41 protein-coding genes are annotated in these 43,916 nt (G+C 44.1%); 28 read left to right on the top strand and 13 right to left on the bottom strand.

Features of this window, described 5'->3' with window-relative positions:
• Nucleotides 1-347 precede the first annotated feature (347 nt).
• Nucleotides 348-911: a zinc-binding dehydrogenase gene (locus tag G519_RS44785; protein WP_244280238.1), complete on the top strand. Its 564-nt coding sequence runs from the start codon at nt 348-350 to the stop codon at nt 909-911.
• Nucleotides 912-1,022: 111 nt separating this feature from the next.
• Entirely contained in the window at nt 1,023-1,901 is an 879-nt protein-coding gene (locus G519_RS0127455; RefSeq protein WP_029197424.1) for an AraC family transcriptional regulator, read from the top strand.
• Between the two features lie 54 nt (nt 1,902-1,955).
• Here the strand turns inward: G519_RS0127455 and G519_RS0127450 are convergent, their stop codons facing one another.
• Nucleotides 1,956-3,062 carry a glycoside hydrolase family 172 protein gene (locus G519_RS0127450; protein ID WP_029197423.1) on the bottom strand — a complete coding sequence of 369 codons (1,107 nt, stop codon included), beginning with the start codon at nt 3,060-3,062 and terminating at the stop codon, nt 1,956-1,958.
• Nucleotides 3,063-3,190: 128 nt separating this feature from the next.
• Here G519_RS0127450 and G519_RS0127445 point away from each other — a divergent pair, with 128 nt between their 5' ends.
• Entirely contained in the window at nt 3,191-4,078 is an 888-nt protein-coding gene (locus tag G519_RS0127445; protein WP_029197422.1) for an AraC family transcriptional regulator, read from the top strand.
• A gap of 16 nt (nt 4,079-4,094) precedes the next feature.
• Here the strand turns inward: G519_RS0127445 and corA are convergent, their stop codons facing one another.
• Together corA and G519_RS0127435 are read right to left on the bottom strand one after the other, a co-directional pair.
• Entirely contained in the window at nt 4,095-5,042 is a 948-nt protein-coding gene (corA, locus tag G519_RS0127440; RefSeq protein WP_029197421.1) for a magnesium/cobalt transporter CorA, read from the bottom strand.
• Between the two features lie 122 nt (nt 5,043-5,164).
• Nucleotides 5,165-6,436 carry an erythromycin esterase family protein gene (locus G519_RS0127435; RefSeq protein ID WP_036633903.1) on the bottom strand — a complete coding sequence of 424 codons (1,272 nt, stop codon included), beginning with the start codon at nt 6,434-6,436 and terminating at the stop codon, nt 5,165-5,167.
• A 264-nt stretch (nt 6,437-6,700) separates the two neighbouring features.
• Between G519_RS0127435 and G519_RS0127430 the strand changes: the two genes are divergently transcribed.
• The 12 genes from G519_RS0127430 (at nt 6,701) to G519_RS0127375 (ending at nt 18,989) form a co-directional block, all read left to right on the top strand.
• Entirely contained in the window at nt 6,701-7,246 is a 546-nt protein-coding gene (locus tag G519_RS0127430; RefSeq protein ID WP_029197419.1) for a GNAT family N-acetyltransferase, read from the top strand.
• Between the two features lie 120 nt (nt 7,247-7,366).
• The gene (locus G519_RS0127425; protein ID WP_029197418.1) at nt 7,367-7,861 is read left to right on the top strand and encodes a CYTH domain-containing protein; all 495 of its coding nucleotides are present in this window, start codon (nt 7,367-7,369) and stop codon (nt 7,859-7,861) included.
• 406 nt (nt 7,862-8,267) lie between these two features.
• Complete coding sequence (locus tag G519_RS0127415) at nt 8,268-8,672, top strand: hypothetical protein (RefSeq protein WP_029197417.1); 405 nt, start codon at nt 8,268-8,270, stop codon at nt 8,670-8,672.
• 110 nt (nt 8,673-8,782) lie between these two features.
• Nucleotides 8,783-10,504 (top strand): diguanylate cyclase domain-containing protein, encoded by a 1,722-nt coding sequence (locus G519_RS0127410; RefSeq protein WP_084160361.1) that lies wholly within the window; start codon nt 8,783-8,785, stop codon nt 10,502-10,504.
• Entirely contained in the window at nt 10,485-10,724 is a 240-nt protein-coding gene (locus G519_RS0127405; RefSeq protein WP_244280237.1) for an EAL domain-containing protein, read from the top strand. The genes G519_RS0127410 and G519_RS0127405 overlap by 20 nt, the downstream gene beginning before the upstream one ends.
• Before the next feature lie 146 nt (nt 10,725-10,870).
• Entirely contained in the window at nt 10,871-11,581 is a 711-nt protein-coding gene (locus tag G519_RS0127400; protein WP_029197414.1) for a response regulator transcription factor, read from the top strand.
• A 31-nt stretch (nt 11,582-11,612) separates the two neighbouring features.
• Nucleotides 11,613-14,864 carry a response regulator gene (locus tag G519_RS47875; RefSeq protein ID WP_051253732.1) on the top strand — a complete coding sequence of 1,084 codons (3,252 nt, stop codon included), beginning with the start codon at nt 11,613-11,615 and terminating at the stop codon, nt 14,862-14,864.
• Between the two features lie 135 nt (nt 14,865-14,999).
• Nucleotides 15,000-15,743 carry a phytanoyl-CoA dioxygenase family protein gene (locus G519_RS0127390; protein WP_029197413.1) on the top strand — a complete coding sequence of 248 codons (744 nt, stop codon included), beginning with the start codon at nt 15,000-15,002 and terminating at the stop codon, nt 15,741-15,743.
• 205 nt (nt 15,744-15,948) lie between these two features.
• On the top strand, nt 15,949-17,454 hold the full coding sequence (locus G519_RS0127385; protein WP_029197412.1) for an amidase family protein: 1,506 nt from the start codon (nt 15,949-15,951) through the stop codon (nt 17,452-17,454).
• A gap of 1 nt (nt 17,455) precedes the next feature.
• A complete protein-coding gene (locus G519_RS49310; protein ID WP_051253731.1) occupies nt 17,456-17,809 on the top strand; it encodes an aminoglycoside phosphotransferase/kinase family protein in 354 nt (117 codons plus the stop codon).
• An 11-nt stretch (nt 17,810-17,820) separates the two neighbouring features.
• Nucleotides 17,821-18,441: a phosphotransferase enzyme family protein gene (locus tag G519_RS48500; RefSeq protein ID WP_051253730.1), complete on the top strand. Its 621-nt coding sequence runs from the start codon at nt 17,821-17,823 to the stop codon at nt 18,439-18,441.
• Nucleotides 18,442-18,476: 35 nt separating this feature from the next.
• Nucleotides 18,477-18,989, top strand: coding sequence for a GNAT family N-acetyltransferase (locus tag G519_RS0127375; RefSeq protein ID WP_029197411.1), 513 nt, complete (start codon nt 18,477-18,479; stop codon nt 18,987-18,989).
• Nucleotides 18,990-18,993: 4 nt separating this feature from the next.
• On the opposite strand, the gene G519_RS0127370 is transcribed toward G519_RS0127375, so the two are convergent.
• On the bottom strand, nt 18,994-20,046 hold the full coding sequence (locus G519_RS0127370) for a ParB/RepB/Spo0J family partition protein (RefSeq protein WP_029197410.1): 1,053 nt from the start codon (nt 20,044-20,046) through the stop codon (nt 18,994-18,996).
• Between the two features lie 100 nt (nt 20,047-20,146).
• On the opposite strand from G519_RS0127370, the gene G519_RS0127365 reads away from it, so the two are divergent.
• The 3 genes from G519_RS0127365 to G519_RS47860 all read left to right on the top strand — a co-directional run bounded on the left by G519_RS0127365 (nt 20,147) and on the right by G519_RS47860 (nt 24,462).
• Nucleotides 20,147-20,686: a GNAT family N-acetyltransferase gene (locus G519_RS0127365; protein WP_029197409.1), complete on the top strand. Its 540-nt coding sequence runs from the start codon at nt 20,147-20,149 to the stop codon at nt 20,684-20,686.
• Nucleotides 20,687-20,691: 5 nt separating this feature from the next.
• Complete coding sequence (locus G519_RS0127360; RefSeq protein ID WP_029197408.1) at nt 20,692-21,960, top strand: MFS transporter; 1,269 nt, start codon at nt 20,692-20,694, stop codon at nt 21,958-21,960.
• 189 nt (nt 21,961-22,149) lie between these two features.
• Nucleotides 22,150-24,462, top strand: coding sequence for a bifunctional diguanylate cyclase/phosphodiesterase (locus G519_RS47860; RefSeq protein WP_051253728.1), 2,313 nt, complete (start codon nt 22,150-22,152; stop codon nt 24,460-24,462).
• A gap of 53 nt (nt 24,463-24,515) precedes the next feature.
• On the opposite strand, the gene G519_RS0127350 is transcribed toward G519_RS47860, so the two are convergent.
• Together G519_RS0127350 and G519_RS0127345 are read right to left on the bottom strand one after the other, a co-directional pair.
• Nucleotides 24,516-25,322, bottom strand: a complete 807-nt coding sequence (locus G519_RS0127350; RefSeq protein ID WP_029197407.1) for a histidinol-phosphatase — start codon at nt 25,320-25,322, stop codon at nt 24,516-24,518.
• 55 nt (nt 25,323-25,377) lie between these two features.
• Entirely contained in the window at nt 25,378-26,280 is a 903-nt protein-coding gene (locus tag G519_RS0127345; protein ID WP_029197406.1) for a LysR family transcriptional regulator, read from the bottom strand.
• A gap of 252 nt (nt 26,281-26,532) precedes the next feature.
• On the opposite strand from G519_RS0127345, the gene G519_RS0127340 reads away from it, so the two are divergent.
• Entirely contained in the window at nt 26,533-28,059 is a 1,527-nt protein-coding gene (locus G519_RS0127340; protein ID WP_029197405.1) for an MDR family MFS transporter, read from the top strand.
• Between the two features lie 13 nt (nt 28,060-28,072).
• Nucleotides 28,073-28,651, top strand: a complete 579-nt coding sequence (locus G519_RS0127335; RefSeq protein WP_029197404.1) for a PadR family transcriptional regulator — start codon at nt 28,073-28,075, stop codon at nt 28,649-28,651.
• 237 nt (nt 28,652-28,888) lie between these two features.
• Here G519_RS0127335 and G519_RS0127330 read toward each other — a convergent pair whose 3' ends face one another.
• Nucleotides 28,889-29,680, bottom strand: a complete 792-nt coding sequence (locus G519_RS0127330; RefSeq protein WP_036633899.1) for a TIGR01457 family HAD-type hydrolase — start codon at nt 29,678-29,680, stop codon at nt 28,889-28,891.
• A 25-nt stretch (nt 29,681-29,705) separates the two neighbouring features.
• A complete protein-coding gene (locus G519_RS44765; RefSeq protein WP_051253727.1) occupies nt 29,706-31,370 on the bottom strand; it encodes a PAS domain-containing sensor histidine kinase in 1,665 nt (554 codons plus the stop codon).
• 284 nt (nt 31,371-31,654) lie between these two features.
• Between G519_RS44765 and G519_RS0127320 the strand changes: the two genes are divergently transcribed.
• Nucleotides 31,655-32,113, top strand: a complete 459-nt coding sequence (locus tag G519_RS0127320; protein WP_029197402.1) for a chemotaxis protein CheX — start codon at nt 31,655-31,657, stop codon at nt 32,111-32,113.
• Nucleotides 32,114-32,215: 102 nt separating this feature from the next.
• Nucleotides 32,216-32,992 (top strand): SDR family NAD(P)-dependent oxidoreductase, encoded by a 777-nt coding sequence (locus tag G519_RS0127315; RefSeq protein WP_029197401.1) that lies wholly within the window; start codon nt 32,216-32,218, stop codon nt 32,990-32,992.
• A 56-nt stretch (nt 32,993-33,048) separates the two neighbouring features.
• Here the strand turns inward: G519_RS0127315 and G519_RS0127310 are convergent, their stop codons facing one another.
• Nucleotides 33,049-33,309: a DUF2573 family protein gene (locus tag G519_RS0127310; RefSeq protein WP_029197400.1), complete on the bottom strand. Its 261-nt coding sequence runs from the start codon at nt 33,307-33,309 to the stop codon at nt 33,049-33,051.
• Between the two features lie 82 nt (nt 33,310-33,391).
• On the opposite strand from G519_RS0127310, the gene G519_RS0127305 reads away from it, so the two are divergent.
• The 4 genes from G519_RS0127305 to G519_RS0127290 all read left to right on the top strand — a co-directional run bounded on the left by G519_RS0127305 (nt 33,392) and on the right by G519_RS0127290 (nt 37,038).
• Nucleotides 33,392-34,225 (top strand): alpha/beta hydrolase family protein, encoded by an 834-nt coding sequence (locus tag G519_RS0127305; RefSeq protein ID WP_127528074.1) that lies wholly within the window; start codon nt 33,392-33,394, stop codon nt 34,223-34,225.
• A gap of 150 nt (nt 34,226-34,375) precedes the next feature.
• Nucleotides 34,376-34,897, top strand: a complete 522-nt coding sequence (locus G519_RS0127300) for an RNA polymerase sigma factor (RefSeq protein WP_268616485.1) — start codon at nt 34,376-34,378, stop codon at nt 34,895-34,897.
• A gap of 111 nt (nt 34,898-35,008) precedes the next feature.
• Nucleotides 35,009-36,445, top strand: coding sequence for a DEAD/DEAH box helicase (locus tag G519_RS0127295; protein ID WP_029197397.1), 1,437 nt, complete (start codon nt 35,009-35,011; stop codon nt 36,443-36,445).
• Nucleotides 36,446-36,492: 47 nt separating this feature from the next.
• The gene (locus G519_RS0127290) at nt 36,493-37,038 is read left to right on the top strand and encodes a hypothetical protein (RefSeq protein ID WP_029197396.1); all 546 of its coding nucleotides are present in this window, start codon (nt 36,493-36,495) and stop codon (nt 37,036-37,038) included.
• A 45-nt stretch (nt 37,039-37,083) separates the two neighbouring features.
• Here the strand turns inward: G519_RS0127290 and G519_RS44760 are convergent, their stop codons facing one another.
• The 4 genes from G519_RS44760 to G519_RS0127270 form a co-directional block, all read right to left on the bottom strand.
• A complete protein-coding gene (locus G519_RS44760) occupies nt 37,084-38,262 on the bottom strand; it encodes an MFS transporter (protein ID WP_051253726.1) in 1,179 nt (392 codons plus the stop codon).
• Entirely contained in the window at nt 38,259-39,083 is an 825-nt protein-coding gene (locus G519_RS0127280; RefSeq protein ID WP_029197395.1) for a Cof-type HAD-IIB family hydrolase, read from the bottom strand. The genes G519_RS44760 and G519_RS0127280 overlap by 4 nt, the downstream gene beginning before the upstream one ends.
• Nucleotides 39,076-39,852 (bottom strand): DeoR/GlpR family DNA-binding transcription regulator, encoded by a 777-nt coding sequence (locus G519_RS0127275; RefSeq protein ID WP_029197394.1) that lies wholly within the window; start codon nt 39,850-39,852, stop codon nt 39,076-39,078. The genes G519_RS0127280 and G519_RS0127275 overlap by 8 nt, the downstream gene beginning before the upstream one ends.
• 292 nt (nt 39,853-40,144) lie before the next feature.
• Complete coding sequence (locus G519_RS0127270) at nt 40,145-41,800, bottom strand: FAD-dependent oxidoreductase (RefSeq protein WP_029197393.1); 1,656 nt, start codon at nt 41,798-41,800, stop codon at nt 40,145-40,147.
• Between the two features lie 219 nt (nt 41,801-42,019).
• Here G519_RS0127270 and G519_RS0127265 point away from each other — a divergent pair, with 219 nt between their 5' ends.
• Both G519_RS0127265 and G519_RS0127260 read left to right on the top strand, forming a co-directional pair.
• Nucleotides 42,020-43,213 carry an S-layer homology domain-containing protein gene (locus G519_RS0127265; RefSeq protein WP_029197392.1) on the top strand — a complete coding sequence of 398 codons (1,194 nt, stop codon included), beginning with the start codon at nt 42,020-42,022 and terminating at the stop codon, nt 43,211-43,213.
• 194 nt (nt 43,214-43,407) lie between these two features.
• Complete coding sequence (locus G519_RS0127260; RefSeq protein ID WP_029197391.1) at nt 43,408-43,683, top strand: hypothetical protein; 276 nt, start codon at nt 43,408-43,410, stop codon at nt 43,681-43,683.
• Nucleotides 43,684-43,916 lie beyond the last annotated feature (233 nt).

Raw genomic sequence — 43,916 nt, 5'->3', positions numbered from 1 at the left:
TTCTACCACATCCTCCGGTAGTGGCCATGATAGCTCCTTTTCGTTTGCACGTTGTAACACCTCGGAGACGGTGTTGCGTGAGCATTGAATACTCGAAGCGATACTGCGCTGACTCAGCCCCATGCTATTGAGCCTTAAAATTTCTCGATACTTGGTCATTTTGATGACCTCCCGTTGGTATTTGTGCACTTGCTAGGCAGACGCACATCTGTACATTCTACCAACGGGGCGGCTCTCTCTACTAACATAGTGGCTCTAATAGATTAACGTGGTGGCTCTCACTCATTAACTCGATGGCTCTATGGCACCGAAATATTCACGTAACGGGGCTTGGACTCATAGGAAATATGGCAGCTCAGCTGGCGCAATTACAGGGTGCTGCTGTGATTGGTATTGATTTATCGGGGGAACGGATTCGAATTGCCGAGCAATGCGGTGTCATTCATGCCATTAGGGGTGGAGAAATCAGCGTGCATGAACAGATTGCCGAATTCACTCTTGGAAAGGGAGTTTCAACCCATATCGAGGCAACAGGGGTGCCTCAAGTGGCCGTCCAAAGTCTCGAGTGGATCGCCAAATTGGGTGAGATCATTTTCCTGGGCAGCCCTCGAGGTGAATATAACACGGATGTAACTGAAATTCTGAACTACTGTCATTTATATGGACGAGGCTGTATTACATTCAAGGGAGCGCACGAATGGCGGTATCCAACGGAGCCTAATGAGTTTGTCAAACATTCTTTGGTTAGAAACTCAAACATCGTATTCGAGCTGATGAAGCAGAAACGGCTGCAGGTCGAACCTTTAATCAGCCATGTGCTGAAGCCGGAGGAAGCGAAGAAAGCTTATGAGGGTCTCCGATTGCATAAGGATCAGTATAGCGGTGTTTTATTTGATTGGAGCGAGACATAAGTCGTAAGAGAGAAGTCAGCGTCACGTTGAGAGATGGAATAAATGAATACGCTTCAGTTATACTTAGGAAATAATGCAGTCGATCATCATCATTCCGCAGGAGGGAAGTACATGGAGACTTGGATGAACAGCATCTCGCCTTTCGTCAGAATGGTCAAAATTCATAAATCCTTCTCTCTGGCGGGTGAATGGATGGATTATGACCATGTATATACTTATATCGAGCAAGGGGAAGCTGAGTTTTTTTTGGACGGGGTCAAATATCAGGTGAAGGAAGGAGACATTCTCCTTATGCCTCCCTTCATGGCGCATATTATTCGCTCAACGTCTGAAGTGCCATTGATCCAATATATCTTTCATTTTGATTTGTATTATGACGAAGAACGAAGTTCTTGGAAGGACCAAACGATTACTGAAGAGCGTAAAGCAATTGCAAACAAGGAGATGCAGCTAGCATATACCTTCCCTATTTCTCACCTGCAGCTGCCGGACCGGATCGAGTTAAAGAAGAGATTCCTGATCATGCAGAGGGAGTTTCTGGATAAGAAATCGGGTTATTCGTTGATTCTTAAGGGGATTTGTTTGGAATTATTAGTTCTTTTTATGAAAGGGCAAATGGGCCATAACGATATAGAAGGTAAAATGACAAAGGGTTGGGTGTTGATTGAAAACACGATCAAATTCATTAATGAAAGATATGGGGACCCTGAACTTGATAATCATACGATAAGTAAACATGTCGGAATTTCGACCAATCATTTATCGTTTTTATTTAAAGATCAACTTGGCATTACGATTCATAAATATTTGACCCATATTCGAATCGAGCAATCGAAAATAAGAATGATCGAAGGGAAGCAAACGTTAACCGCTATTGCTGAGCAGGTGGGCTTTTCAAGTATTTATTTATTCAGCCGCTCTTTCAAGGCTACGGTTGGCGTGAAACCCAGTATGTTTATGGCGATGAATTCTCAGCCAACCATTTCTTAGAATAAGATCATACGCATATGATGAGCTGGGCGCGCAAAGAGGTTGGCGTGTTTGCTATCGCGGCCATCTCCGATGAACGGGAAGCAGTAGGGGGAAATCCGCATGAGGCTCCATCTGATACCAATAGGCAACGGAAGCAACATCGTCGGTTCGTTCGAAAAGCTCTCTGCTGTTATGTCCAATCTGTTGAATCGTGACACGCAGATCGCTCTCGAAATGGATGGGGTCTGGAAGATGCCAACGATACAGTCCATGCATGGGCACGGAATCTTCGCCGAACTTCTCTTTGAGGGTCGTATCCGATTTGGAATAGAACGGGTATCCCAGATAGAGAGTGCTGTAGGGCACCTCGACAGGGATCCCGTTTTCTTTTTCATAAAAGCACCAGGCTCCGCCGAAATAATCCTCCGTCCCCGTTCCGCAAAGGGTTGGCCATTCTTCATCTCCGTCCAAATAAAATTTAATTTCCCCTTCACCCCACCAATAGCGCTCTAATGCTGCCCATGCCAAATAGGTGCCAACATATTTTCCTTTCCCCTTGACTCCGTCTAGAATCGTGTAATCTTTGCCTTCCGTTGTTATATTCTCTCTTCGCCATTGGGCGTGAAAGTAAGCTGTATTCTCTGGGAGCGAATCGACAAGCTCATAATGAAATTGATAGAAGAAGCCGTGAATATCCTCGGCGTGTTGATTCTCGATCGTAATTTTGGCTGATTGCCGGAAAGGCATGGGGAAGTAGCAGTTCATACCGCCTGTGGGATTCACGACGATCGGCTGCGAATTCACCTTGCAGCGTTCACCGAACCCATTGCAGAAGAAATCGCCAAGCGGCACCTCAACAGAAGGCAAGGTTTCATCGTCCCAGTAGATGCGGAGCACTAAATCTCTAAGCACAAAATTCCCCTTGGAGGTAGCATTCGTACAAGTAATCCAGAAGTGCTGCACAATGCCAGTTCCTTGAATATCGGCCAGAACGACCGTTTCTCCTTGTGGTAAAGTGATGCACGGCTTGCCTTTGCGGGCAATACCTAAATTGCTTGCTGCTTTCCCTCCTTGTCCCTTCTCTCCGGTCGGATTCTCTGCTGTGATCCAGCGGGTTCGGCCATGTGTCAGGAATGGAGCTGCAGAGAGTTCATGGATAAAGCCTTGATTTTGCGACATAGGAACATCCACCTTTATCATTATAGTTATGCGAACTTGAAAACATTATATAATGAAGGTAAGCGCGTTCATTTAGCCAAAGTTAATTAAAAGTTAACTATTATTGCTGAAAAGGAAGGATTCTTTCTGTGAGCTTTCAAACTGTCTCCCCTTATGTTCGGATTGCGATGGATAGTATCATACAATCTCCTTGGATGTTAAAAGAAAGAATGATTTGGGACTACGAGCTATTATATCTAATGGAGGGGCGGGCTGACATAACGATCGAGGACAAGATCTATGAAGGCAGACCGGGCGACTTGTTTCTGTTAAAGCCTGGACAGAGGCACTCCATCCAGATCATAGGTGATAAGCCGATTCGGCAGCCGCACGTGCATTTTGATTTGTTCCAGCAGGCGGACAGCGGGGATGTGAAGGTATCGTTCAAAATGCTGCAAGATATGGATGATACGGAGCGAAGCTGGTTTCGCAAGGATGAACTGTCGGGCGCGCTCGTTGATCTCCCGAATTATATTCGATTAAGGGAGCCAAGTCGCGTGGAGCAGCAGCTTTTTGGGATCATCTATGAATTTGAAGCGAAGCTCCCATTGTACGAATGGCGTCTAAAGGGCAGTCTGCTGGAGTTAATTACATCTGTAGTAAGGGAGCATGCATGGAACGGACGATTATTTGAAAATAGTCTCCACCAAGAACTGTTATTGGATATTGAGCGATACATCGCGGCTCACGTTCACCGTGAGTTGAAATTGGATGAACTATCGGAGCGATTCCATATCAGTAAATATTATTTGATCCATTTATTTAATAAAGTATTTGATGTAAGTCCAATTCAATATCATCAGAGAATCCGGCTGGAACGTGCCAAGAATATGATCAGGCATACCTTAATGCCGCTTCAAGAAGTCGCTGATCAGCTAGGATTTTCTAGTATTCATGCATTCAGTCGAGCTTTTAAGAAGAAGGTGGGGGTTTCGCCAGCTGGCTTTAGGAAGGAATTCCGAAATGAGCCTCGTTAAGAATTAGGAAGGTCTTCTATTTAAACCAGCCCTTTTTCCAAAACCAAGCGAACATACCGAATCCAATCCCGAACATGATCACGAGAATGGCAAAATAACCCCCGTGCCATTTCAGTTCAGGCATATAAGCGAAATTCATCCCATATAGACCAGCAATGAACGTTAACGGCATGAAGATCGTCGTGATTACGGTCAACGTTTTCATGATGGCATTCATTCGGTTTGAATTCAGAGAGATGTAGCTATCCCTCATATCCGCCGTCATGTCGCGGTTTGAATCAATCATTTCAGACAGCTTGAGCAGATGATCATGAATATCCGTGAAAAAGACGAGCTGTTCGCGAAGCTCGATTCGATCTGTATTGATGACCCTGTACAGCAAGTCACGCATGGGCACGATAGTACGACGCAATTTCAACAATTTGGCCCGAATACCGAAAATATGTTTCATTAAGACTTCAATGGATTCGGCATCAAAATTGTTCTCGATATCATCCAATTGATCTTCGATTTGGTAGACACTTGGGAAATATTGATCCACCAAATTATCAAGAATTAAATACGCCGCATAAATATGACCTTCATTCCGCAAATGTTCTTGTTCTAAAATTCGGCTCCAAGCATCCTCAATTTCTCTGGATTCATGCAAATGAAAGGTCACAATGAAATTGCTTCCCAGAAACATGTCCACTTCTTCAGCATCCAGTGTTAAAGCATTAATCCCATGCATCACAAAAAAGTGAACGTCCTCATAATGATCCATCTTCGGTCGTTGCAGTAAGAAAAAGCAGTCCTCTATGGCCAGCGGGTGAAAGTGAAAATGACCCTTCAGATGCAGTGCTTCCTCCTCGCTGGGATTATGAAAGTCGACCCAATACCACTTAATGTTCGGGCCTAGAAGCTCCTCGAAGGGGACATTATGGAGCACCTTGAAGTCCATAGTCATAGCAAGGGAACGAATCATTATTAAAACTCCTTGGCTTTTATTTTAACTGTTTAATTTTGTACAACATTATTAAATGTATAGGACCTGAGCTTGATATTGACTCTGATATAACGTGTGATGCAGGGAGTGCTTGTGCGAAATCACACAAGCACTTTATTTATGGTTAGCGGATGAAGCGCATGGCTTTCATCCACATGCACGAAGGCGTCGTACCGCCGAGCCATAAGAGAGGGAACGTAATTCCCTCTCTCATGGCCAGGGCGGTACACGACCCCGATGGCACGGTGCCCCAGCACCTCGTGCCCGAGAACGGGATCCTCCTTGCGCAGCAGGAGGATCTGATCGTGCGCGCCGGCGTGATGCATGAGCTCCTCCCAGCTGCCCGGCTGGGCAGGTGGCATTTGCATCGTCGCCATCGGCGCGCCCCAAGATGTCGCGGCGATGACCGTGCCGCGGTAAGTGCCGAAGCCGATGGCGAACACATCGGCTTCGCCGTGCGCTTCGCGCACGAGCTGGCCGACGTTCACCATACCGTCGGCCATCATATCTGTGGCACGCGCGTCGCCGACGTGCGTGTTGTGCTCCCAGACGATGACTTTGGCGTCTGGGCCGTGGTGGTCGGCGAGGCGGCGCAGCGCCTCGACCATGTGTCGGTCGCGGACGTTCCACGATTCCGCGTCGTGACGGACCATGGTGCGGTAGTAATCCTCAGCGTTCACAGCAACAAGCGCGTTCAATTCCGCGCTAAGAGCTGCTTCGCTGTCTTCTTCGTACCGCACGCGTTTCGCGTGAAGCGCTTGAAGCAGCTTCACAACCTCATCTTGACAGCTTTCGCCGTAAAAAGCCGCCGAAACCCCGTAATTTTGCCCCTCCTTCTCATAAGAGTCGAAGCACTCAAATGCCTTCCGCGCTAGAGCTAACTGCTCGGGTGTGCCTTTTTCCTGTAAATAACGTTCGATTTCTTCTAGTGACTCCCATAAACTATAGACGTCCAGACCATAGAACCCGACGCGCTCTTCCATCGGCTTATCTGCATTGTGTTGGTTGAGCCACTCCATCAACGCCCCAACCTCCTCATTCGCCCACATCCAAGTTGGCCAGCGATTAAATGTTTCCATGACCTCTCGGGAGCTCGGCTTTGCATCCTTGTAATGCTTCACATAACGGTTAACCTCATAACATGACGGCCAGTCGCCCTCGACAGCAATAAAAGAAAAACCTTTCTCTTCAATCAATTTACGGCTTAGCTCCATGCGCAGCTTATAAAATTCCGATGTACCATGCGTTGCCTCACCGAGTAAAACGTACTTCTTGTCCCCGATTGCCTCTACTAATACATCCAAATCTTCGGAGGAGCGCAGCCGCACAGCTTGCTGTTTAATCTGTTCTACAATGGCTTCTTCAACTTTCACATGTTTAACTCCTATTCCTAAAGATTTACATTCTGTAGTATGTACAAAAGTGGGTACAAAAAAAGCGATTCGAATGGATTCGCATTTTTGTAACACAATTGGAACATTCCTGTTACAGTTCTCTAACATAGTGGGTGTATTATAATAAACAAGACCCCCCTTTTTTAATATAAACTTTGGACCTGGCCCCGTTGGCTAGGTCCCCTTTTTTTGTCAGGATGCTCGAACCCAATCTTATTCTAGTCATGGGAGGATGATGACAAAATGATTCGCACAGGAGAACGGTTGTACATTCGCTCCTTTGAAATGGGCGACTCGGAAGCTTTGCTGGCGTTGATGCTGCGCAACCGACAGTTGTTTGAACAAGTGGTGCCAACTCGGTTGGAATCGTTCTACACGCTGGATCACCAAACCAGCAGCATTGAGCTCTGGCAGCAGGCGGATAAAGAGGGAAGACGTCATTCATTCGGTATCTTCCTTAAAGGCACCGATGAGCTCATAGGGGATGCCTCCCTTTTCGAAATCATTCGCGGACCGCTGCAGAAAGCGACGCTAGGTTATTGCTTGGATGCAGCATACAATGGCAAAGGTTATATGACAGAGGCCATCCACCTTGTGTTGGATTACGCTTTCGGAGAGGCGGGACTTCATCGGATCGAAGCTGGGGCTATGCCGCATAACACTGGATCTATTCGGGTGTTGGAGAAGGTTGGTTTCCGTCAAGAGGGCTTAGCTAGGGAAAATGTGAAGATTCAAGGCGTTTGGCGGGACCATGTCATGTTTGCTATATTGGAAAGCGACACTCGCTAATCAAATAGAGACCCAGCCCCTTCGGCGATGAGAGGGGGGAGCTCATTTTTGGAAGTTTTTTTCATCATAGCGTGGTAAAATGGTGATGAGCCATGATTAGTTTAGAGAGGGGCCACACCAATGAGTGCCGAAATCGAAAGAAAGTTCCTATTACCCGCGTTCCCTGCGGCCGAACTGGACAATAATGAGATAACGCTAGTTTCAAAGCAGTACATCTATCAAACATATTTGGCCTTCTCGGCGGATCAAGAAATCAGAGTGCGCCAGCTGGTGGATAGTTCTGGATTGTCGCATTTTACACATACGTTCAAATCGGGGCATGGCTTGGTTCGGGAAGAGATTGAATATAACATATCGGAGCCTATCTATAAGCAGTTGCTTGAACGTACGGGGTTAATTCCATTGGAGAAGATTCGCACCACGGTTGATGTACGGGGGCTCCATTTTGAAATTGATGAATATAAACAAGTAGACCTCCTGGTTGTTGAAGTTGAGTTCCCAGATGTTGAAGCTGCGCGGCTCTTTGTAGTACCTTCTTGGTTTGGGAGAGAGTTAGGATCGGAGGAAGAATTCCGAAATAAGTCAATGTGGGTCAAACTGCAGACGACACGATAAACGAAGTTTTGTTTCGATTTCCTTACAATTGGTTAATAATTTTCATCAAGATATTTCCAATTGTAAGGAGGGATATGACGTGAAAAAAGGACTTGTAAGGCGCAGGAAATCGCCTCTAGCCTTTTATCTAGCGGCGCTCGCTGTAACGATTGCCATGAACAGCAAACATGTCTGACAGAATATGTAACAACTATAAGATAAAGGCTGAGTTTATGACCCAAGTGCGGTCAGCGCTTGGTCTTTTCGCTTTTTTCAGAAGAGTTAAAGTGTTAGATTCGTTAGCGAACTATTAGGAAAAATAATGTTTAGCTAAGATTTAAAATAGATGTTTAACAACAATTACAAAGTATGATGGATGTACAGAAATGATAGCTAACATTTTCAGGAATTGCGAGGGAGGCCACCAATGAACCTGATACATTATTACCGCCAGCAGTTTCTCGAATTAATTTCTCAGTTTGAGCCTAATTGGGAAGAGGATCGTCATTATAGATTTGGATTTCGTTGGAATACGAATGCGAAGTCTTATTTTAAAGAATTTTTTCAAATGACTCAGTTTCCGAGTGAACCCTTGTACTTAGTGTATGCGATTGAGCTTCCTGAAAGATACAAAAAGACGAATATTAGTGAAGTAGTCAAAAACGCTTCGTCTTCGTATGAACTGTCCTTATATTTGTTCTCGGATAAGATTCTGTTATCCTCATGTGTTTCTATAGAAAGCCTGCAGCAGACAACATTAGGTTATGTCAATCAAGCACGAGGGGAAATGATTGATCTTGTTTTCTCTGCGATTCAGATGCGTGTCACTTAACTGGTATTATGCAGAAATCATCTATCGCGTATCTCCGTACAACCATCATCAAGCTATTCTCGTGTTTTACTGGTGACAAAGACGAATTCATAAGAATTTAGGTGATAAGTATGAGGAAATACCGGGTGTTAATCGTTGATGACTCCATCGTAATGAGAAATAGGATTGCGACTCTTTTTGAACAAGATGAACAATTTACAGTGGTAGGATTTGCGGTTAATGGTGCCAATGCGCTGGATAAAATTGTAGAGCTTCAGCCAGACCTTGTAACATTGGATGTAGAAATGCCCGAGCTCGATGGACTAGCTGCTTTGCGTCAAATTATGACCTTCCATCCCGTTCCGGTTATTATGCTGAGCAGCTGCACGGAAGAATGTTCAAATGTTGCTTTGCAAGCTCTGGAGCTAGGGGCTATGGATTTTTTTCAAAAAGAGACACTATTCCAAAGAACTCAGAATGCTCTGATAGAAGAAGAATTTCTGTTACGGTGTAAAACCGCGATGAGGAAGAAGCTGTTCCTACGGAATGAGACGAGTATGCTGGGGAAGGAGCAGTCGATCAAAATCCACTTGGAAATGCTTACATTCCTACTTAAAATGGAAGAGGATATGCTCCATTTTCACGATGAGCTGCAGGATCAAATAAAACAACAGAATGGACTTCTCGTTAAATTTCATCAAGAAAATCATAAATTTATCTATACAACGTGGCAGGGCTCCCTATTTGATCGGCTTGGTATTAAGGAGAGAAATGCAGTAGGCAAGGATTTGTTTACGATCTTTCCGAAAGATAAGGCCAATTTCATGGCACCCTATTATCAAGCGGCATGGGACAATGAAGAAGTGATTGACTTCGAAACAGAATGGCATGGTTATTATTACTTAACCGTTCTTCGTCCGATTAGGCGAGATGGTGTCATTACGGAAGTCATTTCGTTGACTGTAGATATTACGGAGTCACGAAGCATGGAGGAACGTATCCGCTATTTAATCCATCATGACCCTCTGACAGGCCTTCCGAATCGACATGGATTAAGTAAATGGATCGAAGACGCCATTGCGCAGCAGGAACGTTTTGCTGTTGTATTCGTGAATTTGGATCACTTCAAACTGGCCAACGAAATCTTAGTTCATGATACAGGGGACAGAATTCTTCAAGTTATGGCACGCAGATTGAAAAATAGCACCATGATCAAAGATGTTTCTGTTTTCAGAGTAGGAAGCGATGAATTTATTGGTTTGGTTAAGCACCATTCGTTAGCTGAACTTGAAGCGTTCGCTCATACCATTGTTCAAAGTATTAATCAGCCCATTCGTATCCAAGATCATGAAATTTATATGTCTCCCTCGATCGGGATTAGCCAGTATCCGCAAGATGATATGGACCCTGATAATCTGATTCGCTTTGCAGATATTGCTATGGAATACGCCAAGGAGCTAGGCGGGAATCGAGTTCAATATTTCAATTCACAAATTTATGCGAAAATAGAACGTAGAATTAAGATAGAAAAGCATTTGCGAAAGGCATTGGAGAAAAATGAGTTTATTCTTGTGTACCAACCGCAGGTCAATCTATTAGAGAATCAGATCATCGGGTTTGAAAGTTTAATTCGGTGGGAAAGCCCTGAACTGGGGCGCGTATCGCCACTAGAGTTTATTCCTATCGCAGAGGAAACGGGATTAATTTATCCGATTGGAAAATGGGTTCTTAGAGAAGCCTGCGGCCAGAATAAGAGCTGGCAGGAGTTGGGTTTTCCCGCTCAGCTATTTGAAAGAATTCCCGATCCATCATTTGAAAATCGATCAATCCTTTGTGAAGGATATCTCAGTTAATCCTACCAATGCAGCCATTGTAAATACGATCATTGCGCTAGCACGTAACCTAAAGTTAGTTGTGATTGCAGAAGGGGTAGAGAACGAAGACGATTTAAAGATTCTGCAGGAATTCAATTGTGACACCGTACAGGGGTATTTATTTAGCCGCCCGGTAGAAGCCATTGAAGTACCCGAGATTTTCGATAGATTTGCGTGCAATCGAATTGCGAATACATAAGAATCATCCTAACGCCATGATAGCGATTATCGGATCAGTGGCGTTTTTGTATTTCATATTTTTGGTAAAAAATAGTGTGGACCTGCCATAATTCGACATATTATAATAGATGATAGAAACAAATTAGGTATAAAGGAGGGATTTTAGTGATTAAGGTGCTTATTATCGAAGACGACGTCATTATAGGACAAATGATAAGCATGTATCTTTCGGAAGATCAATTTGAAGTGAAACAAGCGGTAAATGGACATGATGGATTGCGGGAAATCGTTCAGTTTCAGCCTGATGTGATTCTATTGGATCTCGTGTTGCCAGATTATGAGGGGTTAGAGCTATGCGGGGCCATTAGAGAACTAAGCTCGGTTCCTATTATTGTGATATCCACGAAAACAAACATTAAGGAGAAGGTGGAGGCCTTTAATATTGGGGCTGATGACTATCTGTGTAAGCCGTTTAGCATGCAGGAGTTAAAAGCACGGATCAAAGCCTCGCTTCGCATGGCGGACATACAGGTTTCTGCTGCCGGTGGTTCGGAAGGCACAGAGTCAGAGTCACAATATCCTGACTTTACACTGGATGTAGAGCGCAGGTTGATTGTGATCAAAGATCAAAAAATTGATATCACAAACTCGGAATTTGAAATTATGAAACGTTTTATTCACTATCCAGGCAGAGTGTTTAGACGCGATGAGCTCATAGATACTTTATATCGGATGGGTGAAATCGTGAATGACCGCGCCATTGATGTACATATAACGAATCTCCGTCGAAAAATAGAGCAGAATCCAAAGGAGCCTCAGTATATTAAAACCGTCTGGGGTGTCGGTTATAAATTTGTATATCTTTCAGCTATTTAAGGTGTGTAATTAAGCGATGAGGTGAATAGAAGTGCTCAAAGATCTACTGAACAATTTCTCGATATTGGCTGTTTTTATCTTCTTGTCTATCGAGATTTTCTATTCACCTCGATTTAAAGCCACACCGAGATGGAAATATCGCCTAATCGCTGGTTTGATGCATGGGATCTATGGTGTCATTCTAACTTTTCTTGGCGTACATGTTACTGAAAGACATATATTGGATTTAAAAGCGATTGCCATTCTGATGGCTACATTCATTGGTGGCGGAATTTCTGGTTTTATTGCCACAATGATTATGATTATTGGCAGGACGCTGATAGATCCTTCTGTTTTCTTTCGAATCTCAACACTAGGACTGCTCATATTTGCGGTAACCGCGCTAACCAATCATTACATCCACAGTTATTGGAGGAAATGGACTTTATTCATTATGTGTCCTATCAGCGTCTTGTTCGTTGATATGGTGCTTATTTATCATATTCCTTTTGCCAGGCTAGTCATTCCAGCTTTACTTCTGCATTTGGGAGGCGGCTTATTCGCAGCAGCGTTAATCCGCTATTTCTTACGGGCAGAGGAGCTAAGGAGTCAGGTAAGTCATATCCAACAAGAGTTATTGGATATTCTTCGGCTGCAGCCCGGCATCACATTTAAACTAAAAAAAATTCATAATCAATTTATATATTCCATGATTGATGGCCAGTTGTTACGAAATCTTGGACTGCATCCGCAAGATTTAATAGATAAAAATATCCAATCCATCAAAGGTTTTACTACCGAATTCACAACGTTTATCATTGCGAAATTCGAAGAAGCATGGAAAGGGAACAAAGTTGCTTATGAGGATCAAATAAAGGGGAAGATCGCCTTTACAAACTTGCAGCCTGTATTTGAAGGCGAGCAGGTGGTCGAGATCATCGGCTCTAAGACAGATATTACAGAGAGAATAGCAGCAGAGCGGCGTATTCAGGAGAGTGAAGCGCGTTATCGTATCCTTGTCGAGAATTCACAGGAAGGAATTCTTGGGTTCACGAAGGAAGGCGAGATTACCTCTGTTAATCAAATTGTTTCCCTGATGACTCATGCGTCAACTTCGGACATGTTGGGCCAAAAAATAACCAAGTTTCTCCCGGAGGCCGAGCAAATTCATTGGGATTCCCATTTCCAGGAAGTCATCCTGAATGGCGGTAACGTACGGTTTGAAATGAGTCTTCCGTCCTCGGAGGGTGCTCGAAGAGATTATTGTATCACGCTTTCGGTCTACCATGATGCGAGTGGCGAAATCGATGGTATTGTCGGTACCATACATGATTTCACAGAGGTCACCATGCGGCATGCGGCCGATCAAGCGAACCAAGCCAAAAGTCAATTTATAGCCAAAATGAGTCATGAAATTAGAACTCCCTTGAACGGTATCATTGGCCTTTCTCAACTTCTCGGGAAAACCTCGCTCTCCGACCATCAAAAGGATTATCTACATAAAATAAAATCTTCATCCCATACACTGCTTGGCATTATTAATGATGTTCTTGACCTTTCCAAAGTAGAAGCGGGAAAACTCGAAGTAGAACGTACCGGCTTTCAGTTAGATGAGCTTCTCAAGGATCTCGCCAGTATACTAAGTGTCTTATCTAATAGTCGCCAGATCGAGCTTATTTTTAATACAGCAGCTGAATTGCCCAACCATATTCTCGGAGATCCGCTGAGACTGAAGCAAGTACTGCTTAATCTTTGCAGCAATGCGATCAAATTTACTTCAGAGGGCTATGTGATGCTCCAAATTGAGTTGGAACCACATACGTCCAAAGAAGAAATAATGCTTAGCTTTACCGTAGAGGATAGTGGTATAGGCATATCTCCAGATCGGTTAGCCTTTATTTTTGATCCCTTTTCTCAGGCAGATGGATCTACAAGTCGTGAATATGGGGGAACTGGATTGGGGCTTACGATCAGCCAACATTTGATTGGACTTATGGGTGGGTCTTTAGCAGCTGAAAGCGAAGTGGGTAAAGGTAGCAGATTTACATTTACACTCCCTTTTCAAATCATAGAACTCGCTGATCCAGATGAATGGGATTTAACCAAAGAGCATACGACGTATCAAGTTTTGCTGGTCGAAGATCATCCCCTGATGCGCAGCAGCTTACGGGACACTTTGGAGTCATTCGCCTTAATTGTTTCGGAGGTGCCTTCCTGGAAAGCTATGTTTGAACATTTGAAGACGTTGGGATCCGATGACGACAAGTACGATTGTATCCTGCTTGATATGGAAATTGAAGATATGTATGGCATAGATACATGGCAGACATTTATCGAGTCGATCCAAAGAGATCAAACGCTTGCTGTATGCTTAACTTCCCCGCTTGGCAAAGAAGAAATGTTGAAACTTTCGATAAATGAGAGACCAGATGCTGTCATGGTTAAACCGATTTGCCGTTTGGAGCTCTATCAAACATTGGAATCCTTGTTTAACCCGCACAATCAAACTCCAAGAAGAGGCAAGTCTTTGCAAGCTATTTCCGCAAGTGTTAGCAAGAAAGGGCGGATCCTTCTCGTGGAGGATAATGAAATTAATCAGCAGGTGGCCATGGAGTTTCTAAAGGAGCATGAATTTGAGATCACGATCGCGGAAAATGGCCAGGAAGCTATTGAAAAACTGACAATCGACGACGAATACGATTTGATTTTGATGGATATTCACATGCCGATCATGGACGGCGTTGAAGCGACAGCGCACATTCGGCAGATCCCCAACTATATGAATATCCCCATCATCGGACTGACGGCCAACGTGGTTAAGCAGGATCATGAAGATTATATTCGTTACGGCATGAATGACGTCATTAGTAAGCCTTTTGATATCAAACGTCTCTTTAGTGTGATTAATAAATGGATAGAACTACCTACTTCAATAGAAGCTAGTCAGACGAAAGTAAACGATTTTTATAAGCAAATTGAAGCGATAGATTGGCAAGCTGCACTTGCCCGTCTAGAAGGAAAAGAAAGTATTCTAATCGTCATGCTTCAGTTGTTCAAGAGAAATTATACAACTTTTGTCGAGCAGCTAATGCTGAGTATTCTTGAAGAGGATTGGAAGGCTGTCAAAAGGGCTATCCATACACTTATCGGTGTTGCCGGAAGTATTTCCGCTAATCGGTTACATGAAGCAGCAAGTTATTTGGAACTTGCCATCATGCAAAAAGATGAATTCCATGATCAACTTATCGAAGTGGCGGAGGAAATAAAGCGAATTACCGCATTTATCCCCGATGAAGCTTCTTAGTGAATGGAATTGACTAGATCAATTTCAGATACAAACTTGATAATTTCAGCCATTGTTTGAAAGAGGACCTTGACCGTATGATGAAGGTAAGGAAAGACGTATTACTTTCTCAAACAGGAGAGGGGATTAGCTGCCATGTTTGTTAAGAAACCAGATCTTATGTCACCTATCACGGAAGAGCAGTATGGCCAATTTGAAAGAGACGGGTATTTGCTTATTAAGAAAGGCTGCAGCAGCGATCTCATTGATGCCTTTAATGGACACATCTATGATATTCGAAACCAAGCGGAAATACCCAAGTGGGCTGCCTGTGAAGAAAGCAAGAAGTTCTCCCTGCGATTGTTTAATCCGCACAAGCATGACAGCTTTTCTCGCCAAATGATGAAGCTTCCCATCATCCGAGGTGTGCTGGCTCAATTAATGGGCAGAGAGGCAAACTGTGTGCAAAGCATGTACTTCTACAAGGAACCAGGTTCACCGGGACAGGCCTCGCATCAGGATTATTACTATATCAAAAATGACCCCATGACGATGATAGCTGCTTGGATCGCTTTGGAAGAAGTCGTCGATATCGAAAACGGCTGTCTCTGGGTCATCCCTGGCACACATAAGCTTGGACTGCTGCCTCATGGCGCAGTGAAAAATATTGAAGAGCACGAATCATGGACGGACGAGACAGAAGGCGCAGACCTTAGCAAGCAAATCCCAGTCGAGATGGAGAAAGGAGATATCCTCTTCTTTAGTGAGCTGCTTATCCATTCGTCCAATAAGAATCGAAGCAAGGACCGTTGGCGACGTTCCTATGTATGCCACTACATTCGAGAGGATTCGTTTGTTACTCAGAGGGAAGATTTGAGAGAAAAATTTCCGTTGTACTAATGACCTTGTGGCTGATAGGAACGTTGATAACAAGAAAGCTAACTCTTTTTTCAGCCAAGGCTGGAAAGGGTTAGCTTATTTTATTTACGCATACACATATCAATCAAAAATAACTATAATTAAACTCCCCAACTTACAAATAAAGGAACTTCATACGCTACAGAGAAAAGTGTTAATAGGACTGAAAACAGAAGGAGATCGACGAATGGAAACTGGGTTAGAGAAATGGATCATAGAAGCAGATATTGCAAGTATGCAGCAAGCAATGACTACGGGGAAGGTTACTTCGGAACAATTGGTTCTTATATATTTAACCCGAATAGAAAAGTACGACTCCGTATTAAATACCATTTTAGAAATAAATCCAGATGCTATAGACATAGCTAAAGATTTAGATGAAGAACGAAAGGTGAAGGGCAGTCGTGGTCTCCTGCATGGTATTCCTATTCTGTTGAAGGATAATATCGATACACACGATCGGATGCATACAAGTGCGGGTTCCATCGCATTAGCGGAATCCTTCGCAGCAGCCGACTCCTTCGTGGCGGCACAGCTTCGAGCGGCAGGGGCTGTGCTGCTGGGTAAAACAAATATGACCGAATGGGCGGGCTACATGTCAGGTGATATTTGGGCCGGTTATAGCTCAAGAGGTGGTCTCACCTTAAATCCTTACGGCCTTGGCGAATTATTCGTTGGCGGTTCAAGCTCTGGCTCAGCAGCAGCTACGGCAGCGAATTTAGCAGCAGCGGCAATTGGAACGGAAACATCGGGCTCTATCATCAGCCCTTCCAGCCAGAATAGTCTAGTCGGCATTAAACCAACGATTGGACTAGTTAGCCGAACGGGCATTATCCCAATCGCTCATAGTCAGGACACAGCGGGGCCTATAGCAAGAACAGTTAGTGATGCAGCGATTTTGCTCGGCGCTTTAACCAAGATAGATGAGCGTGATGTTGAGACATTAGCGAGTAAAGGGCGTTCTTTCCAAGACTACACGCCATTCTTAGATGCCAATTATTTGCAGCAAGCTAGAATAGGGATCCCGAGATTTTATTATCAACAATTAGACAAGGCTCGGCTTGATATTGTAGAGGCGGCTATCGCCGTTTTGAAACAAAAGGGTGCTACAATCGTTGATCCGGTAGAGCTCCCGTGCGAACAGACGCAATGGGATGGCAATGTCATGAGGTATGAATTTAAGAAAGACTTGAATGATTATTTATCCAAATTGTCAGGTGAGGTACCCGTCCATTCATTGGCAGACGTTATTGCCTACAATGAAGCACATGCAGATCAAGCATTGAAATATGGGCAAGGAACCTTAATCTGGTCAGAGGAAACAAGCGGGACACTAACGGAACAAGCCTATTTAGACAGCAAAAAGAGGGATAAAGAGATGTCGCGTGAGCTGGGGATCGATCATGCATTAGAGGAGCATCAACTGGATGCACTCCTATTCCTAGGAGCCGAGGATGGGGCAGATCTTGCGGCAAAAGCCGGTTACCCATCCATTACTGTCCCTGAAGGGTATGCGGCGTCGGGGATTATCGCACCAGGCGGGTACATAACGAAGGGACCACAAGGGATCACCTTTGTAGGAACGGCATTTAGCGAACCCGCTTTGATAAAAATTGCTTATGGGTTTGAGCAGGCTACGAAACATCGCATTCAACCCGAGTTAGCAACTGCTGCGAAAATAGAGGTAGAATAAAATGATGAATCTAAGAACGATGGTTGTTGGATTAACCGACGATCATGTGGCTAAGGCATTCATGCGGTTATGGGAACATGAGGATGGAACATTAAAAGTTTGGCGAGCAAGCTCCAACTTCGTATATCGATTTGAAAATAAAGGTAAGAAATTCTTTTTGAGGTTCTCTTTTGAAGGAGAACAGTCCCAGGAGCAAGTAGAAGCTGAGCTTGATTTCATAAACTACTTAGCCTTATCCCATTATCCTACAATTGTACCTATACGTTCTAGCGAGGGTAAGCTAGTTGAAAGAGTAACACAAGTGAAGGGTTATATATTGGTGTTGTGTTCAGTGACGCGGAAGGGGAAAGTTTAGATTGTGATCAAATGAACGATTCGCAGATGGAGTCGTGGGGGAAATCACTCGGCAGCTTACATACATGCTCACAGGTATATGAACCTGCTAAAGAAATAAAGCGTAAGGATTGGCGAGATGGACTGGATCATATTGCAGTGGTAATAGAACGTCATTCACATGAAAAAGAAGCCTTGCTGGAGCTAGATAACCTGAGGATTTGGCTTTATTCTTTAAAGCAATCCAAGCATGAGTATGGTCTCATTCATTATGATTTTCAACAGGATAACATTTTCTGGCATACAAGTACGTCGCAATTTCATATTATTGATTTTGATGATGCTATGTATCATTGGTATGCAATGGATATTGTTGCAGCTCTTGCTGACGTATTGGATAATAAGGAGAGGGATTCCAGCCGTCAGGTAGAATGCTTTTTGAGAGGCTACACGACGATATTTCCATTAGACAAGCAAATGATAGAACACTTTCCAAAGTTCCTACGGTTCTCTAAACTCTATAGCTTTTCAAGAATCCTAACAGCTTTGGAGGATAGTGATCTATCAAATACGCCACCATGGTATGCAGGATTGAGATTAAAGCTCATGACAATGAGGGACGAAATGAGGCTTGGTTTCAGCAACCCATGGTGACCTACTGATCAGCACCGCTTAAGGAGGATTACACCTTGGAAATAAGGCGATTATGGCAACAAGATATACCACAAGTGCAAGCACTAATGATGGACGTGGTGTCACGTCTTCCTTCTGATGCGCTTTATTCGATGGACCGCTTGGAGGCACTATACGAATATGTCCAAGACAAGGGAGAGATGTATGGCACTTTTCAAGGTGAAAAGCTTGTTGCTTATACGGTTATCGCATTTCCCGGTCTAAGTGCCAATAATCTCGGACGTGAGCTTGGAGTGCCGGAAGATGATCTACCAAGAGTTGCTTCTCTGGAAGGATCCATTGTCCATGAATCAGTCAGAGGACAAGGGCTGCAGCGGCATTTTCATGCCTTGAGGGAACAGCGCGCGCGGGAGCAAGGTATGTTACACCTCTACGCAACCGTACATCCTGACAATGCGATCAGTCGGCAAAACTTAGAAGCAGCAGGCTTCTCACTTCAATTCACCCGCCCGATGTATGGCGGTCTTCTAAGACATTGCTATGCGAAGAAGCTTGAAGTACTAGACTAGTAAGTTATTGGGAAACAGCAAGTTCTCTAACCTTTTTCCATGCATCCAAATGCTTTTCCAAATGACCAACTAAGGAATTGAGATCATTCAGAAATTGTTCCTTATCATGCACATCGACGTCAAAAGCATCAACTTGAAAATCACTAGGTGCAGGAATTACGTTAAGCATTTGCAGTAGTTTGGTTTGAATTGGGCTAGATGTTGGGCTACTTGTTGTACTAGTTGAAGCTGCAGATAGCCCGCTTTGTATGGGTGTTTCTGTTTTATTTTCCGAGACTATTTCCTTAGATTTCTCCGCTTTCTCCACTTTTGTCGGAGCTTTTGCAGCCGCAGGCTTAGCCCGTTCTGCTCGGTTGTTTTGGAAGACGGACCAAGTTTCGACCAGCTCATGACCTGTTTTATAGAGAAGCTTCCCTTTGGTGCTTTCCGAAATATCTTTATCTTTGAACATGCGAGCAATCTTTTTGACATCACTGACAGGCATTTCATCTCTGGCAATAATCAAAGCTAGCGAATCGCGGTGCTCAATCGGTAAATCTTTGATAGGCAGCAGCTGATCCTCGGTCAACTTGTCTTTTCGAATTTCTGTGCCGCTTACGATCAGTTTTTTGATTGAATTACCAAACTTTAACAAATCACATTTGTTTTTGATGTAAGTTTCCGGCTTGCCAAGTTTACTAGAAAGGTATTTAATAGAAGAACTGAATTTGGAATCATTCATAAGTTTATGGAAGGCCTCGGCTTCCTCAATGGGGGAAAAGCCTTCCCTCGTCAGATTCTCTGCAATCTGTTCTAAATAAATCTCCAACTCATCCGTTACGGTCGATACGATACAGGACATAGTAGGGCGTCCCAGCATTTTGCTAGCTTTGTATCTCCGGTTCCCGTAAATAATTTTGTATCGATTGTCAGCCGTTGTTCTCACTTTAATCGGAGAGAGTAAGCCAATCTCCTCGATGCTTTTCATTAATTCTTGGAGCGCCTCTTCATCGAATTGATATCGGGGCTGATCCGTATCCTCGTCAATTAAATGCATGGGAATTTCATGTATATCCATATTCATTTCTCCATTCGTTCAGGTTGTCCTTGGATTATTATATAACAAGAAACAAAATCGTGGTAATGCCATTCATGGTACTAGAGATCGGAGGTCAATCATGTTTACCTGTCAAATAAGTGATGAACTCGAATTAAAGCTTTTAGAAGTCAGGCATGCAGATGCCCTATTCCAATTGGTCAATCAGAATTGTGCCTATTTAGCGAAATGGTTTCCATGGGTTGAACAAACAACAAAAGTAGAAGACACAAGGGTTTTCATAGAATCGGAACTTAGCCGATTTGCAAAGAACAAGGGCATTTATTGCGGCATCTTTTATCAAAATGAGATCGTAGGTTGTATTAGTCTACACGAAATAGATTGGGTAAATATGAAAACGTCAATTGGATACTGGCTTGCAGAGGGGTATCAAGGGAAAGGCATCATGACGGATTCTTGTAAATGTATAGTGAATTACTCCTTGAAAGAGTTGAAATTAAACAGGATCGAAATCAGAGCTCGAACAGATAACTTCAAGAGCCGCGCAATCCCGGTGAGGTTGAAATTCAAGCATGAAGGAACAATTAGACAGGCTGAGTGCAGTTATAACACCTTTCACGATCATGAGGTTTATGGGATTTTGGCAAATGAATGGGAGTAAATAGCGTGGAAACTTTAACAAAACGACGTACCAAACTGCACTACGGCTGGATTGTTGTCCTGGTAACTTTCTTCACCTTGATTGTATCTGCGGGTATACGCTCGGTGCCTAGCATCTTCATGCTTCCATTTGAAAAAGAGTTCGGTTGGGGCCGCGCGGATGTATCCTCTGTTGTCTCCATTAATATTTTCTTGTATGGTCTGATGGGGCCTTTCTCGGCTGCATTGATGGAGCGTTTTGGTACCCGTCGGGTGGTGCTGATCTCCCTGATTTGCATCGCGGCCAGCCTTTCGCTGACGCCTATGATCACGGCTTTGTGGCAGTTTGATTTGCTTTGGGGGGTCGTGGTGGGGCTTGGAACGGGTTCGCTTGCCAACGTGCTCGGTGTAACGATCGCGAATCGATGGTTTATTCAGAACAAAGGCGTAGTGGTTGGCATTCTGACAGCCAGCGCGGCTACAGGACAACTGCTGTTTCTGCCGCTTCTCGCTAAAATAACGGTGGACGTCGGTTGGCGCTATGCCATTTATACAGCGATCGCTGTGATTGCGGTGTTAATCCCTGTGGTAGCGATCTGGATGCGCAATCATCCTTATGACATCGGTGCTGCTCCCTATGGATCTGATCAAGTCATCAAGCCTGCCGAATTCAAAGGCAACCTATTTATGACCCCTCTGCTTACGCTGCGAGATGCCAGTAAGAACAAGGCATTCTGGCTGCTTGCTGGGACGTTCTTTTTCTGCGGATTCTCCACGAATGGGTTAATTGGTACGCATCTGATTCCGGCCTGCGGGGATTTTGGCATTCCTGAAGTAACCGCAGCGGGATTGTTGGCGCTCATGGGGATCTTTGATCTGGTCGGGACGACGATGTCCGGTTGGTTGACCGATCGATTTGACGGGCGTTGGCTGCTGTTTTGGTACTATGGGCTTCGCGGAATATCACTGATTTTTCTGCCGGAAGCGCTTGGTTTAGGCTATACGGAGCTTCTTATTTTTGCCGTTTTCTACGGCTTGGATTGGATTGCAACCGTTCCGCCAACCGTGAAGATCGCATCGGATATTTTCGGCAAAGAGAAGGCAGGCATGGTCTTTGGTTGGGTTGTAGTAGCGCACCAGCTGGGAGCATCCTTTGCTGCCTATGAAGCAGGTCTGCTAAGAGATTTGTTAGGCAGTTATTCGCTGCCATTTCTTATGGCGGGCTTCGTATGTATGATTGCTGCCATCATGGCCGTACGAATTCGACGTACAGGAATTGCGGCTAAAGCGTTGTAAAATCAGACAACATGAAGGACTCAGCCAATCTAGGCTAGGTCCTTCTTATTTATTTCAACATCTATTTTGGTAAATTAAAACTAAATTCAATAAAAAGATTGCATCGGAAGGTTTAGAGATGAAATAATAGAGGGTGATGATGTCGAATTGTGACATAAAACTATCATATGACATTAGGAGTAGAGTAGCATGAGAAAGATTCAATACACGATAATAGCTCTAATTTTCGTCATATTAGTTTCATCGTCAGAGTTTGTTCTTACTAAGTATAAGGACTCCTTACTCCATGAGCTTGAAATTACGGAGCACACCCAATTATCCTCAAGAGCTTTGGCTTTACAATCCGTTATTGATCGTAATTTTAATATGATGGTAAGCCTGGAAGCTTATGTGAATGCGAATTACTTGCAAAACAAAGATGATAAAGAAGTCATGGAATACATTGCTTCTCTTTATCTTGGTGCTCAGGGATCAACGTTTAATTTAATTATTGCACCTAATGGAGTTATGAAGTTCGTTTATCCGCTGCAGGGCAACGAAAGTATATATAATTGGGATTTGATGAAGGATCCCCGTGCGAATGTTCAAAAGCAAATTTCAAGAGCGTTGCAAACTAAAAAAATGACAATGGACGGCCCATTTCAATTACTGCAAGGCATTAATGGTATAGTCGCTCGAAAGCCAATCTATCAAGATGGCGTTTTTTGGGGCTTCGTATCTGTGGGTGTAAATCTGGATCAACTGCTTGTCGAAGCAGGAATTAAGAATAGAGATACAGAGGATTTACAGATTTCCATCCGAAATCCTGGAGAACCTGCGTTCTATGGTGACGACTCTATTTTTCAAGAAAATCCAATGATAGCTACCATTGAACAAACGGATACCAAATGGGAGCTTGCTGCGCAACCGCAGGCGAGTGCTGTACAGAGTATTAACAGGCAAATCATATTAATACGCATCTCTTTTATGCTTGTACTGCTAATCGGTCTCATTTTTATCCTGTATATTCTTAGACAGCGGGATAAGTTACGCCGAGCCGTAAATGAGCGAACACAAGAGCTGCAGTTTGCAAATGAGGATTTGACTGCTGCGAATGAAGAGCTTTTGGCAGGACAACAGGAACTGCACGATTCAACCAAACGCTTGCTGGAATCCGAACAAATGCTATCCTACATGGCTTATCATGATGTTTTGACGGGAATACATAATCGAGCCCATTTTCAAATGATTTTAAAAGAACAAATTGTTCACAATGAAATTAATCGTACATCTCTTGCTATGCTTTTCTTTGATCTAGATAACTTCAAGATGGTCAATGACTCGCATGGTCATCATATGGGTGATCTGATGCTGCAGGAGGTTGCTAATCGTATTGGGCAATCGAACCTTTCCTACCATACATTTGCTAGATTTGGCGGAGACGAGTTTGCCATTCTGCTAGAAGATTGTCCAAATGAGAAGGAGATTCAGGTCTTCTGTGAACAATTAATAGATATCCTAAAACCGCCTTGTTTGTTATTGAATCGCTCTTTTTTCATTAGTGCCAGTATTGGTATCGTGCAGTATCCTTATGGGGGCGTGACTTGGGAGGCATTGCTTAAGAATGCCGATATTGCCATGTACATAGCCAAAAAAGAGAGCGGCAGCTCATACAGCTTCTTTAATCAGCAGATGGCAATGAATTCATTATCAAAGCTGGAGATGGGAAATCATCTGCGTCAGTCGCTTGACCGGAATGAACTCGAAATTGTGTATCAACCGCAGGTAGATTGTTTATTAGGTAAAATTATTGGCGTTGAAGCACTTTTGCGTTGGAATCATACGACCAAAGGTTATATTTCTCCAGCTGACTTCATTCCACTTGCAGAAGAGATAGGTACCATTGCTAGCATTGGCGAATGGGTGTTGAGAGGTGCTTGCAAGCAGATGAAGGCTTGGCACAGCACGACGGTTGAACCTTTAGCTATTTCTGTCAATCTATCGGTCAAACAGCTGAATGATGAACGTTTTGTTGATAAAGTGAAACGAATTTTAGAGGAAACAGGCTTGGAAGCTAAGTATTTGGAAATGGAAATAACCGAAAATTTCGCCATGCAGGATGAACAGCTGGACGCACTTAGCAAGCTTCGCGGGCTGGGCATTGCGATATCCGTCGACGATTTCGGTACGCATTACTCCTCTCTAAGTTATTTAAAAAGGTTTCCCGTCACTAAGATCAAATTGGATCAATCCTTTGTCCGCGGCGTACAAACGGATGACAAGGACCGTGCGATGATCAAAGCGATTATTTCCGTAGCCAATTCGTTTCAACTGCAAATTATTGCGGAAGGTGTTGAAACGGAAGAACAGGCGGGTTTCTTAGTCGCTAATGGCTGCAGCCAAATTCAAGGCTATTACTTCTACCGGCCTATGACTGCCGAGCAAGTGCTGCCAATGTTGCAGGAATGTTTACAGAATAAGCTTGCCTTTCTTGAATCAAATCCAGCTGGCCATATTCAATAAAGAACAAACAAAAATCTCCTCCGCTGAAGGCAGCGAAGGAGATTTTTTCTGTTTTAGAGTTGAACGATTTGTTTTTGTTTATTTTTGAAATAGACCCAATGTTTGAAGCCGATCTCTTTTAACGTTTTGCGGACTTCTTCCCAATCATCAGCAACACGGCTAGGCAGATGAGCATCAGAGCCGAAGGTCACTTCAACGCCATAATGCAGCGCTTGCTCCAGTATTTCATGAGAAGGGTACCAGCCGCCTACGTCCTTCGTCTTTCCAGAAGTATTGATTTCAATCGCTACACCAGCTTCTCCGATGATCTTCAACGTTTCGTTAACCTTAGGTGTGGAGATATCAGAAAAGGCTGGATAGAAGCCTTTCATGGCATCGATATGGCCAAGAATATGGAACATGCCGGAACGTGCGGATTCCGCAATAAGGTCATAATACTCTTCTTTATGCTGAATTTTCTGCTCTTCATTTAAATGTTTCCACCTGTTGCGATTGAAAATGCTGACCCCGCCAGATAAATGAACAGAACCAATGATGTAATCGAATGGATATTTCGCGTATTCTTGACGGTATACCTCAACGTGCTCAGGGAAATAATCGGACTCAACACCTAGCAGCACATCAATTTTTCCTTCATATTCTTTTTTTAGATGCAGAACTTCCTCGATGTAACGGGGGAATTCGCTCTTAGCCATAGCAATTAAAGGTTGTGCCTGATCTTCTGGACTCGCAAAATAAGGGGAATGGTCCGAAATCCCGATGACTTGCAATCCGCCGGCAATAGCAGCTTCGATATAATCGCGAATTTTATCCTTGGCGTGTCCACATCGGTCATGATGGGTATGTAGGTCGAATTTCATAGAAAATAACCTCCTCAGAGAGCTTTAGCAAAACTGGCATCGTAAGCGGCAAATCTTATTCTGAGCCGAGAAACTGGGTTTCTGGCATTCCTTTTAGATCGCGCAGGAACTGCTGCATCGCGGAATTTAAGTAGCGTCCTGACTTATATACTACACCTACAGGATGCGTAATATCCAATTCGTTCACTTTGACCATTTTCAAGGTGCCATGTCGCAGTTCATCTGCAACTGAAAGCTTGGAGATAATAGCAACTCCGAGATTTAACTCCACCATGCGCTTCACTTCCTCGCTGCTGGAAAGCTCCATCACAATATGTGGGGAGACATCATAGGCCTTGAAGATTTGATCGACGAATCGTCGTCCCGCTGTTTCTGGAGAAAGCATAATGAACGGAATGTTGCGCAGTTTTTCAATGGATAAATGGGCAAATCGGCTAAGTGGATGCTGCGTGGAAACAATCAGCTCGAACGTATCATAATAAAGCACAGAAGTTTCTAAGGCTTGATTTTTTTCAAACAAATACGTAATCCCAATGTCAATTTGACTATTTTCCACGGAAGCCATGATTTGGGAAGAGGTCATCGAGTGAATGGTCGTCTTGATCAGTGGGAATTGGTCTTGGAAATAGGACAGGACCCTAGGCAAAATCTGCATGGCAATCGACGTGGTCGTGCCAATGTGGATGTGACCTTGCGGTGTATGATGTAAGTCGGACAATCGCTGTTTGAGATCACTGGCGATCCGCAGCATTTTTTCTGCATGCTCCAGGAACAGCTTACCACTATCGGTTAAAGTAACAGGTTGATTGCGATCAATGAGAATTGTGCCGAATTCGTCTTCAAGGCTCTTTATTTGTGCGGAAACGGCAGGTTGGGTCAAGTTAAGAATTTCGCCAGCTTTGCGAAAGCTCATTGTTTTGGATATGGTGAGCAATGTTTCTAACTGGTTCATATTCATGAGCATACCTCCTGCTTATCATAGTAAAGATACAAATAAAATTTATCGAAATTGTAAAGGACATAAAAACCTTTTGTAACCCCATTATATGATAGGAATACCTGAATCGGCAACCAGTCAGGATAAAGTTGGACAACCAAGCACATTCTAGCAAGGAAACTCAGACAAATTCAACTGATTTTCGTTGCTAATTACTCAAATTTGATTATAATAATTTATGTATATAATCAAACTATGAAGGAGACTCACCTTATGTCGTTAACCCGTAAGTCAAATACAACGTGGACCGTTGTGGCGTTGATGTTGGGACTCTTACTTGCATCACTGGATCAGACCATTGTATCAACAGCAATGCCGACAATCGTGTCCAAACTAGGCGGTTTCAGTCAATTCGTTTGGGTTTTTTCTGCGTATTTAATTGCGAATGTGGCTGCTATGCCTATTTTCGGTAAACTATCCGATATGTATGGCCGAAAACTATTTTTTATTATCGGTATCATCGTATTTATGATTGGCTCAGCCTTGTGTGGAACGGCAGGATCGATGACCGAGCTCATCATCTACCGCGCCATTCAAGGTATTGGGGGCGGTGCCCTTATGCCGATTACGTTCGCGATCATTTTTGATATTTTCCCGCCAGAGAAACGGGGTAAAATGCAAGGGCTGTTCGGGGCTGTATTCGGACTATCCAGTGTACTGGGGCCGATCATTGGTGCCTATTTTACCGATCATGTGACTTGGGAATGGATTTTCTTTATCAATCTGCCCCTTGGCATTGTATCCTTAATACTAATCATTTTCTCTTATCACGAGTCCGTGGAACACAGTAAAGCGAAAATTGATTGGGGCGGTACTATTTTCCTGACAGCATCGATTATTTCCCTCATGTTCGCATTGGAGCTTGGCGGCAAAGAATATGCTTGGGATTCCTTACAAATCATCGGGTTGTTTGCAGGTTTTGCTGTTCTCTTAGGTACATTTATTATGATTGAGAAATATGCTGCAGAACCGATTATCCCGCTGGATTTGTTCAAAAATCGCCTATTTACCGCCAGCATGGGAGTCAGCTTCGCTTATGGTGCGGTTTTGATCTCAGCCGGTACATACATCCCTTTATTCATTCAAGGTGTATTTGAAGGCTCAGCTACAAGTGCAGGCTCCACTTTAACCCCAATGATGCTTGGTGTTGTTGTCAGCAGTGCGCTCGGCGGGCGCTTCATCGGTAAATTCTCTTATCGCAATGTCATGCTTGTTTCCATAGCCTTGCTGCTGCTGGCAACTTCGCTCTTAGGCGGACTCTCCATCGACTCCAAACGTTGGCTAATAACAACCTATATGATTCTTCTTGGACTGGGGATTGGCGCTTGCTTCCCGATAACATCAATGTCTGCGCTACATAAAATAGATTTTCGCCGCAGAGGCACCGTGACTTCACTTGTTGGTTTCTTCCGTTCCGTAGGTTCGGCAATCGGAGTAGCGGTATTTGGCAGCATTCAAGTTAACTCGCTTAGAGATAACATTACAAAATCCCTTCAGGATCCAGCGATGGCTGAAAAGTTTCATGATGCGCGAATTCTGCTTCAGCCACAGGTCCGTGCAAACATTCCCGCTGAAGTTTTACACAAGCTTTTAACAGCATTGGCGGATTCCATTGCGGTTGTTTTCCAGACGACCATTGTTCTGGCTGTAATCGGTCTTGTGTTCATCTTCTTCATGGGTAACGCTAAGCTTGAAGTAGGAAGTGCTCCAGTCAAAGAAAGCGTACCGGTAGGACACTAGGAGGTTAACATCCATGTCAATGAAGCTCGTCATTCTCGGACTGCTCATGGAAGCCAATCGGCATACCTATGAAATTCGGCAGACGATGAAAGAAAGAGGCATGAACAACTACATGAAGCTGCAAGACGGCTCGCTGTATTATGCGATGGATCAACTCCACAAGGATGGACTCGTAGAAGCACATGAGGTTGTACGGGATACGAACCGTCCGGAGAAAACGATCTATCAGATTACCGCAGCCGGGAAATTAAAATTTCAAGAACTGTTAGTAGAACAATTGCATGAAGAAATCAGGCACTATCATCCGCTTTATGTCGCTCTGCCATTTTCCGTACATGGGGATCAGGCGAAGATTGCCCACATTCTTGAGAATAAGATTTTGGCCCAAAAAATGGTTATGAATAAGATGAAAAGCTTGTATGAAGAACACATCTCCATTGTTCCAAGAGTTGTCCTACAAATGATGGTGGGCACCTACAAGCGTGCATTTAGTGAACTGAAATGGCTGGAGCAGCTGCAGAAGGATGCAAGAGAGGGCCGCTTGCAAGAGAAGAACTCCCCGCCGGAAGTTGACTGGGACCGTATCGAATAGAAGAAAGCCGCAACTGCTCTTGTTGAGTGCAGTTGCGGCTTTTTATTTGAATGAGAGAACAACAACAGTTGCTCTACGAGAATTGGTTAGATGTCGTGCATACAGCGCAATCCCACCACGGTAGCGATATAAAACATCCGTTTAAAGTAGCTGCTTCTCCCGCTCATCGTAATTTAGCTATGAAAAACAGCTTTAACTCGGGTCAAACTCATCCTAGTAGGATGTGAAAGCACGCTATTAGCTGTCCATTCCATTGAACAGCTCGATGAAATGCTGCAAATCATCACAGACCAAGTCCGGCGTCAAGCCCGCCGACGCCAGCTGCTCTTGCACGTTGTCCGCTGTGGCGACACCGGTCAACACGAGCGCCGTGCGGCATCCCGCCAACCTGCCTCCGCGGATGTCGGTATGCACGTTATCGCCGATGACCCAGACATCGGCGGCAGGCAGCCCGAGCCGCTCGATAGCGTAAGCCATGATAATCGGCGAAGGCTTGCCGATCACCACAGGCTCCACGCCCGAGGCGGCGGTGATCGAAGCTGCCAGGGAGCCAGCTCCTGGCATAAGCCCACCATCCGACGGCAGCATGCGGTCGGGGTTGGTTAACACATAGGTCGCGCCATGTTTCAGATGGCGGACCGCTTCGGTCAGCTTCTCGTAGGAGAAGCTGCGGTCAATGCCTTGGACGACGTAATCCGGCGTCGTCCCATCACTTAGGGCGAAGCCGGACGCCTCCAAGGCGATCCGGAGTCCGGCTTCGCCGACCATATGCACGCGGTTGCCTCCGCGCTGCTCGGTCAAGTACTGAGCGGCTGCCTGCGATGACGTATAGACGGCTGCCGCTGGAACCTCGATGCCGAGCTCTTGCAGATGCTCGGCTACCTGCTCCGGCGTGCGAGACGAATTGTTCGTCACGAGTAAATACTTTAACTTGTGCTGGTGCAGCCATTGAATGAATGCCGCCGCATGGGGAATCGGTTCATGTCCCCGATATAGGGTACCGTCTAAATCAATGAGAAAACCTTTCATCTTGCTAACGCTCCCATTCATGTGTTTATTTCGCGGAAGGAAGTGTGATCTCTACCGTCGTTCCTTCTTCTAATTTACTGCGAATTTCCATAAAGCCGCCATGTGCTTCGATAATTCGGTAACAGACCATAAGACCTAGTCCTGTTCCTTTTTCCTTCGTACTATAAAACGGTTCGCCAAGCTTGGGCAGCCGCTCGGGTGCAATACCGCACCCTTGATCGATGAAGCGTATAGTTATGTAGTTTGGGTTATTATCCAGATGAGCTTGGATACGCATTGTACCACCTTGCTGCATAGCTTCCAACGCATTTTTCATAATATTGATGAAAACCTGCTTAAGCTGATGCTCATCACAGGAGACAGGCGGCAGATCTGGCACAAGTTCAGCTTCAATCTGAATATTACCAAGCAGCGCTTGAGGTTGCAGGAGTTCAATTGTGCTTGTGACAATGGAATCCAAGGTTTGAGTTGCGAAATGCGTCGCCTGCGGCTTGGATACAAACAAGAACTCATTTACAATAAATTCAATTCGCTTTAGCTCATTTTGCATAATTTCTATGTAATATTTCTCTTTAGCATTATTTGTCTTAAGCAGCTGCAAAAATCCCTTCAAGGCCGTTAGCGGGTTACGGATTTCATGCGCAACGCCTGCAGCCAACTGTCCGACAGCAGAAAGCTTGTCTGATTTGATTAGCAGTTCTTGCGTCTTTTTCAACTCGGTAATATCTCTGAAAGTAATAACCGTACCTAATAGTTGGCCTTTTCCCTCCAGCATGGGACTAGACATGTACATGACCGGGAACGTGGTTCCATCTTTTCGCCAGAAGATATCCTCTTGCATATCAGAAACTTCATGATTCAGAATCGTACTCAAAATAGGACTTTCCTCAGGTGGATAAAGAGAACCATCACTCTTAACGGGTCGAATGAGATTATGAATTTGGCGGCCAAGCATTTCATCCACTTTCCATCCAGTTATAGCCTCAGCGGCCTTATTCCAGAAAATCGTCCGACCACTCCGATCAATCCCGTAAATCCCTTCCGATACGGAATTGAGGATGAGTTGATTTTGCTTATACAGCTTATCAATGACTTTCTTCTGTTCCTTGACCTCGGTCAAATCTTTAAGAATGGCGAAGACACCAACAATACTACCGTCTACCATGGTCGGGACGAACGTTACATTGGATTGGATAGGGTATCCTTTCTGATGAACAAAAGCAGCCTCGAAATTTTGCGGCATCCCGGCTGAAGCCACTTGGAAATGATGCAACGCTTTGAGCAGATCGGGCGGATTGATCATAGGAATGAAGGAAGTTAACATCGAGGACTCACGAGCAAGTCCAAGAAGACTTTCCAAACCATGATTAGCGGATAATACTTCGCCGTCCAAGCTAAACGAGATAATAGAATCAGGATGATTATCATAAAGAGATTTATACCTCTTTGCGGTTTCGTTATTGGAGGATTCTCGGTTTTTAACTATTTTAATGCCAAATAAAGCTAATCCGAGTATGGACCCAAATAGGATGACATCGATAAATAGACCTATTAGTGGGTTATTTTGCACATAAGAAAGAGGATGAATAAAGTAGAAATTTGTCCAGATCAAAAATATGGCAATAATATGATAAACAAGCGCTAGTTGATATAAACTCCAATTTCGAGTAGTAATTTGCTGTTTAATCATACAGACTTTCAACGCCCCTTTAAGGAATTTTCTCCCATAAGCTTATCAGGATTCGACACGAATATATATAAACTTCCATATACATGGTGCAGTTTCCTTTGTTAATGAACAATTATATCGTTGTTCGACAATATAAGTATGAAGGTAGGATGAGTTTGTGTATCTGAGCAGTAGGAACTATTTTATGGAAAAAGACAGTATACTTGTCCTAGTTTTTTAGGTATAATGTTGAAAAAGGTCGTTTTTCTGTGGAACTTATTCACAAATGAGATCGGAGCGGAGCTATGAAGGCTGAGTACATTAATCCCTTTTTGGAGTCGGCTAGAATTGTCATCGAGCAAGTTGCTAACATTCGCCCAACAACGGGGCAGCTCGGCGTCAAAGACGTCAAATTTGTGGAAAAGTATATCTGGATCCAAATCGGGATGACCGGGCAGATGGAAGGCGATATTGTTTTCGGCTTAGCTGAGGATGTTGCTTTGAAAATGGTTTCTGCCATGATGGGTGGATTTGTTATTACAGAAATGGATGAAATGGGTAAGAGCGCCATCTCTGAGCTGGGGAATATGATTAGTGGGAATGCAAGCACAATGCTCTTCAATCAAGGGGTTAGGGTAGATATTACACCGCCCAAAATTGTTCAATCTGCGACAGCTGCAGGATTTGTGCCGAAGAAAGCATTGACCATACCTTTGATCATGGATAACATTGGCGAACTGGACATTCAAGTATTAATCACGTAAGAGACCTATTACAGATACATATGTTAAAATGAACTGGAGTGCTGCTGAAGCGGTACCTCCATTTTTTTATATATAAATCTACGCAATGAGGAGAAGGTAAGCTTGAACATTTCGAACAAAATCGTCTTGATAACAGGTGCTTCGAGCGGCATTGGGGCCGTTATGGCACAGCAATTCTCAGCCAAAGGAGCCATTCCTATATTAACAGCACGCAGTTCAGCTAAACTTGAAGAAATTGCTTCAGGCTTGCAAGGGCAGCATGCCGTTTACGAGATGGATGTCACGAATACGGAGCAGGTTAATGAAGTTGTGGGACAAATCATAGCCCAATTTGGTCGCATTGATATTTTGATTAATAACGCGGGGTACGGGATTTTTGAGTCGTTTGCGGAGGCGCCGCTTGCTCATTTTGAAGAAATGATGAATGTAAATTATATGGGCCTAGTCCGCTGTACCCAAGCTGTATTGCCCCATATGTTGAAGGCGGGGAGCGGTCATATCGTGAACGTGGCTTCTATGGCGGGTAAGATCGGTTCGGCTAAATCTACAGGTTATTCCGCGACTAAGCATGCAGTGTTGGGCTTTACGAACAGCTTGCGACAGGAGCTAAATAGAACTGGGATCTCAATAACTGCGATAAACCCGGGACCTATCTCCACACCTTTCTTTGACAAAGCAGACCCTAGCGGTAACTATGTTAAAAATGTGGCTTGGTTTATGCTTAAACCGGAGAAAGTCGTCAAAGAACTCCTACATGCGATTGAAAAAAATATTCCTGAGAAAGACCTTCCTTTTGTAGCTGGTATGGGAATCAAATTATTTCATCTATTCCCGCGGATGTTCGACCGCTTGGCATCAGGCATTTTAAATAAAAAATAAGCGGCTCCCAGCTATTGATAGGGATTCCGCTTTTTTTCTTTCATGGATGGACGATTCTAAGTCTGTTCCGGCTTTTTGGCCGCTTGCAAGGCCTGGTTCAATTCTCGAATTTCTTCGAAAATGCGGCGTACTTCGGCTTTGCCTTCTGGATGTGTTTGATTCCAGTGAGAGGTTAGTGCCGGCAGCGACTTATGGACATGATTAAAAAACGCCCAGATCTTAATTTTCTCAAGCATTTCAGGCGAAGTATCGCCTGTGATGAGTTCAGCTGTTTTGAACACTAAGGAATTAAATTCGTTCTCAAAATCTGTATTCATAGTTTCATCCCTTCGGATGGAAAATAGGTGTAGTACGTTTAGTTTATATGATGATATGACAGCTGTCAAAAAGGGGGAAACCATGTCCATAGCACTAGATGATATCCGAGATGGTCAATTACTAGGAAAAGAGCAAATTCGCTGCTTCGTGAAGCATATATCGCTGTATATCCTTACTTATGTTAGTCAAGGCCTAAAAGTGAAAGGCCTATTAGCCGTTCCAGATGGAACAAGTCCACGACCTGCTGTCATATACTGCCGCGGCGGTATTAAACGCGTAGGGATGGTTCGTAAACGAAGAATTATTTCGATGGCTAAACGAGGCTACGTCGTCTTTGCTCCTTATTATCGGGGGAATGAAGGTGGTGAAGGACGTGAGGATTTTGGCGGGGAAGACAGGTTCGATTTGTTTCATGCGATTCCAATGGTGCAATCTTTAGAGGAAGTACTGCTAGGTCCCGTACCACTGATCGGATTTTCCAGAGGTGCTGTTATGGCCATGCGTGCAGCCCGAGAGTGCAGCGGGGTTGGTCCTGTTGTCGTTTGGGGAGGGGTAAGTGACATGTTGGATACCTATGAGCAGCGTGTGGATTTGCGGCGGATGCTCAAACGGGTTGTCGGACATCCGAAGAAACAAGTCGAGGCTTACATCGATCGGTCCCCAGCCTATTGGGCAAATGAAATTGACTCGCCAATCTATATTATTCATGGAACGAAGGATTCACAAGTGGACATCGGACATGCAAGAAAACTGGCTAATTCTTTGGAGCAAGCAGGCAAAGATTATACGATGGCGTTATATGCAGGGCTTGAGCATCGTTTTCCTCGAAAAGAGGATGAAAAGGCTCTGGATGACGTATTTGCATGGCTTGATGAGAAGCTTAAACGAAGTAGGCAGGAAGTCTTTTCCACTTAATTTAATTATTATTATTGTTTACTCCCGTTTTATGACCTAAAATAAGGTAGGAACACACTACGTTGGTTCTACCTGGTAGGCTAGGGGGCGTTTAATTCGAAGTCTCTGAGACTGATATTCAGCAGTGATTTTTATACATTAGATAAAAGCGTGCAGGAGCAGATATACCAGGAGTTCTATCTTCTCGTATATCCCATGATCTACTTCATATTGAGGGATCATGCGGCGGTGGAAGACATTATCCAGGAGTCATTTCTTAGGGCGGTGCGTAAAGCGCCTTTATTGACTGAGATTGATAAATATGAAAGCTGGGTTAAGAAGTTAACTCGGAATGTTACACTCAATCATCTTCGCAAGCACAAGCGCAACCGAGATGAGCTGGAAGCTGAACTCAACCTCTGCATCAAGGAAGCGGCATCCACATCTGAATATCTGGTCCCACTGGACCAAGAAGTAGAGCTGAAGCTAATGCGTGAGGCTATTATCACCTACATCAATCAGCTTAGCCCCTCCTACAGACAAATTATTGCGATGAAATGGATCCATAATTTATCTTACAAAGATATGGCTAATGAGCTTGGTGTAACGGAGGGAGTTGTTCGACAACGCTTGTTCCGGGCACGTGATGTGATTAAGCAGAGACTGCTTGAAGAGTGGGGAACTGGCGGATAAGAGTCCTTAAGGACTCTTATTTCTGCTTTTAATGGTTGTCGATTTGTATCGTTTTACGGCGTGACATATAATAGGGACATTAGATTGGATGAGAAAAGGGGTTTTCGTAAATTGAGTACAAGCTTTGAACAACTGCAGATCGCGCAGTCCTATTTAGATAAATTGCAAGAATTAGGGATGGGTGAGCCAACACCGATTCAAGCGGAAGGTATTCCTGTTTTAAAGCAAGGGAAAGATGCCATCATTCAATCACAAACGGGTACAGGTAAAACATTAGCCTATTTACTCCCAGCATTGGAACGGATCGATCCTGCACAAAAACAACTGCAGGTGCTTGTTGTCGTTCCCACCAGGGAGCTTGGTATGCAAATCATGCAGGAAATTGAGAAGTTCACAGACGGAGGACCGATTCGTTCTCAATCTCTTATCGGTGGAGCGGCCATTGTTCGACAAGTAGAAAAGCTTCGACTACACCCTCATATTGTTGTGGGGACGCCGGGTCGCTTGCTTGAACTTATGAAAATTAAGAAGCTAACGTTGCATCATGTGAAAATGGGTATTGTTGATGAAGTAGATCAAGTGTTTGAGTTAGGTTCCATGCAGGATGTTGAAGCCGTCCTTAAAGGTATGCTTAAGTCCAGTCAGATGGTGTTTGTTTCCGCGACGATCCCGCAAAGCACCGAGCAAGCTGCAGGGAGATGGCTCAAAGATCCTGTGATTATCAAAATCAATCCGAGTCAACGTACAGCTGAAACATTGGAACACATGTATGTGGTGTGTCAGGAGCGGGAAAAGATTGATACTTTAAGAAGACTTGTGCGTCTGATTAAGCCTAAATCAGCTATTGTGTTTATCAACGTTACGGACGATATTGCCCAAGTGGTGGGCAAACTCCAATACGTTGGTTTATCTGTTGAAGCCTTGTACGGAGAAGCTAGCAAACAGGATCGGGCCAGAGTGATGGGGAATTTCCGGGATGGGAAATTTCAATTGCTGCTTGCAACGGACGTTGCTGCAAGAGGACTGGATATTGAAGGCGTGACCCACGTCTTCCACTTGGATCCTGCGACCAACGCGGAGTATTATCTCCACCGCGTAGGCAGGACCGGTCGGATGGGCCGCGAGGGCACGACCATCTCTATCGTGACGCCGAAGGAGCAGTTCATTCTCGAGAAATTCGAGAAGCAGCTCGGCATCACGATCGCGCCGAAGGCGATGTTCGAGGGCCGGCTCGTCGACCCGGCCCAAGACCGCAGTGCGGCGACGATGCGCAGCCGCCGCGAAGCTGCGCGCCCGAGCGGCGCAGCATCTTCGCGCAGCTCCGCCGGCGCGCGGGATGCAGCCGCGCCAGCGGGCGCGGTGCGCACTAGCGCCGCGACGCCAGACGCGCGCGGCCAGAGCAGCGCTGCCCCGGCGAAGCCGGCGGCGCAGGCGAACACGAACACGGCCGCCGGTGGCAAGGCCGTGAGTAAAGCAGAGCGCGAGCGAGATCGCAAGAGCAAGGGCGCTCCTCGCTGGCTCAAAGAAAAGCAGCAGAACAAAGAGTAGCCCTATCTACGAGGGCAACAACAAATTGTATCTGCGGGGTGTGAAACGTGCTGAAAAAATTTTTCATTTTCGCCATCGTTGTGGTCATCATCCTTACGGCGCTACTTGCGATCGCCGTTCGGCATGTTAGACCAACCGAAGCTTTAAACCTAGATTACAAAGAAATCACGATCGGCAGTAAGATTGCGGACATTGTCAAGAACCGGAAGCTTGAAGTACGGCTTACCGAAGAAGACCTTAATGAGGTGTTAAAGAAGCAGCTAGCTGCCCATCAGGTTCTGCCTAACGATTTTCGAATTGAAGGGGCGAAGCTTACACTTCAAGGTTCAAACCTTGTCGCTGACGTCAATGTGAGGTGGCGGGAGAAGATACCCATCGGTGCCCAAATGATGTTCACCCTTGCTTGGAACCCGCCGAATTTAGTCATTCAACATAGAAATACGAGTGTTAAAGGCATGCAAGTACCAAGCGAATGGGTTCAACTTGCGCCTATTGAACTTCCTATTGAAGATCATTTGCCAAAACTAATTGGTGTAAGGAACGTATTATTCGAGGAAAAAGCCATGATCATCCAATTAAAGCCGCTGCGATAACATAGAAAAAGCTGAATCCATGAAGGATTTCAGCTTTTTTTTACTTTATACAGACTGTGAGGTCTGAACGTGCCATCTCCGAGAATATAAAATGATACCTAATACGACACACATGCCAATTAATACAAACCAAATGGACACGCCAACATCAAAGCGGTCCATCCCCCAACCGACACCTAGGGGAAGAATAGAGCCTCCTAAGCCACCTGCTGCGATTAGTGTACTCGTCGTTTGCTCCGTACGGCCTGGAAGCAGTTGATTGGCATAAATGAGAGCTACTGCGAACATACCGGACATGAATAATCCAAGTAATAGTACAACGGCGAAGCTGCTCCATAGATTCGTGCTAAACACCCAGATAAGTACGGTGAGCAGACTGCCTGCAAAAGAGACCGCCAAATAACGGAAATAAGTCATTTTCTCGGCAACAACACCTGCGAATAGCCGGCCTACAACCATAGCTAACCAATAGGCTGTTACGGCAAGTGATGAAACGGAGCTGGAAGCATGTAATTGATCGGTAAAGATCGACGGCAAGAAATTAACGATGGTATTTTCCATTCCTACATATAAGAAGAAAACAATCATGAGTAAACAAAGAAACGTCAAGGAACTCTTAGTAAGTACAGGGAGTTTCTCTGTCTGCTGCGAGCGATCCGCTTTATGAGCCAATAGCTCATCATGCTCGCCTAAGGAAAGCTTCGACCAGACGATACATGCAATGAGTGCGCTTAATCCCAATAGCATAAATCCGTATTTCCATAAACCATTGGCAATCAGGATGCTTGACACTATGGGCATAAATAATGCCCCAAGTCCGAAGAAAACCTCTAGCTTGCTGAAGGCAATCGCTTGTTGATCTTTGGCTGCAATTAATACGAAGGTGCTGATGCTGGACTCAACGAGTCCGAAAGCAACCCCGGCGATGAAGGACAGACAAACCGCGATCGGCCAAGGAGGCAGGAGAACGATGGCGAGCATTGCGAAGAAGAGAAGAGCAAAAGCGGTCGTAATGGTACTTCTGCGACTGATCCGACGAATCAGAGCTGGCATACAGAGCACACCCAGAAGGAAGCCTCCAAATTCCATGAATACGAGTAGTCCCCCGTCGCTGTAACTTCTTCCGTAATGAGCGAGTAATTCGGGCAATACAGCTCCGAAAATAACGTGGGTGCAGCCGGTCAATAAGTAAGACAAGCAGGCCATCGTAAGTAGTCTTTTCATAAGGCCGTGCTTCCTTTTTGCTCTAAAGCAAATTTCTCGTTATAGGCAAATACATGACCAATGGCTTCGGCCACAGAATCTACGTGGTAAATGGCTTTTTGTTTGACCTCGGGATGAGCCCCTTTCATAGCAAAACTATGAGGAGTGATGCCGAACATGGAAACATCGTTGAAAGAGTCCCCGAAACAGGCCACCTCTTCTGGCTTCAAGCCCAATTTCTCCATAAGAACAAGCAAAGAGCTGCCCTTTGAAACAGAGCGAGGCATAATATCAAGACAATCTTTATCAGAAATGAACAACTCCAGCTGATCCCCAAGCTTTTCCTCCAATAGAGCCTTAAGCTTTAAGAGTGTTTCTATTTCTCCAAACATCGAGAACTTACAAACAGCAAAGTCCCCTTCCAAAGACTGCTCCATATCTTCTTTTATAATAAAAGGCTGGAAGGTTCGGGATTGCACTTCATCGGATGCAGGAGTCAAATGCGTGATATAATTCGCTTCGCCCGAGCAAACGAGCTTGACGAGATCAAATCCTTTAAGCAACTGGTACAATTGATAAGCCAATTTAGGTTGAAAATGCTGTGATTTCATGAACGTACCGTCCTCCAAATGGATGAACGCGCCATTCTGTGATACGGAGTAGGCACGATGGCCGATCTCCTCTAAAACCATCTGCATTTCAATGTTCATTCTTCCCGATGCCAAACAAAGCATCATACCGGCTTCTTTGACTTTCTTTAAGGCAGCCAATTCTCGTGAACTGACTTTTTTACTATGATCAAGTAATGTTCCATCCAAATCACTTACGATAAGTTTAATCATCTTGGTCTTCTCCTCCTGCTAATACGATTTCCACATCACATGCAAGTAATTTCTCTTTCATCTCAGGGCTTAATGCCTGATCCGTTACGAGGATGTCGATACGCTCGAACCCTACTACGCGATGGAATAATCGCTTTCCGAATTTGGAATGATCCGCAAGTACAATAACTTGGTCCGCATGCTGCATCATGGCTCTCACCAAATAACAATCCTCTTCGTTTGGAGCTGACAGCCCTTCTTCTGTAATTCCGCAAGTTCCGATGAGCAGCTTATCAACATGATAGTCATTTAACATCTCGATCGCTTTCGCTCCGTATACACTATGGTGCTTGTTATCCAGTACACCGCCAAGAATATGGATCGTTGTTTCATCTTTACGAGTTAGAATAGCAGCAATTTCAATTGAACTTGTCACGACGATATTCTGTTTGGAGCTAAGTAGGGTGGCTGCATGAAGGACTGTGGTCGAGGCATCCATCATGATATAATCGCCATCTTGAACGAGTGCCGCAGCTGTCTTGCCAATCGTTAGCTTCGAAGAAGACTCTGCTTGCAGCCTTTGATCATAATCGCCAACTTCTTTGGAAAGGGTGGGTAGGATGGCACCGCCGCGCGTTCGAACGATAGTCCCTTGCTCTTCGAGCTTAACCATGTCACGTCTAGCAGTATCCCGTGAAACATCGTAGAGCTCACAAATTAGGTCAACGGTAATTCGCTTATTTGATTTTAAGTATTCGACGATTGAAATAAGTCTTTCTTCTTGGAACAAGTGTTTTCACCCCTTTTGTATAAGTGATTATAAGTGATTATAAGTATATGACTTATTATAATGCGGAATATGCATTCTTTTCAACTATTTTGTTTTAGTAAAATTTAACGCTATTCTGCATAAAAAAACCGCGTATTCGCTCAAGGAGCGAATGCACGGTTTTCTGACCACATAAGAAAGAATAAGTTTTCGGTTCACGAAAACCGCTTTCTTATTGGCGATAAAACTTACCTCTAAACGCGGTCGCTCATCTTTGAATGGCCTCGATAGAGGTTTTCTCATCATTTAACTGTTATTTAACAGCAGGTTTTTTTCTGGTTTTAATATAACTAGGATACGTAATTTCTCCAGAGTCTAGCTTTCTAATTTCTTCCTCGTTCCAACCGATAATTTTATTCGTACCTACTACACCAGTAAGTTTGATTTGATAGTGAAGAGCTAAGTACTGCTGGAGTTTGGCCATTTCATCGGGAGTGATTTCCCTGAGCTTTTGCTTGCCATGCAGTTGACCTAATATAACTCCGATGGACTCTGCGGCAAGACTCGTGTTCGGTTGAATTCTTGTGCTTCCATAGGCGATAGCCGATGAACCTACATTTTTTCCTGCCGCGATGACATTATCATAATTTTTTAGCAAAAAGCTGCGCAGCGGCATGCCGTATTTATCCGGACGCCCCATTTCAATCCCCCACTTGTTAGCACTTGTGCCCTGTAAATCAAGCGGATACCCGCCAATACTGACATTATCCCAGAACATCGTGCCTGAAAGGAGATCAGATGGTTTTAAAACATAGTCCATTTCATAATGATTATATTCTCGGACATAGGGATACGTAGGTAGTTCGCCTAATTCAGCATGTTCCCAACCCGGTAACGTTTTACGGAAGTGATTGAGAATCAAAGGTGTTTCTTTATTACCCAGGCTAACAGCCTCTAGGATGGATTCAGGTTTAGAAGGATCCACGGTATAAACAAGAAGGGCGTTAATTAGTACTTCCCCATCCCGTTGATTTACCGCATTCAATCCTCTTAGGAAGACTCGATCATTGGTAGGATGATAGGCCTTAGTCATTCCGCTTAGCCCAATAGCAAAGCTATCACTTACATAACCGCCACCGAATTGCTTCGATTTCTCTTCCGGCTTTAATAAATTAAATGCGGTATTAAACTTTTTCCAGTCGACATTTTTGAACTTCATCATCATACCGGCACTCATATACTCGATCTCTTTTTGACCATAGAACTTTTCGAGACCTGGCAAACGCTTGGCATCCAATCGACTGATTAACGCCGCGTAATCACTGTTGTCGACCCAATAGGAGGCTGTAATTTTCTTTTTTTCATTCTGCTCCGTACTGTAAACGATAGAAGAGATTTTGTTCATATGATCAGGTGTATTCGTTTGTTCAATCTCATTAATGACAATGCCAGATTCCAAAGGAATGTCTTTCATTAATTTATTCATATATGTAGTGAATTCAGGAAGCTTACGAATTTTGGCATTTCGGAAACCGTCGAATAATTCTTTGACACGACCCTGTACAAGTAAATGTCCTTGATCGTCGCGAGTTTCATCGAGAAATAGCATTTGACTTTGGAGAATCTGACCTCCAAAAGCTTTATGAGGATCCAGTATTTTAACCTTCAAGCCTTCATCTGCTGCAGCTCTGGCTAGGTAAAGACCTTCGAGCTCACTGCCGATCACAACGACATCGATGTGTTCAGTAGGATACGTAGTAACACTCTCATTATTTGTTGCGACAACAGGTGCTGTGGGGACAGCGCTAACGACTGGTGAGTTTGGATGCATGATGGTTGGCCCAGAAACAGCTTCTGGTTCCTTATTCCCTTGCTTAGGCCAAACCTTGTTATACGAAAATGCGAAGAAAACAATAAGCAGAACGGCTAGAGCAATAATAAGTTGAACTCGCGGATTCCGTAAACGCATGTATAAACTCCTTTAATGATAGTCTGATATGGTTTAAGTTTAGCAGTTTCATAGCGGATTTAACAGACCCAGAAATAGGTTGATATAAAAGATTTCATGTCCACCCCCCAAAAGATAATCGGATGGGCGAATTCTTGTAGCATAACCAGGAACCCTTCGCGAAGGCTCCACACAACTTAATAAAACCAACTATATGAATAAGGGAGAGGGAACTTGAATATGAAAAAGAATCTAATGAAGAAATTTGTAGCAACTGGTCTTGTATTTACAATGGTAATGGGTGGCGCTTCCGCAGCATTTGCCAAAGGTAATGACCATGATGATCGCGGTAATGGCAACAAGAATCAATATAATCAAAACATTAATGTAAAAGGCAATATTCAAATTCGCATTAATTTTAATGATCTCAAAGGTGCTCAATGGGCAATGCGTTACATAGCAAGTCTTGCTTCTAAGCAAGTATTCGAAGGTTATGAAGATGGTACGTTCAAGCCTGACAACTCTGTTACCCGCATTGAGGCGATTACGGCAGCAGTTCGATTGATGGGATTGCGTGATAAAGCTGAATCAACTGCTGCAATGCAAACGAAATTAAATTTCAAAGATGCAGACAAAATTCCTTCATGGGCTGTAGGGTATGTAGCTGTAGCACTTGAGAACGATTTGTTCACGGAAAACGATGATTCTGTTAAACCGCAAGAAGAAGCAAACCGCTTGTGGGCTACTACGTTGTTGGTTAAAGCTTTGAAATTGGAAGCAGAAGCTAAAACGAAAATGAACACAACACTAACGTTTAAAGATGCGAACAAAATCCCAGCAGGTTCTGTAGGATATATCGAAGAAGCGATTGAAAAGAAATTGGTTGATGGCTTCGAGGACAACACATTTAGACCTGGGCAAAATGTAACACGTGCTCAATTGGCAGCATTATTGGATCGTACAAGCAGCCAACTCCCAGATGAGCAAAATGCAATCGCAGGTTCTGTGAGCGGAGCCGTTTACAACAACGTGCTGCCAGTTACTAAAGCAGGTGTTACTACGCAATACGTTCTACATCCAGATGCTTTCATTTTGCGCAATGGTGTGAAAGTGCCAGCTTCTGCTCTACAAGTTGGCGATGAAGTAAAAGTTCGTTCTTTCAATAACCAGGTCGTCTTCGTTGAAGTGACGAAATTGGCTGATGTTAACCAATCCTTCGATGTTTTGGGTACGTTGAATGCGACTACTCTTAATGCTCAAGGTAAGATTGCAACAATCTCCATTACTCAAAACATTAACGGCGTCAACCAGACTACGATTTATAATGTAGCTGCTGATGTTGCTTTGACTGGTAACTTAGGTGCATTCACACAAGGTCATCTGATCCAGCTTAAAGGACAGAACCAAGTAGTTACTTCTATTGATGTGAAATAATAAAAGCACCATTCGAATGATATAGAAAAGGTTAGATACATGCAGTTGGCTCCTTGCTTATTTATAGCAGGGGGCTTTCTGTGCTTTTTAGTTGTATAATCTTGCTTTTAATGTGGAAAACTGTCCTTTATCTTGCATTGCGGAGAGACTTTGAGCTACGGCTCAAAGATCCCTATATTAGGAGTGGACTAATAATGAACGAATCTTTAATGGATACATTCAAAAGGTATTATGCCGATTACCGAGGCGCTGCATCCGTTGACCAAAGCTTTTCCGATGCATATCAAGCCATTGCTTATCATGTTATTGAGCAGACAGAGCAATTCGCACAGGAGGGTAACCTTTCTGATGTTCAAAACTTGATCCGCGAATTCAAAGAGATTGGCTTGGTCGTAGGGCCTAGCAATGATTCACTCAAGGAACGTTTTGAACAGGAACTTGTAGAGCAAGTGCTTAATCGCGAACCTTGATAAAAAAAATGTCGAATAGGTGTTGAATTATCCAAGTTACCATGATATATTATTGATCCGGCTAAAACGAGCTGAAATTTTTATCGAAAAAAGTAAAAATAAAGCTTGCATTTAGTTGGGCTATTATGCTATATTATAAATCCGGTCGCGAGAGCAGAACGGAAAAACGAAAGAAATTGATCTTTGAAAACTGAACAACGAGTGAGTAAGCACGAACGAGAAATCGTTCAAAA

Source organism: Paenibacillus alginolyticus DSM 5050 = NBRC 15375, assembly GCF_000422905.1.
GTDB classification, from domain to species: Bacteria; Bacillota; Bacilli; order Paenibacillales; family NBRC-103111; genus Paenibacillus_E; species Paenibacillus_E alginolyticus.
The sequence above is the reverse complement of the archived record's forward strand: the minus strand, read 5'-3'. Positions and strand labels throughout refer to the sequence as shown.

Bases quoted from the DNA above. Each gene is read 5' to 3' on its own strand.
- G519_RS0127430 (WP_029197419.1), top strand. From the start codon at position 6,701: ATGATTCGCACAGGAGAACGGTTGTACATTCGCTCCTTTGAAATGGGC.
- G519_RS0127280 (WP_029197395.1), bottom strand. From the start codon at position 39,083: ATGATTAAACTTATCGTAAGTGATTTGGATGGAACATTACTTGATCAT.
- G519_RS0127320 (WP_029197402.1), top strand. From the start codon at position 31,655: ATGAAGGCTGAGTACATTAATCCCTTTTTGGAGTCGGCTAGAATTGTC.
- G519_RS0127415 (WP_029197417.1), top strand. From the start codon at position 8,268: ATGAACCTGATACATTATTACCGCCAGCAGTTTCTCGAATTAATTTCT.
- G519_RS0127330 (WP_036633899.1), bottom strand. From the start codon at position 29,680: ATGAAAGGTTTTCTCATTGATTTAGACGGTACCCTATATCGGGGACAT.
- G519_RS47860 (WP_051253728.1), top strand. From the start codon at position 22,150: ATGAGAAAGATTCAATACACGATAATAGCTCTAATTTTCGTCATATTA.
- G519_RS0127270 (WP_029197393.1), bottom strand. From the start codon at position 41,800: ATGCGTTTACGGAATCCGCGAGTTCAACTTATTATTGCTCTAGCCGTT.
- G519_RS0127310 (WP_029197400.1), bottom strand. From the start codon at position 33,309: ATGAATACAGATTTTGAGAACGAATTTAATTCCTTAGTGTTCAAAACA.
- G519_RS0127425 (WP_029197418.1), top strand. From the start codon at position 7,367: ATGAGTGCCGAAATCGAAAGAAAGTTCCTATTACCCGCGTTCCCTGCG.
- G519_RS0127335 (WP_029197404.1), top strand. From the start codon at position 28,073: ATGTCAATGAAGCTCGTCATTCTCGGACTGCTCATGGAAGCCAATCGG.
- G519_RS0127455 (WP_029197424.1), top strand. From the start codon at position 1,023: ATGGAGACTTGGATGAACAGCATCTCGCCTTTCGTCAGAATGGTCAAA.
- G519_RS0127305 (WP_127528074.1), top strand. From the start codon at position 33,392: ATGTCCATAGCACTAGATGATATCCGAGATGGTCAATTACTAGGAAAA.
- G519_RS0127340 (WP_029197405.1), top strand. From the start codon at position 26,533: ATGTCGTTAACCCGTAAGTCAAATACAACGTGGACCGTTGTGGCGTTG.
- G519_RS0127345 (WP_029197406.1), bottom strand. From the start codon at position 26,280: ATGAATATGAACCAGTTAGAAACATTGCTCACCATATCCAAAACAATG.
- G519_RS0127450 (WP_029197423.1), bottom strand. From the start codon at position 3,062: ATGTCGCAAAATCAAGGCTTTATCCATGAACTCTCTGCAGCTCCATTC.
- G519_RS0127260 (WP_029197391.1), top strand. From the start codon at position 43,408: ATGAACGAATCTTTAATGGATACATTCAAAAGGTATTATGCCGATTAC.
- G519_RS0127350 (WP_029197407.1), bottom strand. From the start codon at position 25,322: ATGAAATTCGACCTACATACCCATCATGACCGATGTGGACACGCCAAG.
- G519_RS44785 (WP_244280238.1), top strand. From the start codon at position 348: ATGGCAGCTCAGCTGGCGCAATTACAGGGTGCTGCTGTGATTGGTATT.
- corA (WP_029197421.1), bottom strand. From the start codon at position 5,042: ATGATTCGTTCCCTTGCTATGACTATGGACTTCAAGGTGCTCCATAAT.
- G519_RS0127385 (WP_029197412.1), top strand. From the start codon at position 15,949: ATGGAAACTGGGTTAGAGAAATGGATCATAGAAGCAGATATTGCAAGT.
- G519_RS0127365 (WP_029197409.1), top strand. From the start codon at position 20,147: ATGTTTACCTGTCAAATAAGTGATGAACTCGAATTAAAGCTTTTAGAA.
- G519_RS0127390 (WP_029197413.1), top strand. From the start codon at position 15,000: ATGTTTGTTAAGAAACCAGATCTTATGTCACCTATCACGGAAGAGCAG.
- G519_RS0127410 (WP_084160361.1), top strand. From the start codon at position 8,783: ATGAGGAAATACCGGGTGTTAATCGTTGATGACTCCATCGTAATGAGA.
- G519_RS44760 (WP_051253726.1), bottom strand. From the start codon at position 38,262: ATGAAAAGACTACTTACGATGGCCTGCTTGTCTTACTTATTGACCGGC.
- G519_RS44765 (WP_051253727.1), bottom strand. From the start codon at position 31,370: ATGATTAAACAGCAAATTACTACTCGAAATTGGAGTTTATATCAACTA.
- G519_RS48500 (WP_051253730.1), top strand. From the start codon at position 17,821: ATGAACGATTCGCAGATGGAGTCGTGGGGGAAATCACTCGGCAGCTTA.
- G519_RS0127370 (WP_029197410.1), bottom strand. From the start codon at position 20,046: ATGGATATACATGAAATTCCCATGCATTTAATTGACGAGGATACGGAT.
- G519_RS0127265 (WP_029197392.1), top strand. From the start codon at position 42,020: ATGAAAAAGAATCTAATGAAGAAATTTGTAGCAACTGGTCTTGTATTT.
- G519_RS49310 (WP_051253731.1), top strand. From the start codon at position 17,456: ATGATGAATCTAAGAACGATGGTTGTTGGATTAACCGACGATCATGTG.